At 63.4% G+C, this 56,670-nt stretch carries 51 protein-coding genes, 1 tRNA gene and 1 pseudogene (1 of these 53 running past the window's edge); 23 read left to right on the top strand and 30 right to left on the bottom strand.

Annotation, left to right across the window (positions count from 1 at the left end; translation table 11 throughout):
• Positions 1-169: 169 nt before the first annotated feature.
• The 4 genes from R8871_RS12785 to R8871_RS12770 all read right to left on the bottom strand — a co-directional run bounded on the left by R8871_RS12785 (position 170) and on the right by R8871_RS12770 (position 4,598).
• The gene (locus tag R8871_RS12785) at positions 170-664 is read right to left on the bottom strand and encodes a carboxypeptidase regulatory-like domain-containing protein (protein ID WP_175050815.1); all 495 of its coding nucleotides are present in this window, start codon (positions 662-664) and stop codon (positions 170-172) included.
• 259 nt (positions 665-923) lie between these two features.
• Positions 924-2,450, bottom strand: a complete 1,527-nt coding sequence (locus R8871_RS12780) for a DegQ family serine endoprotease (protein WP_175050814.1) — start codon at positions 2,448-2,450, stop codon at positions 924-926.
• Positions 2,451-2,629: 179 nt separating this feature from the next.
• Positions 2,630-3,931 carry an ATP-binding protein gene (locus R8871_RS12775; protein WP_175050813.1) on the bottom strand — a complete coding sequence of 434 codons (1,302 nt, stop codon included), beginning with the start codon at positions 3,929-3,931 and terminating at the stop codon, positions 2,630-2,632.
• Between the two features lie 4 nt (positions 3,932-3,935).
• Positions 3,936-4,598 (bottom strand): response regulator, encoded by a 663-nt coding sequence (locus tag R8871_RS12770; protein WP_054034404.1) that lies wholly within the window; start codon positions 4,596-4,598, stop codon positions 3,936-3,938.
• Between the two features lie 216 nt (positions 4,599-4,814).
• On the opposite strand from R8871_RS12770, the gene dacB reads away from it, so the two are divergent.
• From dacB to R8871_RS12755, 3 genes are all read left to right on the top strand, one after another.
• On the top strand, positions 4,815-6,479 hold the full coding sequence (gene dacB / locus R8871_RS12765; RefSeq protein ID WP_175050812.1) for a D-alanyl-D-alanine carboxypeptidase/D-alanyl-D-alanine endopeptidase: 1,665 nt from the start codon (positions 4,815-4,817) through the stop codon (positions 6,477-6,479).
• Positions 6,480-6,674: 195 nt separating this feature from the next.
• Positions 6,675-7,631 (top strand): sterol desaturase family protein, encoded by a 957-nt coding sequence (locus tag R8871_RS12760; RefSeq protein WP_175050811.1) that lies wholly within the window; start codon positions 6,675-6,677, stop codon positions 7,629-7,631.
• A 94-nt stretch (positions 7,632-7,725) separates the two neighbouring features.
• Positions 7,726-8,979, top strand: coding sequence for an SGNH/GDSL hydrolase family protein (locus R8871_RS12755; protein ID WP_175050810.1), 1,254 nt, complete (start codon positions 7,726-7,728; stop codon positions 8,977-8,979).
• Positions 8,980-9,175: 196 nt separating this feature from the next.
• Here R8871_RS12755 and R8871_RS12750 read toward each other — a convergent pair whose 3' ends face one another.
• The 9 genes from R8871_RS12750 to R8871_RS12710 all read right to left on the bottom strand — a co-directional run bounded on the left by R8871_RS12750 (position 9,176) and on the right by R8871_RS12710 (position 18,940).
• Positions 9,176-10,228 carry an L-threonylcarbamoyladenylate synthase gene (locus R8871_RS12750; protein ID WP_175050809.1) on the bottom strand — a complete coding sequence of 351 codons (1,053 nt, stop codon included), beginning with the start codon at positions 10,226-10,228 and terminating at the stop codon, positions 9,176-9,178.
• A gap of 10 nt (positions 10,229-10,238) precedes the next feature.
• Positions 10,239-11,435, bottom strand: coding sequence for a 5-(carboxyamino)imidazole ribonucleotide synthase (locus R8871_RS12745; RefSeq protein ID WP_175050808.1), 1,197 nt, complete (start codon positions 11,433-11,435; stop codon positions 10,239-10,241).
• Positions 11,436-11,530: 95 nt separating this feature from the next.
• Entirely contained in the window at positions 11,531-12,049 is a 519-nt protein-coding gene (gene purE, locus R8871_RS12740; protein WP_120289708.1) for a 5-(carboxyamino)imidazole ribonucleotide mutase, read from the bottom strand.
• Between the two features lie 128 nt (positions 12,050-12,177).
• The gene (locus tag R8871_RS12735) at positions 12,178-13,068 is read right to left on the bottom strand and encodes a phosphoribosylaminoimidazolesuccinocarboxamide synthase (RefSeq protein WP_028196245.1); all 891 of its coding nucleotides are present in this window, start codon (positions 13,066-13,068) and stop codon (positions 12,178-12,180) included.
• A 132-nt stretch (positions 13,069-13,200) separates the two neighbouring features.
• Positions 13,201-14,265, bottom strand: a complete 1,065-nt coding sequence (gene fba, locus R8871_RS12730) for a class II fructose-bisphosphate aldolase (protein ID WP_175050807.1) — start codon at positions 14,263-14,265, stop codon at positions 13,201-13,203.
• 276 nt (positions 14,266-14,541) lie between these two features.
• Entirely contained in the window at positions 14,542-15,978 is a 1,437-nt protein-coding gene (pyk, locus tag R8871_RS12725) for a pyruvate kinase (RefSeq protein WP_175050806.1), read from the bottom strand.
• 427 nt (positions 15,979-16,405) lie between these two features.
• Positions 16,406-17,599, bottom strand: a complete 1,194-nt coding sequence (locus tag R8871_RS12720) for a phosphoglycerate kinase (RefSeq protein ID WP_175050805.1) — start codon at positions 17,597-17,599, stop codon at positions 16,406-16,408.
• 274 nt (positions 17,600-17,873) lie between these two features.
• Positions 17,874-18,197, bottom strand: a complete 324-nt coding sequence (locus R8871_RS12715; RefSeq protein WP_175050804.1) for an AzlD domain-containing protein — start codon at positions 18,195-18,197, stop codon at positions 17,874-17,876.
• Complete coding sequence (locus tag R8871_RS12710; RefSeq protein ID WP_175050803.1) at positions 18,194-18,940, bottom strand: AzlC family ABC transporter permease; 747 nt, start codon at positions 18,938-18,940, stop codon at positions 18,194-18,196. Before R8871_RS12710 ends, R8871_RS12715 begins: the two co-directional genes overlap by 4 nt.
• Before the next feature lie 190 nt (positions 18,941-19,130).
• On the opposite strand from R8871_RS12710, the gene R8871_RS12705 reads away from it, so the two are divergent.
• The 6 genes from R8871_RS12705 to R8871_RS12680 all read left to right on the top strand — a co-directional run bounded on the left by R8871_RS12705 (position 19,131) and on the right by R8871_RS12680 (position 24,023).
• Positions 19,131-20,054, top strand: coding sequence for a branched-chain amino acid transaminase (locus R8871_RS12705; RefSeq protein ID WP_175050802.1), 924 nt, complete (start codon positions 19,131-19,133; stop codon positions 20,052-20,054).
• A 78-nt stretch (positions 20,055-20,132) separates the two neighbouring features.
• Complete coding sequence (locus R8871_RS12700; protein ID WP_054034422.1) at positions 20,133-20,327, top strand: zinc-finger domain-containing protein; 195 nt, start codon at positions 20,133-20,135, stop codon at positions 20,325-20,327.
• A 269-nt stretch (positions 20,328-20,596) separates the two neighbouring features.
• On the top strand, positions 20,597-21,622 hold the full coding sequence (gene waaF, locus R8871_RS12695) for a lipopolysaccharide heptosyltransferase II (protein WP_097390332.1): 1,026 nt from the start codon (positions 20,597-20,599) through the stop codon (positions 21,620-21,622).
• Between the two features lie 177 nt (positions 21,623-21,799).
• Positions 21,800-22,246 carry a nuclear transport factor 2 family protein gene (locus R8871_RS12690; protein ID WP_097390333.1) on the top strand — a complete coding sequence of 149 codons (447 nt, stop codon included), beginning with the start codon at positions 21,800-21,802 and terminating at the stop codon, positions 22,244-22,246.
• Between the two features lie 114 nt (positions 22,247-22,360).
• Entirely contained in the window at positions 22,361-23,458 is a 1,098-nt protein-coding gene (locus R8871_RS12685; RefSeq protein WP_246287556.1) for a YheT family hydrolase, read from the top strand.
• Positions 23,451-24,023, top strand: coding sequence for a DUF2946 family protein (locus R8871_RS12680; RefSeq protein ID WP_175050800.1), 573 nt, complete (start codon positions 23,451-23,453; stop codon positions 24,021-24,023). Before R8871_RS12685 ends, R8871_RS12680 begins: the two co-directional genes overlap by 8 nt.
• Before the next feature lie 76 nt (positions 24,024-24,099).
• On the opposite strand, the gene R8871_RS12675 is transcribed toward R8871_RS12680, so the two are convergent.
• Positions 24,100-25,833, bottom strand: coding sequence for a M48 family metalloprotease (locus R8871_RS12675; RefSeq protein ID WP_175050799.1), 1,734 nt, complete (start codon positions 25,831-25,833; stop codon positions 24,100-24,102).
• 134 nt (positions 25,834-25,967) lie between these two features.
• Here R8871_RS12675 and moaC point away from each other — a divergent pair, with 134 nt between their 5' ends.
• Entirely contained in the window at positions 25,968-26,444 is a 477-nt protein-coding gene (gene moaC / locus R8871_RS12670) for a cyclic pyranopterin monophosphate synthase MoaC (RefSeq protein ID WP_175050798.1), read from the top strand.
• A gap of 60 nt (positions 26,445-26,504) precedes the next feature.
• Here the strand turns inward: moaC and R8871_RS12665 are convergent, their stop codons facing one another.
• The 8 genes from R8871_RS12665 to recA form a co-directional block, all read right to left on the bottom strand.
• On the bottom strand, positions 26,505-28,289 hold the full coding sequence (locus tag R8871_RS12665) for a PglL family O-oligosaccharyltransferase (protein WP_175050797.1): 1,785 nt from the start codon (positions 28,287-28,289) through the stop codon (positions 26,505-26,507).
• A 137-nt stretch (positions 28,290-28,426) separates the two neighbouring features.
• Positions 28,427-29,056 carry a pilin gene (locus R8871_RS12660; RefSeq protein WP_175050796.1) on the bottom strand — a complete coding sequence of 210 codons (630 nt, stop codon included), beginning with the start codon at positions 29,054-29,056 and terminating at the stop codon, positions 28,427-28,429.
• Positions 29,057-29,203: 147 nt separating this feature from the next.
• Positions 29,204-29,908: a TerC family protein gene (locus R8871_RS12655; RefSeq protein ID WP_175050795.1), complete on the bottom strand. Its 705-nt coding sequence runs from the start codon at positions 29,906-29,908 to the stop codon at positions 29,204-29,206.
• Between the two features lie 144 nt (positions 29,909-30,052).
• Complete coding sequence (gene sucD, locus R8871_RS12650) at positions 30,053-30,934, bottom strand: succinate--CoA ligase subunit alpha (RefSeq protein ID WP_030101039.1); 882 nt, start codon at positions 30,932-30,934, stop codon at positions 30,053-30,055.
• A gap of 126 nt (positions 30,935-31,060) precedes the next feature.
• The gene (sucC, locus tag R8871_RS12645) at positions 31,061-32,230 is read right to left on the bottom strand and encodes an ADP-forming succinate--CoA ligase subunit beta (RefSeq protein ID WP_120303042.1); all 1,170 of its coding nucleotides are present in this window, start codon (positions 32,228-32,230) and stop codon (positions 31,061-31,063) included.
• Positions 32,227-32,976, bottom strand: a complete 750-nt coding sequence (locus R8871_RS12640; RefSeq protein ID WP_175050794.1) for a DUF2889 domain-containing protein — start codon at positions 32,974-32,976, stop codon at positions 32,227-32,229. Before R8871_RS12640 ends, sucC begins: the two co-directional genes overlap by 4 nt.
• A 185-nt stretch (positions 32,977-33,161) precedes the next feature.
• Positions 33,162-34,124: a recombination regulator RecX gene (gene recX, locus R8871_RS12635; protein WP_246287587.1), complete on the bottom strand. Its 963-nt coding sequence runs from the start codon at positions 34,122-34,124 to the stop codon at positions 33,162-33,164.
• A 7-nt stretch (positions 34,125-34,131) separates the two neighbouring features.
• Positions 34,132-35,208: a recombinase RecA gene (gene recA, locus R8871_RS12630; protein WP_175050793.1), complete on the bottom strand. Its 1,077-nt coding sequence runs from the start codon at positions 35,206-35,208 to the stop codon at positions 34,132-34,134.
• A 246-nt stretch (positions 35,209-35,454) separates the two neighbouring features.
• Between recA and R8871_RS12625 the strand changes: the two genes are divergently transcribed.
• The 5 genes from R8871_RS12625 to R8871_RS12605 all read left to right on the top strand — a co-directional run bounded on the left by R8871_RS12625 (position 35,455) and on the right by R8871_RS12605 (position 40,251).
• Positions 35,455-36,231 carry a response regulator transcription factor gene (locus R8871_RS12625; RefSeq protein WP_175050792.1) on the top strand — a complete coding sequence of 259 codons (777 nt, stop codon included), beginning with the start codon at positions 35,455-35,457 and terminating at the stop codon, positions 36,229-36,231.
• A 9-nt stretch (positions 36,232-36,240) separates the two neighbouring features.
• Positions 36,241-37,779, top strand: a complete 1,539-nt coding sequence (locus R8871_RS12620) for a sensor histidine kinase (protein WP_175050791.1) — start codon at positions 36,241-36,243, stop codon at positions 37,777-37,779.
• Between the two features lie 230 nt (positions 37,780-38,009).
• The gene (locus R8871_RS12615; protein WP_175050790.1) at positions 38,010-39,668 is read left to right on the top strand and encodes an MFS transporter; all 1,659 of its coding nucleotides are present in this window, start codon (positions 38,010-38,012) and stop codon (positions 39,666-39,668) included.
• 85 nt (positions 39,669-39,753) lie between these two features.
• Positions 39,754-39,830: transfer RNA gene (locus tag R8871_RS12610), tRNA-Met, on the top strand.
• Between the two features lie 85 nt (positions 39,831-39,915).
• On the top strand, positions 39,916-40,251 hold the full coding sequence (locus R8871_RS12605; RefSeq protein ID WP_175050789.1) for a hypothetical protein: 336 nt from the start codon (positions 39,916-39,918) through the stop codon (positions 40,249-40,251).
• A 173-nt stretch (positions 40,252-40,424) separates the two neighbouring features.
• Here R8871_RS12605 and R8871_RS12600 read toward each other — a convergent pair whose 3' ends face one another.
• The 5 genes and pseudogenes from R8871_RS12600 to R8871_RS12580 all read right to left on the bottom strand — a co-directional run bounded on the left by R8871_RS12600 (position 40,425) and on the right by R8871_RS12580 (position 46,723).
• Positions 40,425-42,563: a phosphocholine-specific phospholipase C gene (locus R8871_RS12600; protein WP_175050788.1), complete on the bottom strand. Its 2,139-nt coding sequence runs from the start codon at positions 42,561-42,563 to the stop codon at positions 40,425-40,427.
• 99 nt (positions 42,564-42,662) lie between these two features.
• Complete coding sequence (locus tag R8871_RS12595; RefSeq protein ID WP_175050787.1) at positions 42,663-43,028, bottom strand: hypothetical protein; 366 nt, start codon at positions 43,026-43,028, stop codon at positions 42,663-42,665.
• A gap of 13 nt (positions 43,029-43,041) precedes the next feature.
• A complete protein-coding gene (locus R8871_RS12590) occupies positions 43,042-45,141 on the bottom strand; it encodes a LamG-like jellyroll fold domain-containing protein (RefSeq protein ID WP_175050786.1) in 2,100 nt (699 codons plus the stop codon).
• Positions 45,142-45,277: 136 nt separating this feature from the next.
• Positions 45,278-46,138: pseudogene (locus R8871_RS12585) on the bottom strand (LysR substrate-binding domain-containing protein); the annotation flags it as partial.
• Positions 46,139-46,279: 141 nt separating this feature from the next.
• Positions 46,280-46,723, bottom strand: a complete 444-nt coding sequence (locus R8871_RS12580) for a MarR family winged helix-turn-helix transcriptional regulator (RefSeq protein ID WP_175050784.1) — start codon at positions 46,721-46,723, stop codon at positions 46,280-46,282.
• 157 nt (positions 46,724-46,880) lie between these two features.
• Here R8871_RS12580 and R8871_RS12575 point away from each other — a divergent pair, with 157 nt between their 5' ends.
• Positions 46,881-48,416, top strand: coding sequence for a DHA2 family efflux MFS transporter permease subunit (locus R8871_RS12575; RefSeq protein WP_175050783.1), 1,536 nt, complete (start codon positions 46,881-46,883; stop codon positions 48,414-48,416).
• Between the two features lie 47 nt (positions 48,417-48,463).
• Here R8871_RS12575 and R8871_RS12570 read toward each other — a convergent pair whose 3' ends face one another.
• The gene (locus R8871_RS12570; protein ID WP_407673148.1) at positions 48,464-49,288 is read right to left on the bottom strand and encodes a FadR/GntR family transcriptional regulator; all 825 of its coding nucleotides are present in this window, start codon (positions 49,286-49,288) and stop codon (positions 48,464-48,466) included.
• Positions 49,289-49,413: 125 nt separating this feature from the next.
• On the opposite strand from R8871_RS12570, the gene dgoD reads away from it, so the two are divergent.
• The 3 genes from dgoD (at position 49,414) to R8871_RS12555 (ending at position 51,490) form a co-directional block, all read left to right on the top strand.
• Positions 49,414-50,562 (top strand): galactonate dehydratase, encoded by a 1,149-nt coding sequence (gene dgoD / locus R8871_RS12565; RefSeq protein WP_012434262.1) that lies wholly within the window; start codon positions 49,414-49,416, stop codon positions 50,560-50,562.
• A gap of 368 nt (positions 50,563-50,930) precedes the next feature.
• Entirely contained in the window at positions 50,931-51,233 is a 303-nt protein-coding gene (locus R8871_RS12560) for a hypothetical protein (protein WP_175050782.1), read from the top strand.
• Positions 51,234-51,259: 26 nt separating this feature from the next.
• A complete protein-coding gene (locus R8871_RS12555) occupies positions 51,260-51,490 on the top strand; it encodes a YodC family protein (RefSeq protein ID WP_175050781.1) in 231 nt (76 codons plus the stop codon).
• A gap of 85 nt (positions 51,491-51,575) precedes the next feature.
• Here R8871_RS12555 and R8871_RS12550 read toward each other — a convergent pair whose 3' ends face one another.
• Entirely contained in the window at positions 51,576-52,508 is a 933-nt protein-coding gene (locus R8871_RS12550; protein WP_175050780.1) for a CopD family protein, read from the bottom strand.
• Complete coding sequence (gene copC, locus R8871_RS12545; protein ID WP_175050779.1) at positions 52,505-52,882, bottom strand: copper homeostasis periplasmic binding protein CopC; 378 nt, start codon at positions 52,880-52,882, stop codon at positions 52,505-52,507. The genes R8871_RS12550 and copC overlap by 4 nt, the downstream gene beginning before the upstream one ends.
• 370 nt (positions 52,883-53,252) lie before the next feature.
• Between copC and R8871_RS12540 the strand changes: the two genes are divergently transcribed.
• From R8871_RS12540 to R8871_RS12525, 4 genes are all read left to right on the top strand, one after another.
• Positions 53,253-53,984, top strand: coding sequence for a c-type cytochrome (locus tag R8871_RS12540; RefSeq protein ID WP_175050778.1), 732 nt, complete (start codon positions 53,253-53,255; stop codon positions 53,982-53,984).
• A gap of 21 nt (positions 53,985-54,005) precedes the next feature.
• Positions 54,006-55,304, top strand: a complete 1,299-nt coding sequence (locus R8871_RS12535; protein ID WP_093635541.1) for a c-type cytochrome — start codon at positions 54,006-54,008, stop codon at positions 55,302-55,304.
• A gap of 121 nt (positions 55,305-55,425) precedes the next feature.
• On the top strand, positions 55,426-56,046 hold the full coding sequence (trhA, locus tag R8871_RS12530) for a PAQR family membrane homeostasis protein TrhA (RefSeq protein WP_093635539.1): 621 nt from the start codon (positions 55,426-55,428) through the stop codon (positions 56,044-56,046).
• 233 nt (positions 56,047-56,279) lie between these two features.
• A protein-coding gene (locus tag R8871_RS12525) for a DEAD/DEAH box helicase (RefSeq protein WP_175050777.1) crosses the window boundary here: on the top strand, positions 56,280-56,670 show its 5' end (the start). The gene runs 1,190 nt beyond the window's last position; only the first 391 of its 1,581 coding nucleotides appear in the window; the start codon lies at positions 56,280-56,282; its stop codon lies off the right edge, out of view.

Here is a 56,670-nt window from a genome sequence, read left to right as displayed (position 1 = left end):
CTCCGTGCTGGTGTACAACTCGGGGTGCAGCTCGATATGCGGTCGTGCAACAAAAAAGCCACGGGGTGCGCCCGTGGCTTCATTATCGGCCAAAGTTCAGCCGATTGCGCGGCCTTCCTGAATGCCGCCGGGGCGTGTTGTCCGGCGCCGCTCGGAAGAGGCGAGCCGCTTATTGCATATTCCAGTAGAACGCGGCCTTGGCGGTGCCCTTGGCCGGAATCGTCACCGCCTTGGTCTGGTCGCTATCCTTGTACTGCGCGTGCACGGTGTAGCGGCCCGGGCGCAGCCTGACCAGCATATACGGCCCACGCGAGGTGGCGGTCAGCACATTGCCGTTGTGCGCGTCGACGATCCGCACGTGGATGTCGGCGAGAAAATCGGAGCCGGGCCCGGTGAAGCGCATCGACAGCGGCCACTGGCTTTGCGCCTGCTGCAGTGCTTTCGATTCGTCGAGGCCGACGCCGCCCGACACGAACGAGACGTCGCCCTGGTGCTGGATTTGCGGCAGGCCGCCACCGTTTGCGTTGCCCGCGCTGCTTTCGTCGGCGGTCGAGCCGCCCGTTACGTCACTCGCCTGTGCATAAGCGCCGCCCGCCAGACCGAGCGTGAGCGCTGCGCAGACCGCGGCGGCTACGATCCTTCGCTGATTGCGTTGGGTTTTCATCGGTTCGCTCCTTCTTAAGGTCCTTGTCATCCGGAATCCCTCGGAGGGTCCAGATCAAGGCAGACGCAAGCTGCGTGCCCGCCATCAGTTCGCTTCGTATGGAAACCGCTGCTGCGCCACGCCATGCGGCGCAGAGCGCCCTGCTTTACAGCCTTGATACAGCTTTAAACCGCAGCTTTGAAGCAGGTGAAAAAATGCCGGTCCGTACATAGTAAGTGCAAGGACCGGCAAGCATGACTTCAATGCGATCAATGTCCGTTTAGCCGAGATCGACCGGCACGAAGATCTGCGCGTTATCGCGCTGGATCAGCAACGCGATGCTGTTGCCCGCGCCGGCGATCATCTGCTTCAACTGATCGACGCTCGTAACCGGCCGGCCATTGACGGCCAGAATCACGTCGCCCGGCTGGATGCCGGCGCTTTCAGCCGCGCCACCCGATTGCTGCACCAGCAAACCGTGCGACACCGATGCGCCGCTCTTCTCTTCCGGCGTCAACGGCCGCACCGCCACGCCGAGACGGCCTTGCAGCTGGGTCGGCTGATCGGCTTTATCCGACGCTACCTTGGCATCCGACAACGAACCGATCGTCACCTTCAGGTCTTTGGTGGCCTTGTCGCGCCACACCTGCACGGTGGCCGAACTGCCCGGCGCCAGACCCGCGACCTGTGACGGCAGATCCGACGAGTCGCTAACCGGCTCGCCATTCACCGACAGAATCACGTCACCCGGTTGCAGACCGCCCTTGGCGGCCGGGCCGTCCGGATCGACCGAGCTGACAAGCGCGCCTTGCGGCTTCTGCATGCCGAACGAATCGGCCAGCGTCTGGTTCATGCCCTGCACCGCGACGCCGAGACGTCCGCGGCTCACATGGCCGGTCTTGACGATGTCGTCCTTGACCTTGATCGCCTCATTGATCGGGATCGCGAACGAAAGGCCCTGGAAGCCGCCCGTCTGCGAATAGATCATCGAGTTGATGCCGATCACTTCGCCTTGCAGATTGAACAGCGGGCCGCCCGAATTACCCGGGTTCACCGGCACGTCGGTCTGGATAAACGGCGTGTAGTTTTCGTTCGGCAGCGAGCGAGACTTCGCGCTGATGATGCCCGAGGTCACCGTGTTGTCGAAACCGTAAGGCGAGCCGATCGCGACTACCCACTGGCCGACCTTGCTCTGACGCGGATCGCCGATCTTCACGGTCGGCAGACTGCTCGCGTCGATCTTCAGCACGGCGACGTCGGACTGCTTGTCGGCGCCGACCACTTTCGCCTTGAATTCACGCTTATCGGTGAGCTTCACGGTGACGACGTTCGCGCCGTCCACCACGTGAGCGTTGGTCAGGATGTAGCCGTCGCTGCTGACGATGAATCCCGAGCCAAGGCTCGCGCTCGGCTGATCGGGTGCATCGCCGCCGTCGCCGCCTTGCATGCCCGGCATGCCGCCGAAGAAGTGCTTGTAGAACTGATAGAAGGGATCGCTCGGATCGATCGGCAACTGGTTGCCACCGTTGGCGCCGTTACCGCCATTACCACCGTTACCGCGCAATGCCGCCTGCTTGACCACGTGCTTCGCGCTGATGTTGACCACGGCCGGACCGTACGTTTCGACCAGACCCGAGAAATCGGGAATGCCGGTTTTCGCCGCGGCTTCGGCAGGCATCATCGCGGCCTGCGCCGGCGTGATCACCTGCGGCGCGGGCACGTCGCGATGCCCCGCCACATAGCCGGCGGAAAGCGCCACGGCGACAGCCACTGCAACAGCGCTGCGGGACAAGGTTTTCGCGTTCATCGTGTACTCCTGACTGGGAGAAAGAGGCTTTGGAATGAGATGAAGCGTACGTGGCATCGCTTAAAAGAGTCTTAAGCAGCGCCAGATCGCTTCAGGCCCATTTTTGAGGCTTGTTTAAGCCTCGCTTAAGCCACGTTCAAACCACGTTCGAGTCACTTTACGAACAGAAAGCCTCACCCTCAGAAGCGCACATCGACCTGCAAACCACCCGCCGCCGATTCGTCGAGCGTCACCGCCGCATGGTGTTGCGTGGCGATGCGGCGCACGATCGCAAGGCCGAGGCCGGTGCCCGCCACATCGGTGCGCACGCGGTTCGCGCCGGCGCCTGCCCGGTAGAAGCGATCGAACACGCGCTCGCGTTCGGCCGGCTCGATGCCCGGCCCGCTATCGGCAATCCGCACCACCGGATGCCCTTCTTCCACATGCAGACTGACGTCGACACGGCCGCCTCGCGGCGTGTATTTGGTTGCGTTATCAACGAGGTTGTTGAACATGACCCGCAGCGCGTCGGCGTCGCCCGTCACCGTGGCGGCATCGCTCGCCTCGATGCCGAGATCGACGCCGCGATTCTGCGCAAGCGGCGCGTACGCCACCACACAGTCCTGCAGCAGCGCGCGCAAATCGATCGCGTTCGTCGCGGCGACGCCGTCCGGCTCCGAACGCGCGAGCGCCAGCAATTGTTCGGCAAGACGGGTGGCGCGCGTGACACCTGCCTGCAGATCGGCCAGCGCTTCGCTGCGCGTGGTGTCGTCTTTCGCGCGGGCCACCAGTTGCGACTGGATCTGCACAGCGGCAAGCGGCGTGCGCAATTCGTGCGCGGCATCGGCGACAAATGCTTTCTGAATATCGAGCGCAGTGGCGAGCCGTTCAAGCAGGCCGTTCAACGCCCGCACGAGCGGCTGCACCTCGAGCGGCAGACGCTGATCGGGCAAGGGATCGAGCGCCTCGGGGTGACGCGCGTCCAGCGCGCTGGTCACGCGCCGCAACGGCCGCAGCCCGCGCCCGACGACGACCCACACCGCCACGCCCAATAGCGGCAGCAGGACAATCAATGGCCACAAAGTCCGCAACGCCACATTCGCCGCCAGCCGGTTGCGCACCGAAACCGGCTGCGCCAGCTGCACGACGTTATCGCCGACGATCGCGCCGTACACACGCCAGTCGCCGCGTTCCGTGTGTTCGGTCGAAAAGCCGAGTTCGGCGCGCGGCGCGAGCGGCGCACGCGGGCGCGAGTAGTACATCAGCACGCCGTTGCGATTCCAGATTTGCAGCACGATGCCTTCGTCGCCGGTGTCGCGCGAACCGAGCACCTGGGAGAACGGTTCGGATGGCAGCGCCGCAGCGATCTGCTCCAACTGGTAATCGAACAGTTCGTTGGCTTCGGCAAGCGCTTGCCGGTAAATCAGCCAACCCGCAATGCCGACGCCGAGCAACACCAGCGCCAGCAGCCAGAACAACAATTGACGGCGAATCGAACGCATCGGCTCAGGCGTCCTTCGCGATCATGTAACCCAGGCCGCGCACGTTGCGGATCAGGTCCGCGCCGAGCTTCTTGCGCAGGGCATGGATGTAAACCTCGACCGTATTGCTGCCGATTTCCTCGCCCCATCCGTACATTTTTTCTTCGAGCTGGCTCTTTGAAAGCACGGCGCCGGGTCGCGCGATCAACGCTTCGAGCAGAGCGAATTCACGCGCCGACAACGCGACCGGCGCGCCGTCGAGCGTGACCTGATGCGAGGCCGGATCGAGCGTCAGATTGCCGTGGCGAATCGTCGAATCGCTGCGGCCCGATTGGCGGCGGATCAACGCGCGCATGCGGGCGCCGAGTTCGTCGAGATCGAAAGGTTTGACGAGGTAGTCGTCCGCGCCGGCGTCGAGGCCTTTGACGCGATCGGCTACCGCGTCGCGCGCGGTGACGATCAGCACCGGAATGGCCTGGCCTTTGGCGCGCAGTGTGCGCAGCACATCGAGCCCGTCGCGTTTGGGCAGGCCGAGATCGAGCAGCACCAGATCGTAAGGTTGGCTGGCCGCAGCGCTGAGCGCCGCTTCGCCGTCTTCCACCCAGTCGACCGCGAAGCCTTCACCGCGTAGCGCCTTGCGTACGCCTTCGGCGATCATCCGGTCGTCTTCGACAAGCAATATGCGCATGGTTGGTACGGTCCCGAAACATTTGATGATGCCGCATTCTAGCGCCCGGCTCCGACGTGCGCGCCGCGCGACGCTTTTTCACCGCAGCGTGGCGGCATGTCTCTACAATGGGCGCTTTGCGTCGCGCTGCGGTTTTTCGCGCGCCACGCGCCGCTTCGACACACTCTGGATTGCCGCGCGCCGCCGCGCCCCGAAATCTTGCTTCCTCGCCTGTCCATGACGCACGCTTTTTTGCCCGCTTTCTTGCACTCTCTCGCACGCCGTGTAGCGCTGCGTTCGCCTTCTTCTCCTGTTGCTGACTCTCTGCCTCGCCGGTTTGCTGCGCGCTCGGCGGCGTTGCTGCTTACCTGCGCCGCGCTCGGCAGCGGTGGCGCGGCGTTGCCGCTCACCGCACAGGCGCGCATCAAGACCACGCATCCGAGCGTCAACGTTACGACGGTGTTGCCGCAGCCGGTAATGCTCGGCTTGCAGCGCGCGCACGTGCCGTTGTCGTCGATCAGCGTGGTGGTCGAGAAAGTGGGCGACCGCACGCCGATCCTCGCGCTGAACGCCGGCAAGCCGATGATGCCCGCCTCGACGATGAAACTCGTCACCACCTACTCCGGCCTGTCGATCCTCGGCCCGGAGTATCGCTGGCGCACGAGCGCCTACGCTGACGGCACGCTCGACGCCAACGGCGTGCTGCACGGCAATCTGTACATTCAGGGCACGGGCGATCCGAAACTCGTGCCCGAAGAACTGATCGACCTCGTGCAGAAGATCCACAAGGCGGGGATCAACGGCATCGACGGCGCGCTGGTGCTCGACAAGCGCTATTTCGACGCCTCCACGCGCGATCTGCCGCCGTTCGACGACGACGCCACCGCGCCGTACAACGTCGGCCCCGATCCGCTGCTGTACGCCTTCAAATCGCTGTCGTTCACGCTGACACCTTCGCCGGACGGCAGCGTCGCCATCGACGTGCTGCCCGCGCTCTCGCAGTTGCAGATCGACAATCAGATGCACGCCGTCAACGGTCCGTGCCGCGGCGACGCCGCCGCCGTCTCGCCCACTGTCACGCCACAGCCGAACGGCACCGTGGTGGCGTCGTTCGACGGCGACTACTCGGTGCGCTGCGGCCCGCGCACGATCAACGTCGCGGTGCTCGATCACTCCGCGTTCTTCGCAGGCGGTTTCCTCGCCCTGTGGCAGCAAACCGGCGGCACGTTCAGCGGCGCGACCCGCGAAGGCCCGGTGCCGGTCGGCGCGCGCCTCGTCGCCACGCACCAGGGGCCGATGCTGTCCGACATCGTGCGCGACATCAACAAGTTCAGTAACAACACGATGGCGCGCAACCTGTTCCTGACCATCGGCGCCACGGAAGAAAAAGCGCCCGCCACGCCCGCGAAATCGGCGCGCGCCATCGAGGACTTTCTGCGCCGCGACAGCGTCGATATGCAATACCTGACGCTCGACAACGGCTCGGGCTTGTCGCGCGACGAGCACGTCACCGCGCTCTCGCTCGCCGATCTGCTGCAGCGGGCCAATGCGAGCCCGGTCGCCCAGGTGTTCGTGGAGTCGCTGCCGATTGCGGGTGTCGACGGCACCATGCGCAACCGCTTGACCAACCAGGGCGCAGGCGGCAACGCGCACATCAAGACCGGCACCCTGCGCGACGTGCGGGCGATCGCCGGTTATGTAGCCTCGGCGGATGGCAACAGCTACGTGGTGGTGAGCCTGATCAACGACCCGCATTCGGAGGCCGCGCGCGCCGCGCACGACGCCTTGCTCGAATGGGTCTATCAGGGACCGTCCCAGGGATTCACGAAGGTCTCCGACCCCATCGCCGAACCGCGCGGCAGCAAGCCCAGGAAAAACCCGCACAAGCGCGGTACCCATTGAGGATTCCTTCTATAGAACCCACGCGCCGCAATGCGCCCAAGCGTGTACGCTGTCGGGCAGTGTTTGAGGCGCGCGTAAAACGTTATGCGTAGCGCACGAGCCACGCAGCCGTTACGAAAGCGTGGCCCAATCAAACGATAACGACAACGTCCGCTGCGGCAAGCGCAGCGGCAAGGGACCACGGAGGAAGACACGATGCAATTCGATGCCGAATTGCTGCTGCTCGCCATGGCGCCAGTCTTTCTCGCATGCATTGGCTGGGAGGCGTGGCACCTGCGGCGTACGCGCCCCGGCGCGCAGCTCTATAGCTGGCGCGACACGTTCTGCAACGCCGCGCTCGCGCTGATGCAGCAAGCCGCCGACAAGCTCGCGTGGCTCGTGATCATCCCCGTCTATGCATTTTTCTACGATCACTATCGCGTCTATATGTGGCAGGCGAGCTGGGTGTCGTTCGTCGTGCTGTTCGTTGCCCAGGACCTGCTCTATTACTGGTTTCACCGGTGCAGCCACCGCGTGCGCTGGCTGTGGGCCGCGCATGTCGTGCATCACTCGTCGGAGCGGATGAATTTTTCGACCGCCTTCCGCCAGAGCCTGATGTATCCGATTGCCGGCATGTGGCTGTTCTGGATTCCGCTCGCCGTGTTCGGCTTTCCGCCGAAGCAGATCGTTGCGATCGTGCTGATCAATCTCGGCTTCCAGTTTTTCGTGCACACGCAGGCAATCGGCAAACTCGGCTGGCTTGAATACGTATTCAACACGCCGTCGATTCACCGCGTGCATCACGCGCGCAACGACCGCTATATCGACCGCAACTACGCCGGCGTGCTGGTGATCTGGGATCGCCTGTTCGGCAGCTATGTCGAGGAAGATCCGCACGAAGCGCCGATGTACGGCATCGTCGAACCGCTGCACACCTATAACCCGTTGAAGGCGACGTTTCATGAATGGGCGTCGATGGCCGCCGATTTCGTGAGCGTGCGAGGCTGGCGCAACAAGTTGCGCGCGCTGTTTGCACCGCCCGCATGGGCCGCGGCTTATCACGCGGGCCGTGCCGCTGGTGCGAATGTAGGCGCCGCTGCCGCGGCTTCCAGCGGCGCTACGAGCATTGAAGATAACCATACGGCCGCGTTTCAGACAACGCGCAGGCCGTAGAAGATTCTGTAAGCTGTCGTCATGCCGCCGACGCGGTGGGCGCTGCCTGCAACACATGGCATAAGGGCCACACATACGAGGAGATGTAGTCAACATGAAACAAATAGCATCGAGGAAACGCAATTTCGTCCGCGTCACGCAAATCGCCATCGCCAGTTCGGCGCTTGCACTGCTCGCGGCTTGTGGCGGCGGCAGCGATAACAACAACAGCTCGAGCGGCAGCACGCCGGCGGGCGGCGTGAAGTTGCAGGTCGTTTCGTTTGGCGACAGCTTGTCGGATGTCGGCACGTACGCGCCGGTGATTCAGTCGAGCTTCGGCGGCGGCCGCTTCACGACCAACCCGGGCGAAGTGTGGACCCAGAAGGTCGCGGAGTACTACGGCGGCACGTTGACTGCCGCGTATGTGGGCGGCTTCGGTCAACCGCTGGTCGCAACGGGCGGGTTTGGCTACGCGCAAGGCGGCTCTGACGTCGTGAACGCCCAGGGCGAAGGTTGGGCACCGAACAACGCGGCGGCAACGACTGTGCCGGTGGTGACCCAGGTGGCAAACTACCTGGGCGCGCATACGAGCTTCAACGCGAACCAGCTCGTGCTGGTGAACGGCGGCGCGAACGACATCTTCCAGTTCGCGGGCACCACCGCCAATCTGACGGCGCTCGCCACCGCGCTGCAGACGCAATACCCGCTGCTCGTACAGGCCGGCAAACTGCCGAACACGCAGGCAGGCCAGGTACAGTTCATCGCCGGCTACCTGCAGCAGTTGGCCAACCCACAGATCGCGACGGCCGCCACGCAACTCGCCGCGCAAATCCAGACCATCGTCAACTCGGGTGCGACCCACGTGGTGGTGTCGACGGTGCCGGACATCGGCAATACGCCGCAAGGCGTTCAGGCCAACGCAGCCTCGCCGGGCGCGGCTGCACTCCTGTCGGGGATTACCGCGGCGTATAACGGCATCCTGGTCCAGAGCCTGACGGCCCTCGGCCTGCTGGGCACGGGCAAGGTCATCGTGGCCGATGCGTTCACGTGGATCGATCAGCAGTTGCCGAACTACCAGGCGCTGGGCTTCACGGTGTCCAACACCGGTACGGCGTGTAACCTGACGTCGATGGTGACCAACGCAACCGCGTACGCCACCGCCAATCCGAGCGCAACGAACGGACTGACCCCGGCCCAGTACGGCGCCCAGTTCGGCTCGTCGCTCTTCTGCTCACCGCAGACCTACACGGTGGCTGGCGCTGACCAGACCTACATGTTCGCTGACCTGGTCCATCCGAGCACGCACTTGCACGCCTTGTTCGCGCAGTACGTTCAGCAGCAGATCGCGGCCACGGGCCTGGGGAAATAAAATAAGTTGAGAGGGTTGCCGCATAGCGGCTGCAGGACTCGAGTTCTGCGAACGCCCGGCTTGCTGGTCAAGCCGGGCGTTTTTTTATCTTTGTCGCGCGCGGCACAGCGGTTGAGACGGCAGGTTGAAACGACACGTTGCTACAACGGATTGCGGCGGCGTCATTGAGCAGACCACGCAAACCAGGCCGCCCCCTCTACCCCTGCGCTTCGAATGCGGCCGCAGCCCGGCCCAGCCGATCGTTCACGGCGATCCACTCGATCGTGTCCGGCAACTTCTCGATGAGAATCCGGCTCACATCCGCGCGATCGAGCGCCCTTAGCAGCCCGTACAACTCGCGCGCATAAACGTGCGGATCTTCAGGCGCCGCAATGAAATGCACGCCCTCGGCATGAGCCCACTCCCCTGCGCGGGAAGCACGCGCCACCAAGGCCACGCGTTCGTCGCTCTGACGCGCCCCGAGCAAAATCTGCAACGCATCAAAAGGCAGCAAGGCCAACGGCGTGCGCGGCGCGTAGTGCGCCTTCAACGTCCCCGAAGCGCGCGGTGCCGTTGCATCCGATCCGTCGGGCAGGCGTGGCGCCTCGCCGAGTACGTCGGCAATATCCTGCGGTGTTACGCGACCAGGCCTCAACAGCGCCGGAAATCCGCGCGACAGATCCAGAATCGTCGATTCGATTCCGACGTCAGAAGCGCCACCGTCCAGCACGTGAATCGCGCTGCCGAATTCATCGCGCACATGCTGCGCGGTAGTTGGGCTCACATGGCCAAAACGATTCGCAGACGGCGCGGCCACGCCGCCATGTCCGCCACGCAACGCACTGAACGCCTCGAGCAGAGCCTGGGCAACGGGATGTGACGGACAGCGCAAACCCACTGAATCCTGTCCACCGCTCACGGCCGCATTGATCCGCTCAGCACGCTTCAGAATCAACGTGAGCGGCCCCGGCCAGAACGCATCGATCAAACGCTGCGCCTCCGCGGGCAAATGCTCGACCCAGTAGTTCGGATCGCCCTGCGGCGCCAGATGCACGATCACCGGATGATTCGCCGGCCTGCCCTTCGCCGCGTAAATGCGCGCAACCGCGTCCGGACTTTCGGCGTCGCCGCCGAGTCCGTAGACCGTCTCCGTGGGAAATGCGACGAGGCCGCCCGCGTCGAGCAGCGCGGCAGCGTGTTCGATCTGCTCCGCGCTCACAGGCAAGGCGCTTGCGGCGCCTCCATCGGCAGGTTTGCTTTGATCCGGCATGGTGCTCGCGTCAGCCCGTGATGATATGCAGGAGCCGCGCGCAATCGCGCGCCGACGTGCGGGCTTCTTCGAGTGTCGCAGCCGTGAAGTTCACGTGGCCCATCTTGCGGCCGCAACGTGCTTCTTCTTTACCGTACAGATGCAAACGCGCCGCCGGCATCGCGGCGACTTCGTGCCACGGCGGCGTAACCGCTGCGCCCTTCGGGCCGGCTGGGAACCAGACGTCGCCGAGGATGTTCAGCATCACCGCCGGTGAGTGCTGACGCGTGTCGCCGAGCGGCATGCCGGTCATGGCGCGGACCTGCTGTTCGAACTGGCTGGTCGCGCAGGCGTCGACCGTGTAATGGCCGGAGTTATGCGGACGCGGCGCCATTTCGTTGGCGACCAGCGACCCGTCTTCGAGAATGAAGAACTCGACGCACAACACGCCGACATAGCCGAGCTTGTCCGCAATTTGCAGCGCGGCCTGCTGTGCTTGCTGGACCAGCGTCGGGCTTGCATCCGGCGCGGGCACGATGGTGTGCGACAGCACGCCGTCGCGATGGGTATTCTGCGCCAGCGGATACACCACCGACGCGCCGCTCGCCGCGCGCGCGATCAGCGCGGACACTTCGAACTTCAGCGGCAAACGTTTTTCCAGCACGCAGGGAACACCCGCGAGCGACGCATGCGCCTCGCGTACTTCCTCGGCGTTACGCACGCGGATTTGACCTTTGCCGTCGTAACCCATGCGTGCAGTCTTCAGAATGCCGGGCAGCACGGCTTCGAGCTTCGCATCGTCGAGCGCGGCCAGCGCATCTGACGATTCGATCACCACGTGCGGCGCCACCGTCACGCCTGACGACGCGATAAAACGCTTCTCGGCGATCCGGTCTTGCGCCACGGCGACGCAACGCCCGGCCGGGCTCACGAAGGTGGTTTTCGCCATGAAATCGAGGCTCGCCGCCGGCACGTTCTCGAATTCAGTCGACACCGCCGCGCACAGCCGCGCGAGTTCGGTGAGCGACGCTTCGTCGTCGTAAGCCGCACGGATATGGCGGTCGGCAACCGCGCCCGCGGGACTGGTTTCGTCCGGGTCGAGCACGGCAACGCGATAGCCCATGGCCTGAGCGGCAAAACAGAACATGCGGCCGAGCTGGCCGCCACCGACCATGCCAAGCCATGCGCCGGGCAGAATCGGTGAAACCGGTGTGTTGTCTGGGTTCATCTTAGTGGTCGGTCGCGGCCGGGTGCTGAATTCATACAGCAGCATCCGGCCGGGGGTCAGACAGGGGGACGTCTAAAAGCAATCGGCCTTGGCGCTTACAGCGCCGGCAGCACCATTGCGTGGGCCGCTTCGTTCTGGCGCACGCGGAATGCAGCCAGCTTTTCCGCATATTCAGCGCTCGTGCCGCTCAGAATCGATACCGCGAACAGCGCCGCATTCGCCGCGCCCGCTTCGCCGATTGCAAACGTGGCGACCGGCACGCCTTTGGGCATCTGCACGATCGAATGCAACGAATCAACGCCCTTCAGATACTTGCTCGCCACCGGCACGCCGAGCACCGGCACCGTGGTCTTGGCAGCCAGCATGCCCGGCAGATGCGCCGCGCCGCCCGCACCCGCGATGATCGCGCGAATACCGCGCTCGCGCGCGCTCTCGGCATACGCAAACATCTCGTCCGGCATCCGGTGCGCGGACACGACTTTGGCTTCATACGGCACGCCGAATTCCTGCAGAATCGCAACGGCGTTCTTCATCACTTCCCAGTCGGAACTGGAACCCATCAGCACGCCGACAACGGGCGCGCCATGCGTATGGGCAGTCTGGACTTCACTCATCTTACGGCTTCCTTGTTTCTTGAGAGCGCCCCCAAACCTGCCGCTTCGCGCCGACCCCGGGGGGGCGGGCAAACTTGGGGGCGGCCCAGCGCTTTCTCACGCGGGGCGGACCTGACAGGCGCGCGTCGTTAAGCGAGCTTGTGTCCGGTCAGGCGTTCGAGCGCTTCCTGGTACTTCTCGCCCGTTTTCGTGACCACGTCGTCCGGCAGCTTCGGTGCGGGCGGCTCTTTCTTCCACGGCTGGGTTTCGAGCCAGTCGCGCACGAACTGCTTGTCGAACGACGGCGGGTTGGTGCCGACCTGATACTGGTCAGCCGGCCAGAAGCGCGACGAGTCGGCAGTCAGCGCCTCGTCCATCAGATACAGCTGGCCGTGGTTGTCCAGACCGAATTCGAACTTCGTATCCGCGATGATGATGCCGCGCGTTGCAGCATAGTCAGCGGCTTCCTTGTACAGCTTGATCGAGATGTCGCGGATCGTGGCCGACAGTTCGGTGCCGATGCGGCGTTCCATCTCGTTGTAGGTGATGTTTTCGTCGTGATGGCCCATTTCGGCCTTGGCTGCCGGCGTGAAAATCGGCTCAGGCAGCTTTTGTGCGTTTTGCAGCCCCGGCGGCAGTTCGACGCCGCAGACCGAACCGGTTGCCTGGTAGTCTTTCCAGCCGCTGCCGGCCAGATAGCCGCGCACCACGGCTTCAACGAGAATCGGCTCGAGGCGCTTCACCACCACCGCGCGGCCCTTGACCTGCTCGACTTCGTCAGCCGCCACCACGGATTCGGGCGCCACGCCCGTGAGGTGATTCGGCACCACGTGCTTCAGCTTTTCGAACCAGAAGTTCGCCATTTCGTTGAGCACACGGCCCTTATTCGGAATCGGCTCGCCCATGATGACGTCGAACGCCGACAGACGGTCGGTCGTGACGATCAGCAACTGGTCGTTGCCCACCGCATAGTTGTCGCGGACTTTACCGCGGCCGAGTAGCGGCAGCGAGTGGAGCGTGGATTCGTAAAGGGTAGACATCGTCGTGGTTCGCTAAAAGTGGGGCAAAAAGTGTGACCGGAACAAAAGGGAAACGCCGTTCCCCGGATGATGCGGGAACGGCGATCGAACGACAACCTGGCCAATCAGCCAGGTGTAGAGCCTGGTTATAGCTTAGCGGACGACTTGCGCGAGGTCGCCCGATTTGTACTTCTCCGCGATTTTATCAAGCGAAACCGGCTTGATCTTGCCGGCCTGGCCTTCGCAGCCGAATTGCGTGAAGCGCTCGAGACAGATCTTCATCGCGGCTTCGCGCGCCGGCTTCAGGTAGTCACGCGGATCGAACTTGCCCGGATTGGTCGCCATGTAGCGGCGGATCGCACCGGTGATCGCCAGACGCAGGTCGGTGTCGATATTGACCTTGCGCACGCCGTTCTTGATGCCTTCCTGAATTTCCTCGACCGGCACGCCGTAGGTTTCCTTCATGTCGCCGCCGAATTCGCGGATTTCCGCGAGCAGTTCCTGCGGCACCGAGGAAGAACCGTGCATCACCAGGTGCGTATTCGGAATGCGCTGGTGAATTTCCTTGATGCGCTGGATCGACAGGATGTCGCCCGTGGGCTTCTTGCTGAACTTGTAGGCGCCGTGCGACGTGCCGATCGCAATCGCGAGCGCATCGCATTGCGTCTGCTTGACGAAGTCGGCAGCCTGCTCCGGATCGGTCAACAGTTGCTCGCGGGTCATCGTGCCTTCCGCGCCGTGGCCGTCTTCCTTGTCGCCCTTCATGGTTTCCAGCGAACCGAGCACGCCCAGTTCCGCTTCCACCGTGATGCCGATCGAATGCGCCGCTTCAACCACCTTACGCGAGACTTCGACATTGTATTCGTACGATGCGACCGTCTTGCCGTCTGCTTCGAGCGAACCGTCCATCATCACGCTGGTGAAACCGCTGCGGATCGCCGCCATACAAACCGCCGGCGACTGGCCGTGGTCCTGGTGCATCACGACCGGAATATGCGGGTACGACTCGACCGCGGCTTCGATCAGGTGACGCAGGAACGGCTCGCCCGCGTACTTACGCGCGCCGGCCGACGCCTGCATGATGACCGGGGCGTTGACCTTGTCCGCTGCGAACATGATCGCCTGCACCTGCTCCAGGTTGTTCACGTTGAATGCCGGAATGCCATAACCGTTTTCGGCAGCATGGTCCAGCAGTTGACGCATTGATACGAGAGGCATGCTTAACTCCTTAGATTGAAACGAATTCTGTGCCGTCGGCATCTTTTTGGGCGATTTTATCGCGAAGCAAGCTGCATACCCGTTCACACATTCCCTAAAGCGCGTCACTTGCGGACCTTTACCGCACGCGCGATTGGAGTCTGTGCGCCGCCTCTCGCGGGGCATGACAGCCTGCTTTCGCTCAATCAAGCCTGTGTCGGCCAGAGTTGGCGCTTTAGCGCCTACTCTGGTCCCACGCAGAGCGTGCCGATCGAGCAGTCTTCGGTCTACACCGAATCAATACGGCTCGCCGACGCGCACGATCTTCAGCGTATTCGTGCCGCCTGCCTGGCCCATCGGCTCGCCGACGGTCAGCACCACCATGTCGCCGCGCGATGCATAGCCCTTGCCGACCACGGTTTCCAGCGCCTGCTGCAACGCCGTGTCACGGTCGGTGCTGGTGTCCAGATGCAGCGACGTGACGTTGCGGTAAATCGCCATCGCCCGCTCGCTGCCGACGCGCGGCGTGAGCGCGAAAATCGGCACGTGCGTCCAGTGACGCGACATCCACAGCGCGGTCGAACCCGATTCGGTCAACGCGACGATCGCCTTCGCGCCCAGGTGGAACGCCGTGAACAGCGCGCCCATGGCGATGGACTGGTCGATTCGCGTGAACGTGCGGTCGAGGAAATCCTTGTCCAGCTCGGATTGCTCCGACTTCTCGGCTTCCACGCAGATCGCCGCCATCGTTTCGATGGTTTGGACCGGGTACTTGCCCGCCGCGGATTCGGCCGACAGCATCACTGCGTCCGTGCCGTCGAGCACCGCGTTGGCGACGTCCGACACTTCGGCGCGGGTCGGCACCGGTGCGTAGATCATCGATTCCATCATCTGGGTCGCGGTGATCACGAACTTGTTCGATTCGCGCGCCATACGAATCATGCGCTTTTGCAGCGCAGGCACTGCGGCATTGCCCACTTCCACGGCCAGATCGCCACGCGCGACCATGATGCCGTCCGATGCGTCGAGGATGCCTTGCAGCGCCGGAATCGCTTCCGCGCGCTCGATCTTCGCGATCATCTTCGGCTTGATGCCGTACGGCGCGCCCGCGATGTTCGCGAGCTGACGGGCCATTTCCATGTCGGTAGCGTTCTTGGGGAACGATACCGCGACATAATCCACGCCGAGCGACATCGCCGTGCGGATGTCTTCCATGTCTTTGGCCGTCAGCGCCGGCGCCGTCAGGCCGCCGCCCTGGCGGTTGATGCCCTTGTTGTTCGACAGATCGCCACCGACCTTCACGGTGGTGTGGATCTCGCTGCCGAGCACGCGCACGACGTCGAGCACAATCAGGCCGTCGTTGAGCAACAGCACGTCGCCTGGTTTCAGGTCGCGCGGCAGATCCTTGTAGTCGAGACCGACGCGGTCGTCGTTGCCGAGTTCGCACTCGGAGTCGAGGACGAACGGGTTGCCGGGAACGAGCGTGGTCTTGCCGTTCTCGAATTTGCCGACCCGAATCTTCGGGCCTTGCAGGTCAGCCATGATGGCAACTTCACGGCCGGCCTGGCGGGCCGCTTCGCGCACGAATTCGGCGCGCTGGCGGTGGTCGTCGGCGGTGCCGTGCGAGAAATTGAGCCGCACCACGTCGGCTCCTGCCTGAATCATTTGCAGCAGGATTTCCGGCGTGCTGGAAGCCGGTCCGATGGTAGCGACAATCTTGGTGGCGCGATGCATGAGTCTCCTCGTCTGGGTGAGATCGCTGGAATGAGCGCTGCGAGTCGGATGCGGAGGCTGCGCACCGAAGGGTGCTGCTGGGGGCTGCGCGCCGGTTGAAACCAGCGTCGCTTTATGGGGTGAAGCGGTGTTCGACACCGGCGCGGGGGGCGCTGGTGGGGGTGCGGGCGCAACCTCGTCGTCCGGGAGTTCTGCGTGCGAGTGGGCGGCTTGTCCGGTGGACAATTCCGCTGCCTCGCTGGCAGTGGTCAACTCCGCGAGCGCGAGGGACGACTCGGATTCTAGCTGCGGGGCCGCGGCTTCAGCCACGGCCGTTGTGGCGGCGGAGCGCGCTTCGCGCTCCCCTGCCGTTGCTGCTGCGGTGTTGCGCGGCAACTTGCTGCCGCGCGCTTTTGCAGATTTCGCTGAGGGGGAGCGCGTCACCACGTTAAGCCCGCGATTCCAGAACTGCGACAGCGGGTAGTGTCTTGCCCTCAAGGAACTCGAGGAAGGCACCGCCGCCCGTCGAGATGTAGCTGACCTTGTCGTGGATGCCGTACTTGGCAATCGCGGCCAGCGTGTCGCCGCCGCCTGCAATCGAGAACGCCGACGATTTGGCGATCGCGTCAGCCAGCGTCTTCGTACCGTTGCCGAACTGATCGAATTCGAACACGCCAACCGGGCCGTTCCACACGATCGTGCCGGCTTTTTCCAGTTGCGCGGCAAGCACCTTGGCGGTTTCCGGTCCGATGTCCAGGATCATGTCGTCGTCTTCAACATCGGCGACGGCCTTGACTTCGGCCTTGGCAGTGGGCGAAAACTCTTTCGCCGTGACCACGTCGGTCGGGATCGGCACCGAGGCGCCGCGTGCTTTCGCTGCGTCGATGATGGTTTTGGCTTCGGCGACCAGGTCGGCTTCAGCAAGCGACTTACCGATCTTCAGTCCGGCAGCCAGCATGAACGTATTGGCGATGCCACCGCCCACAATCAGCTGATCGACCTTGTCGGCCAGCGACTTCAGGATGGTCAGCTTGGTGGACACCTTCGAGCCGGCGACGATCGCCACCAGCGGACGTTTCGGCGCGCCCAGCGCCTTACCGAGCGCTTCGAGCTCAGCCGCTAGCAGCGGGCCGGCGCACGCGACCGGCGCGTATTTGGCGATGCCGTGCGTGGTGGCTTCGGCGCGGTGCGCGGTGCCGAATGCGTCATTCACGTAGATGTCGCAGAGCTTCGCCATTTTCTGCGCGAGCTCGTCGGAATCCTTCTTTTCGCCCTTGTTGACGCGGCAGTTTTCCAGCAGCACGAGCTGACCCGGCGCGACATTCACGCCGTTTTCGACCCAGTTGGCGACCAGCGGCACGTCACGGCCAAGCAGCTCGGCCAGACGCTTCGCGACCGGCGCGAGCGAGTCTGCCGGCTTGAATTCGCCTTCGGTCGGGCGACCCAGGTGCGACGTGACCATCACGGCGGCGCCTGCGTCCAACGCGGCCTTGATCGCCGGCACGGAGGCGCGGATACGGGTGTCTTCGGTGATGTTGCCTTGATCGTCCTGCGGCACGTTCAGATCGGCGCGGATGAACACGCGCTTGCCGGACAGCTTGCCTTCGGCGATCAGATCGGAGAGACGCAATACCTTGTTCATGGGCGTTTGTGCATGCGAGTTGATGGGAAGGCGGTGGCGGACGACGCGCTGGGCCTTAAGCGCGGCGAACTCCAGCGCTTCGGCACGGCAGCGGCTCCACTGAGTCGGGCGCCGGCGGCAAAGCCGCGGCTGTCGCGCCATGCAGCGGCGCGCTTGTCCCGGAAACAGCCATTTTAACTTATCCACACGGCCTTCTGACCCGCAACCAGGCGAATGTCCCGTATTTGAAGAATGCGCCGAGCATGTCGCGGCGCAGCATTTTCGATTCAATCAATTACATGAAGAGCCGCAAGAGCGTGAACACGGCCATTCCCACCACAATCGTGCCGAGCATGGTGCGCCGCCACATAAACCACGCGAGACCGGCCAGCGTCGCGTAAAACTCGTGGTTCGACGGCGCGAACGAGAGCCCCTCCGGCGTCGCCAGCACATCGGGCAGCACGACGGCGGCAAGCGCCGCGGCCGGCGCATAGCGCAGCATGCGCTGGACGCGCGCCGGCAAAACCGTGCGCTCGCCGCCGATTAGAAACATCGCGCGTGTCACCGCGGTGACGAAGGTCATGCCGATAATGGACAGCCAGATCTGTGTGGATGTCATTGGGAATCTCCGGCGCTGTTGCGGATGCGGCGCAAGTCGGCGCGCTCGACCATCAGATCGGCCGCGCTGCCCGCGACAATCGCCGCAATCACCGCAAGCGGCAGTGCAAGCCGGTACGGCAGGTCGAAAGCGAGCAGCGACACCACGCCAGCGACGCCGACCGCGACCAGCGTGGAGCGCGTGGCGATCGCCGACACCATGATGGGCAGCAGCGCCAGCGTGCCTGCCAGCGCGAGGCCCCAGTTGTCCGGAATCAGGCTCGCCAGCAGAATCCCGACGATCGACGACACCTGCCACGACAGCCAGCTGCACACCGCCATGCCCCAGAAGTACGCCTCTTTGCCTGGCACATAACCGGTCTGGAAGCTCTTCTTCTGGAACAGCAGATAGATCACGTCGCCGTTGAAGTAGCCGAGCACGATGCGGCGCCACATTGGCAGATAGGAAAAATGCGGCGCGAGACCGGCGCTGAAGATCACGAAACGCGTATTGACCATCGCGGCGGTGAGCAGCACGGTCCAGATCGGCAGCTTGGCGGCCAGCAACGGCAGCACGGCCAGTTGCGACGAACCGGCGTAGCAGAGCAGCGACATAGTGAGCGCCTGCGGCAGCGTGAGCACGGACTTGCTCATTGCAATGCCGGTGACGAGGCCCCAGGAAAAGATCGCCATCAGCGTGGGCGAATAGTCGCGCGCGCCCTCACGAAAGGCGCGACGATCGGTATCTGAGAAGCGAGCGAGCATGAGGCGAAACGCGGGCGCCAAGCGACGGCGCAACGAAGGGAGGTCGGCGCCAGGTCGTCAAGCACCCGCTGGCGCATCCGGATGAATTATGCGTGCGCCGAATTATAGCGCCCGGTGTGCGGCCAAATGCCCGTTTCGTGTGCAAAAGACGCTAAAATGACGCTCTTTCACCGCACCGCTGGAGAATCGTATGTCAATGGCCGACCGCGACGGCAAGATCTGGATGGATGGCAAGCTCATCGACTGGCGCGACGCCAAGATCCACGTGCTTACCCACACGCTGCATTACGGCATGGGCGTTTTCGAAGGCGTACGCGCCTACAAGACGGCGGACGGCGGCACGGCGATTTTCCGCCTCCAGGAACACACCAAGCGGCTGCTGAATTCGGCCAAGATCTTCCAGATGGACGTGCCGTTCGACCATGAAACGCTAGCCGCCGCGCAGTGCGAAGTGGTCCGCGAAAACAAGCTGGAATCCTGCTACCTGCGCCCGATCATCTGGGTCGGCTCGGAAAAGCTCGGCGTGTCGGCCAAAGGCAACACGATCCACGTGGCGATCGCCGCCTGGCCGTGGGGCGCTTACCTCGGTGAGGACGGTATTGCCAAGGGCATCCGCGTGAAGACCTCGTCGTTCACGCGCCATCACGTGAACGTGTCGATGGTCCGCGCCAAGGCGTCGGGCTGGTACGTGAACTCGATCCTCGCCAACCAGGAAGCGATTGCCGACGGTTACGACGAAGCGCTGCTGCTCGACGTAGACGGCTACGTGTCGGAAGGCTCCGGCGAAAACTTCTTCCTCGTGAACAACGGCAAGCTGTACACGCCGGACCTGTCGTCGTGCCTCGACGGCATCACGCGCGACACCGTCATCACGCTGGCGCGCGACGCGGGCATCCAGGTGATCGAAAAACGCATCACGCGCGACGAGGTCTACACCTGCGACGAAGCGTTCTTCACCGGCACCGCCGCTGAAGTCACGCCGATCCGCGAACTCGACAACCGCACGATCGGCTCCGGCGCACGCGGCCCGATCACGGAGAAGCTGCAATCCGGCTTCTTCGATATCGTGAACGGCAAGAGCGACAAGTACGCGCACTGGCTCACCAAGATCTAACGCGCGCTGCGCCGGCCCAAGGCCCTCGGCCTTTTGCCGGTGCAACGCACGCACCCTGCATACAACGAGAAAGTCCCCATGAGCGAAATCAAGGAAATGCCGCTGGTCGAATTGACGGCAAAGGATCTGCCGGCGTACTGCCCGAATCCGGCCATGCCGCGCTGGAGCGCGCATCCGCGCGTCTTTATCGACGTCACGCACGGCGAAGCGAAATGCCCGTACTGCAGCACGCGTTACAAGCTGCGCGACGGCGAAGTGGTCAAGGGTCACTGATCTTGAGCACTGGGCGCTGATCGTTTGCGGCGGTGTTTGCGGTCGTCTTTGCTGACGCGCCCGTTGCCCGGTTCGTCACGTGACGGGCCGGCTGTGCTTTTGCAGCAGGCAGCGGCAACGCAAGCGCTTCGCAGCAACGCCGCAGCCGCGGCGGGACCGGTCATGCCGGATCCGCGCCGCAAAGCTCGCGGCTTTTCCCCTTTTACCCAATCGAACGCCACGCGCATGGTTCGCGCGGCGCTTCGTTTCGACACCGGACACCCACTCTGATGCGTCGCGCGTTGGTTATCGCACCGAACTGGATCGGTGACGCATTGATGGCGCAGCCGCTGTTTGCGCGCCTCGTGAAATTGCATCCGCGCATCGTGATCGACGCGGTCGCGCCCTCGTGGGTCGCGCCCGTGCTCGAACGCATGCCCGAGATCCGCGACGTCTACGCCACGGACCTCGCGCACGGCAAGCTGCAAATGCTGCGCCGCTGGCAACTCGCGAGCGATTTGCGCGATGTCGGCTACGACGCGGCCTATGTCCTGCCGAATTCGCTCAAGTCGGCGCTGATTCCGTGGATGGCGGGCATTCCGCTGCGCATCGGCTACACCGGTGAAAGCCGCTACGGCCTGCTGAACGTCCGTCATGCGAATCCGCGCAAGGACGAGCGCCCGCCGATGGTCGGTCATTACGCCGCCCTCGCCTACGCACAAGGCGCCAAGGTCCCCGACGACCTGCCGATGCCGCGGCTCGACGCGGATCTGAACGAAGCGTCGCGGGTCTCGGCGCGCTTCAATCTGGATACGCGCGTGCCGCTGCTGGTGTTCTGCCCGGGTGCCGAGTACGGCCCGGCCAAGCGCTGGCCGCCCGAGCACTTCGCTGCGCTCGCGCAGATCGTCGGCCAGTCGTTCCCCTACACGCAGATCGTCGCGCTCGGCTCCCCGAAAGACGCGCCGCTTGCTCAAGCCATCGCCGAGAAGGCGCCGAACGTGCGTAACCTGTGCGGCCAGACAGCGCTGAGCGAGGCTTGCGCGCTGATCTCACGGGCCAACGCGGTCGTCACCAACGATTCCGGCCTGATGCACGTGGCCGCCGCGCTGCGCCGGCCGCTGGTGGCCGTGTACGGTTCGACCGATCCGCGCCACACGCCGCCCTTGTCAGAGCTCGCGAAGGTACAATGGCTCCATCTCGAATGCAGCCCCTGTTTTCAGCGCGAGTGTCCGCTCGGGCATCTGAACTGCCTGAAGCAGTTGAGTGCCGAGCAGGTGTTCGGCGATTTGCGCGGCATGTTGCTTGCGCAACGTTGAACCAGACTGATTCGGCTGATACTTGCACGCAACACCGCACGCTCTGAGCGCGTCGCGTCATGTTCGCGCCTTGCGGCGCGGGCATCCTCGCGCTTAGATGCGATTGTCCGGTGCTCCGGACTGTCCCGCTGACCGCTGCCCCGCAACCGCGCGCCGCGCACAAGAGACCGACGAGCCATGCCACGTTTTGCCCATATCTTCGAAGCCGCCGCCGATACGCTGAACGCCTATTACCAGGCCATCGCCGAGGTGAATATCGACAGCTTGATGGGCCTGTGGATCGATGAGGAATTCGTCAGTTGCATCTGCGCCGACGGCTCCCACCTGCACGGCCTCGACAGCATTCGCGCCGGCTTGCAAATCCAGCTGGAAACCGCGCCCGTTTCGATTGAACCGCTCGATATTCGCGTCTACGACAGCCTCGGCACCGTCGTCTACGCCATCGCCGAAGCGCACCGCCCGGCCGATCCGAAGGCGGCGCCCGCGATGGTGTTCACCACTTACGTGATGGTCCACGAACGCGGCGAATGGCGAATTGCGCATATTCACGCGAGCCCGATGCCGAACGAGGCCGCCAGTCAGTTCGCGACCAAGATGCGGCATGGCCAGGGGTCGTTGCACTGACGCCTCGCGAACGCATTTCGCCTGTTCGGCCTGTTTCACCGGTTCTATCTTTTTTGCTTTGACGCTGGCATGAGCACGCCCCGCAGGAAGTCACCCGTCCCGAACGAATCCCCCATGGGGGATTGGGAGACGACGCACGATCAATCCGCCTCCACCGGCGCAGCACGCGCCGCGGCGGCGGCTGTCGAGGCCACCGTCGAGCTGCTCTACCGCGCGCCGCTCTGGCTGCCGAACCGGCATGTGCAGACCATCGTCCCGGCGCTGTTTGCGCGCCGCCCGGCGATCGCGTTCCGGCGCGAACGCTGGGATACGCCGGATGGCGACTTCATCGATCTCGATTGGGTGGTGCATGACGGCAAACCTGCCTCAGCGCTCACCCCTGCCACGCCCGCCAGGATTCCCGCAGACGACGCGCCGCTGTTCGTGCTGTTTCACGGCCTCGAAGGCAGTTCTACATCGCACTACGCCGCCACCTTGATGGCGGCCGCACGCGAGTACGGCTGGCACGGCGTGGTGCCGCACTTTCGCAGTTGCAGCGGGCCACTGAACCGGTTGCCGCGCTTCTACCATCTCGCCGACAGCAACGAAGTCGACTGGATCCTGCGGCGCTTGCGCGCCACGCATCGCGGGCGGATCGTGGCGGCGGGCGTATCGCTCGGCGGCAATGTGCTGTTGCGCTGGCTCGGCGAGCGGCGCGAAGATGCATCGCCGGTGCTCTCGGCCGCCGCCGCGATTTCAACGCCGATCGACGTGCACGCCGGCGGCCGCGCGTTGTCCCAGGGTTTCGGCATGATCTACACGCGCAGTTTCCTGAAGACGCTGAAGCAGAAGGCCGAGCAGAAGCTGACGCAGTTTCCGGGGCTATTCGACCGCGACGCGATGCTGGCGAGCCGCACGATGTACGACTTCGACAACGTGGTGACAGCGCCGCTGCACGGCTTTCGCGATACCAACGACTACTGGAGCCGCGCGACCACGCGACCGCTGCTGTCTGGGATCACCGTGCCGACATTGGTGCTGAATGCGCGCAATGACCCGTTCCTGCCGGCCGAAGCGTTACCGGCAAGGCACGAGGTGTCGGCGTCGGTGGAACTCGATCAACCCGAACACGGCGGCCACGCGGGCTTTATGACTGGGCCGTTCCCGGGCCGCATCGACTGGTTGTCGCGGCGCGTGCTCGGCTATCTGGAGCAGCACGTCGATCATGGATGACATCGTCAAGCAGGCCTTGGCCAAATGGCCAAACGTGCCGAGTTGCACGGGATGGTTGATGTTGGACCGGCGCGGCAACTGGCGCATGCGGGATGAAGCCGCTCAGGCCAGCGGTACGCCAGGCACGCCGATCCGGCATGAGGCCTTGCTCGGGTTTATCAACAGGAATTACGACGCCGACGAACGCGGGCAGTGGTTTTTCCAGAACGGCCCGCAGCGGGTGTATATCGAGTTGGGCTATACGCCGTGGGTGGTGAGGTTGTCAGCCGATGCCGCCGGCGTGCTTTCCTTGACGGACCAGGCTGGCGGGGCTTTCGAGCCAACGGCCGTGTTTGTCGACGATGAAGGTGGAATTCTGTTCGTCGACGGCTCGACGCCGCCGAGAGTCGCGGTTCTGCACGATCATGATCTCGAGGTTTTTTCCGACCACGCAGCGTTGGGCGATGACTCGATGAGCGGCGCGTTTCGCTGGAACAATGAGGTTGTGTTGCCCTTGCAGGGCGTGCAGCGAAATGAGGTTGCCGCGCGGTTTGGGTTTGTCGATAGTCCGGCGGCGCACGTCTAGGTCGTTTGCCCGACTATTTATCCTCTGGTTCTTTTGCAGCCTCGCATTCCAGTCCGATAGCGCAGGACCGCAACCCCTAACTCTTCTCATCAAGCCGCTCCTCTTTATAGCGGTTCTCCATTTCATGTAAGCGGGCGTCGACGGTCGCGAGATCGTAGTAACCGATCGCCTTCAGATCCCGCGCTTCCTTCAGCTGCCGGATGGCCGATGGCCACGCCCCCTCGAGCGCGAATTTTTCGGCGAGCGCCCGATGCTGCGTCAACTGATCGCCACTGCCGGCGCTCGCCTGCGCGAGATACATCCACCAGGCGGGTTGATCAGGCTGTGCACGCGTTTCCTTCAGGGCCAAAGCCTGCGCGTCGGCGAACCGCTTCAAGGTCAGCAAAGTCTGGATATGCATGTCGATCGCGGCGTTCGACTGCGGCCAGCGCTTCTGCGCAAACTCGGCGAGACGTGCCGCCTCGTCGTTACGCCCAGCGCGGCGCGCAATATCGGCCGCCAGCACGTCGAGACTCGGCGAACTGCGCATCGGCTCGCCTTCGCCACGTTCGCCCGCGGCAAAAGCCGCACGCGCCGAAGCCAGCGACGCCACCGCATCGTCGTAACGCTCGAGCAGCGTCTGCCCATACGCAATCCCGTACCAGTTCGCTGCGACGTTCACCGCGGTACGGTCCTCGATTTCAGAGCGCAGACGCGAAATCTCATCCGCGTATTCACTGCGCGAGCGGTCCTGCAGCAAGCGCGCCCGCGCCCGCACGAAGCCGTATTCGGCGGTCTGATGCGGTTGCCGGTATGGCGCACGGCGCGCACGGTCTTCCATGTCGGCGATCCGCTCGCCAGTCAGCGGGTGGGTGCGCGCGTACGCCGGTATGCCGGTGTCGCTCATCGCCGCGCGATCGAGGCGGCCGAAAAACGTCGTCATCGCGTAGGGGTCGTAGCCGGCGCCGGCCAGCAGCAGAAAGCCGACGCGGTCCGCTTCATGCTCGGCGGAGCGCGAAAAACGCAACTGGTTGTCGACCGCATAGGCCTGTCCACCGATGGCGATCGCGCTGCCGAGATCGCCGCTGTGCGCGAGCACGCCCGCCAGAATGCCGAACAACAGGCCGGCGAGCGCGGCATAGCCGCTGCGCTCGCCGGTGGTGATCATCCGCGAAATGTGCCGCTGCAAGACGTGCCCCATCTCGTGGCCGAGCACAGAGGCGAGTTCGGACTCGGTTTGCGTCGTCACGATCAAACCGGTGTTCACGCCGATAAAACCGCCGGGCAGCGAAAAGGCGTTGATTTGCGTGTCGCGGACCGCGAACAGCTCGAAGTCCGGACGATAGCCACCAATGTAGAGCGCGCTCGCCGCGGCGGAGAGTTTCGCCGCGACCGAGTTCAGATAGTCGCGCACGAGCCAGTCGTCGAGATAGTCGGGGTCGCGGCGCAACTCGCGCATCACGCGTTCGCCGAGCTTGCGCTCGGCTTGTGGCGTCAGCGAGCCGGAGCCGCCGTTGCCGAGGTCGGGCAGTTGCTGCGTGACGATCGGGGTGCGCCAGCTGGTGGTCGCGCCTGCGTTGCCGGAGAAGCGGCTCTGCGCGCCGCCATAGACGCCGAATACGCCCTGAGCGATGTCGGGTGGCACGATCGGGGCGGCAAAGGTTTCGACCGGGCCGCTTTCCAACGGCGGTTCCGCGGACTGCATGTTGAGCGCGAGGGTCGTGCCCGTCTGGGTGTTCGCGTTCGGTGCGCCGCGCGATTGCGCGTACGCGCCCGGCGGCGCCGCGAGCGCGACAGACAACAACGCAGCAAGAAACCGTTTCGAGCGCATCGCGAGGTCGATATGACGAAGTCGAAAAGCGGCGCCCGCCGCTCGGACTAAGATAGCGGGCATAGGGTGATTGTAATCATCTCGACCCGCCCAATCACGCTGCTATGATAGGCGCCCTCTGAAGGAGCCCAACCATGCCTGAACTCACTCATTTCGACGCGGCCGGCCAGGCGCATATGGTGGACGTCGGCAGCAAGCAGGAGACCAGGCGCATCGCGATCGCGCGCGGCTCGATTCGCATGCTGCCGGAGACGTTCGCGCTGATCCGCGACGGCAACGCCAAGAAAGGCGACGTGATCGGAATCGCGCGCATCGCCGCGATTCAAGGCTCGAAGCGCACCGCCGATCTGATCCCGCTATGTCACCCGCTCGCGCTGACCCGCGTGAAGGTGGACTTCGAGCTCGATGAAACGTTGCCTGGCGTGCATTGCACGGTGCAAGTGGAAACGCTGGGACGCACGGGCGTGGAGATGGAAGCGCTAACCGCTGTGCAGGTCGGACTGCTGACGGTGTACGACATGTGCAAGGCGGTGGATCGCGGCATGACGATCACCGATGTGAAGGTGCTGGAGAAGCACGGCGGAAAATCGGGGGATTGGGTAGCGGGTTGATGACGGCCAACGTCATCGCCCCGCTCTACTGCTACTCAGGCGACGGAATGACAGCGCGGTTCAATCGTCCTCGCTGTCGTCGTCCTGATTGACATCGCCCGGTGGCATGCCATAGCGCTTGACCAGTTCGGCCTTGAAGCCGGTCAGCGTTTTCTGCTCGTCGCACAGCTCATACACGTAGGCCAACTGCGACGGCCAGTCCTTCAATTCCTGAGCAAAGATCTTCAGACGCTCGACGGTATCGAACGCCCCCGCCGTATCGCCGCTCAGCGCCTGCAGCACCGCATACCGGCGCAGCACGGTTTCGCCCGGCAGCAGCGCGATCGCCTGCTTGTGCATGGCGAGCTTGTGTTGCAGGTTCATCGAATTCATCGGCTCCAACGTCGCAAGGCCGTACTCGCCCCACGCCTGGAACAGGAACGACGGATCCGCACGATACTGCTCGGCAGGCCGCGAGCCGTAATACAGCACCTCGGCGCGCGCATAGTCGCGATACACCGGATACAGCGCGGCGATCCCGCCGAACACGACCACAGCAAACGCACCGAACGACAGGCGGCCAGGCACGAGCCGCAGCGAACGCGTTTCAAGCAAGCCGAACACGAACATCGCCGGTAGCAGGAAGAACATGTACTGCTGCGGATATTCGACGAGCGCATGCATGACCAGCACGCCGATCAACGCGACGCCGAATACGCGCGCGGCGCTCTGCGGTGCGTGAACCACACGCACCAGCCACGTAATCAGGCCGAACAGCACGATCGCAAGGCCGATCAAACCCGTCTTCGCCAGCAGGTCGATGAAAATGTCGTGCGAATTATTGGCGATCTCGACGCCGCCCAGCGACTTCACATACTCGAACTGGTAACTCGGAAACTCGCCCCAGCCGACACCCAGCAACGGATGCGCCTTGAACATCGTCCAGCCGTACTTCCATAGTGCAAGCCGCGGCGCGATCTGGCCGGCGTCCTTGAAGCGCTCGGCTGCCGACTGCCCAAGCTCCAGGTGATAGTGCACATTGGCCCAACGGATCAATGCATTGATGACGAAGAACAGCACGGCCAACCCGATCGGGATCAGCCATTCGCGATTGCTGCGGCGGAACTGCGGCTGGTTACGCGTCTGCGCGAAGGCCATCCAGAAACCCGCCACCACGATCACACCCATCTGCAGCCAGGGGCCGCGCGACACGGTCAGCGCGAGTCCAATGGCAAAAATCGTCGACACGAGCAGCCAGATGCTGACGGCAATCCGGCGTGTCTGGACGAGGAACAGCGCACCTGCCATCGCGAATGCGATATAGGTGGCCAGGTGGTTCGCCTGCGCCATATTGCCGAACGGCCGGCGCTCGACGGTCACGTTGTACGCGACGACCAGCGGCGATACGCGCACTTCGAGGTGAAACAGCTGGATCACCTGGCAAAACACCGCAAACAGGCCGCCGACAATCAACGCCCCCGCTGCCCAGCGCAGTGCTGTTTCATTCAGCTTGACGCGTGTGAAGCCGTAGCCCGCGTGAGTCGCCATGAATGCGGCGAGCAGGTAACCGCCGCCGAGCCAGTTCATCGACGGCTGCGAGACCGGCAACAGCACCGACTGCGCCACCAGCACCAATCCGAACAGCAACGGCACCAGCGCGACCACGGGCGAAGCAAACGTCACGCGCGGCCTCGCCGTCCACACCAGCAACGCGACGCCGGCGCCCGTCAGCAGGTACAGCGCGAGCGCCGTGAATTCAGCGTAGAAGGTCGGAATCGGATACGTGTGGTTGGCGACTGCATAAGGCAGCACCAACGCGAGAGCCAACAGAATGAGAGACAGGTAGCGCGCAAATGGGGTGGGCATCGAGTAACCGGGAGGGCGTCAGCAACCGGCGCACTATACAAAAAAATTCTCCTGCTGTGCGCCGGCTGGGCTGAAATATCCCGAAAATCAGCGTTTTACGTTCGGATAACAACTCACCCGATCTTTCTCCCCATTGCTTACGCGCGGCACTCCGGCGGTGCAAGATTCGACGGTAAGGACGGCGTATCGGCCGGCGCTGGTCCGCCACCTGGCGCAGGCAACGAAGAGGCCGTTTTGCCGCCGACGAAACATTCCCAGGTGACCGCCCCCGACTGCACTGCGCCCTTGCTCAAGGCGATTCGCGCGGTGGGTGCGTCGGCATTGTCCGGCACCGAGGGCACGAGAGTCAGCGTGTTCGACCCGGCAGGCGCGACGCGCGTCGTGAAGGCGACAGTGATCTGCCCAGTATCGTCATCGACGTGAACGGATTCGACGTTGCGGGTGGCAGGCGGCGACGCATAACCGCCGCCGAACGCATTGCCGCTGGCAGCGTTTTCGGACACCGCGAGCCGCGCGGATGCAGCCAGCGAGAGGCCCTCACCGACGCGGCTGCGGGCCAGATAGTCCTGATACGCCGGAATCGCATAGGCCGCGATCACGCCGACAATTGCCAGCACGATCATCAGCTCGATCAGCGTAAAGCCGAAACCGGAACCGAAGCGGCGACAGGCACGTGCGAGCGGCACGGCCCAGCGCGCTCGTTCGAACGCGTTCCGGGACGAAGGCGTGGACTGTGAAAGAGGGGAATACGGCAAGGTTATGGTCATCGGCAGGCTCCTGAAACGAAAAACGCCTGCCCCTCGAATCGGGGACAGGCGTTTCAATCGTAGCCAGCGGCGCGCGTTCGACACAGTCAGCCGAATGGCTAACGCCGCACTAAAGCGGCGATGTTCAGCTCAGCCAGTCAATCAGCGTCACGCCGCAGCGCGATGCGCGTTGCGGCGCTTGAGCAGATACCCGAGGATCACGACAAACAGCGCACCGGCGACGCTCATACCGTACTCGGCCAGCGGCGTATCGAGAATCGGCCAACGGTCGCCTGCGGGATCATTGACGATCAGGCCGCCCGCAATCCAGCCGAGAAGCGCGGCGCCGAGCGTGATGACGATCGGAAAACGGTCGAGCAACTTCAGCACCAGCTGGCTGCCCCACACGATCAGCGGAATGCTCACCACCAGCCCGAAAATCACCAACGCAAGGCGATGCTCGGGGTCGGCCGCCTCGGCCGCGCCGGCAATCGCGATCACATTGTCGAGACTCATCACGGCATCCGCGATGATGATGGTCTTGATCGCCGATATCAGCTTGTCGGCCGGCTTGATGTTCTCGTGAACATCATGCGCGGGCGCCATCAAACGTACGCCGATCCACAGCAGCAACAGGCCGCCGGCGAATTTCAGCAACGGCACGTCGAGTAGCGCCACGGCGAATGCAATCAGCGCGACGCGCAGCACGATGGCGCCGGCCGTGCCCCACAGCACGCCTTTCGTACGCTGCGCGGGCGGCAGGTTGCGACAGGCAAGCGCGATCACGACAGCATTGTCACCACCCAGCAGGATGTCGATGACGATGATCTGAATGACTGCGCCCCAGTGGAGCGTGGCAAAGAACTCGAGCATGAGCGAAAGAATAAGAAGGAATCGGACGCGCAGGCAATAAAAAAGCGGAGGAGTCTAGACTCCCCCGCTTTTTAGAACTGCACGCTTACGAAAGGATCTCGTAAGCGTATCAAAAAATGCGCTGTACGAGCCGCAAATTTCGAATTACAGCATCGCCTTCAGAAGACGCGCCATTTCCGACGGGTTCTTCGTGACCTTGATACCGCATGCGTCCATGATTTCCAGCTTGGCTTCAGCCGTGTCCGCACCGCCCGAGATCAGCGCGCCGGCGTGGCCCATGCGCTTGCCCGGAGGCGCCGTAACACCAGCGATAAAGCCAACCACCGGCTTCTTCATGTTGTCCTTGATCCACTCAGCAGCATTCGCTTCGTCCGGACCACCGATTTCGCCGATCATGATGACGGCGTCCGTTTCCGGATCGTCGTTGAACATCTTCATCACGTCGATGTGCTTCAGACCGTTGATCGGGTCGCCGCCGATACCGACTGCCGACGATTGGCCGAGACCGATCGCCGTCAATTGGCCGACTGCTTCATACGTCAGCGTGCCCGAACGCGACACGACGCCGATGCGGCCCTTGCGGTGGATGTGACCCGGCATGATGCCGATCTTCAGTTCGTCCGGCGTGATCGTGCCCGGGCAGTTCGGTCCGAGCAGCAGCGTCTTGCTGTTCTTCGCGCGCATGCGTGCCTTGAGCTCGATCATGTCACGGACAGGAATGCCTTCCGTGATACAGATGGCGAGGTCCAGGTCAGCTTCAACCGCTTCCCAGATTGCCGCAGCAGCGCCTGCCGGCGGAACGTAAATCACCGACACGGTCGCGCCCGTTTCAGCCTTGGCTTCAGCAACGCTAGCGTAGATAGGAATGCCTTCGAAATCTTCGCCGGCCTTCTTCGGGTTCACGCCTGCAACGTACGCTTCGCGGCCGTTTGCATATTCACGGCAAGCACGCGTATGGAACTGACCGGTCTTGCCGGTAATGCCCTGCGTGATGACCTTGGTGTCTTTGTTAATCAGAATCGACATGTATAAACCTCTGTTCGTTTGGCGTCATGCGGTGGCGCCGCGAAGCGGAATGTTCTCGCCCGCGTCGCTGTTGCGCCACTCACGCGCCGCCATTCGTAATCCTGGTAAACGCGCTTGGGGTTTGGCTTACGCCTTGCCCGCAGCGGCCGCGACGACCTTCTGAGCCGCTTCTTCCATGCTGTCTGCCGCGATGATCGGCAGACCGGATTCAGCGAGCATCTTCTTGCCGAGGTCTTCGTTCGTGCCCTTCATGCGGACGACGAGCGGCACCTTCAGCGACACGGCCTTCGACGCCGCGATCACGCCTTCCGCGATCACGTCGCAGCGCATGATGCCGCCGAAAATGTTGACCAGAATCGCGGTCAGGTTCGGGTTCTTCAGCATGATCTTGAACGCTTCCGTGACCTTCTCGGTCGTGGCGCCACCGCCCACGTCCAGGAAGTTCGCCGGTTCGCCGCCGAACAGCTTGATGGTGTCCATCGTTGCCATTGCGAGGCCAGCGCCGTTCACGAGGCAGCCGATGTTGCCGTCGAGCGAGATGTAGGCGAGGTCGAACTTCGACGCTTCGACTTCAGCCGGATCTTCTTCGTCCAGATCGCGATACGCGACGATTTCCGGGTGACGGAACAGTGCGTTCGAATCGAAGTTGAACTTCGCGTCCAACGCGATGACCTTGCCGTCGCCGGTCAGGATCAGCGGGTTGATTTCGGCCAGCGATGCGTCGGTTTCCCAGAATGCCTTGTACAGGCCTTGCAGGATCGCGCGTGCTTGCGGCAGCGAAGCGGCGGGCACGCCGATCTTCGTTGCGAGCTCGTCGGCTTCAGCGTCTTTCAGACCGGTCGACGGGTCGACGGCGATCTTGTGGATCAGCTCAGGCGTCTTTTCCGCGACTTCTTCGACGTCCATGCCGCCTTCGCTCGATGCCATCACGACGATCTTCTGCGAAACGCGATCGATCACCAGGCCGACATACAGTTCCTTCTTGATGTCAGCGCCTTCTTCGATCAGCAGACGATTCACCTTCTGGCCTTCCGGACCGGTCTGGTGCGTGACGAGTTGCATGCCGAGGATCTGGTTCGAGAATTCACGAACCTGTTCCAGCGACTTGGCGACCTTCACGCCGCCGCCCTTGCCACGGCCACCCGCGTGGATCTGAGCCTTCACGACCCATACCGGGCCGCCGAGCTCTTCCGCGGCCTTGACCGCATCATCCACCGAGAAGACCGGCTTGCCGCGCGGTACCGCGACGCCGAATTTCCGCAGGATTTCCTTACCCTGGTACTCGTGAATCTTCATGCGTGATTCCCTTCAGTCTGAGAGTTGGATTGAACTTCGTTTCCGCTGCCGTCGTTCATGCCGGACGCGTTGCCGCCCTCACCTGTCTGGCGGGCTGCCCCGTCGCCTGACGATGCCGCGCGATCCGCTGTATACGGAGCGCGGCCATACCAGCGCGGATAAAACTGTTGCACCGCCTCGCCGTCGAAACGCAGCGCGTGGCAGCGTCCCAGCTGGAATGGCGGTTTGTTTTTGGAATGCTCGTCTGTGCTGTCTTTGCTTCTGGACTGCTCGGTCCCGGAACTCGCCGCGTCGCCCGGCGTGTCGTCATTGGTGTTCCACACGTCGCCGGCGAACGCCTGGATTGCGGCGGTCGGCAAAAGCGCGCACAACTCGGTGAGATGCGTGCAGCCAGCCGTGCCGGCCAGCAAACGGGCAGCATCGCGACGGAAGTTGTGGAACAGATTGAGCCCGATGAGGGCACGGTAGGCGGGATTGCTGGCCTGGCACAACCCTGGATAGGGCACCCAGTCGGACGACGCTTCGGCGTCGACGACGTTGAGCTTGCGATCGATGGTGATGCGAAGCCAGAGTTCATGGATCGGCTGACCATTGGGCCGGACGCCCGACGCAAGCACCACATCGCGCGGTTTTTCGTCGGTCAAGCACGCTTCCACATCCCACAGGCCATCGGCTCGCTCATAGGCTTCCGCTCTGATTGCGCGACGGTGGCGCAACTGACGGGATACTGGCGGGGAGAGCGGCATGCGGGAAGGAAAGGCCGGATTGGAAAACCCACGAATTTTAGCATACTGGGTATTTGAGACAGGCCGGAATGCGCAGGGCCGCCCAGCAGGCCGGAGAGCGCGGCAGACGCTATCTCAAAGTAGGAAGCGCGCGGGTATCCGGCAAGCGCTGTGCGCCAAACGGGATAGCGCAGCAAGTCGCCGCATCACTCCTCGTCGAACCCCTTGAGAATTTTGCCGATCGTCGCGCCCGAGAAACCGCGCGATGCCAGAAAGCGCGCCTGCTTGGCGCGCTCGGCAGCGGTTTCGGGAAGCCGGTCGAATTTCTTCCGCCAAACGGCTTGGGCGCGCGCCAGTTCGGTTTCGCGCAGTTGCGCACTGGCTTCTTCGACCAGCGTCTGGTCGACCGCATGCTGCTTCAATTCGCCGACGATCCGGCTCGCGCCCAAGCGCGACGAGCGCCGATGGATCAGGCTTTCGGCAAACCGCGAGTCCGACAGCCAGTTTTCGGCTTCCAGCGAATCGAGCAAGGTATCGAGCGAATCGGTTTCCTCGACGAACGGCTTCAGCTTTCGCGCCAGTTCGGAGCGGCTGTATTCACGCCGGGACAAATAGCCGAGCGCACGTCCTTTTAGCGAACGGGCCGGGCGTTGGGATTTTTTTGCCTCGTCCTGTTCCGGCTTCGCCTCACCAGGCGCGCGGCGCGAGCGGCTATAGGTAGTTTCGGACGGATCCGCGTCAGCCTGCGCGGAGGGATCAGACTGCGGCTGGCGACCTGCGGCGCGATCGTGCGCGTCGAACGATTCGAAGGGATCGGCTTCGCCGGCTGCGGCAAAGGGATCGGAATCTGATGCGTATGAGCGTCTGGGGGCAGCATTGCCGGCAAAATCGCGCGGTGAACGTGAAGTGGAACGCCCGAAAGAGCTTCCAGAAGACTTGCCGAACGATGAACCGGATGAGCGACTGAACGAATTACCGGATGAACTACCGGCCGAACTGCTGGACGACTTTCCCGACGACCGCCCAAACGACCGGGTGGACCGGGAAGTGGATGAGGAAGTCGACGAAGAGGAAGAGGATGACGACGACTCGAACGAATCGTCGCCTCCGTCACGCGGGCCGTCCGCGTTGTGTCCAGCGTTGGACGACGGCCGGCCCTTGCGTATCACGTGCTGGTTACTCTTCTTCGCCCGCGACTTCGGCGGCTGCACCGGTCACCGCTTCCGCCATGGCATTCACGCCCAGCGATTCGCGGATACGGTTTTCGATCTCACGAGCGATGTCCGGATTTTCGCGCAGGAATTCACGCGCGTTGTCCTTGCCCTGACCAATACGTTCGCCGTTGTAGCTGTACCAGGCGCCGGCCTTGTCGACAATCTTGGCTTGCACACCGAGGTCGATGACTTCGCCCTGACGGGAGATGCCCTCGCCATACAGAATGTCGAAAATCGCTTCGCGGAACGGCGGCGCAACCTTGTTCTTCACCACCTTCACGCGCGTTTCGTTACCGATCACTTCGTCGTTCTTCTTGATCGAACCGATCCGGCGAATGTCCAGACGCACCGACGCGTAGAACTTCAGCGCGTTACCACCCGTGGTGGTTTCCGGGTTGCCGAACATCACACCGATCTTCATACGGATCTGGTTGATGAAGATCACGAGGCAGTTGGTGCGCTTGATCGTGCCGGTAAGCTTGCGCAGCGCTTGCGACATCAGACGCGCTTGCAGACCCGGCAGCGAGTCGCCCATTTCGCCTTCGATTTCAGCCTTCGGCACGAGTGCCGCGACCGAGTCGATCACGATCATGTCGATCGAGCCCGAGCGCACGAGTGCGTCGGCGATTTCGAGCGCCTGCTCGCCGGTGTCCGGCTGCGAAACCAGCAGTTCGTTGACGTTCACGCCGAGCTTGCCCGCGTACTGGATATCCAGCGCGTGTTCCGCGTCGATAAACGCTGCCGTGCCGCCGAGCTTCTGCATTTCGGCGACGACTTGCAGCGTCAGCGTGGTTTTACCGGATGACTCCGGACCGTAGATTTCGACCACCCGGCCACGCGGCAAACCGCCGACGCCCAGCGCGATATCGAGGCCGAGTGATCCCGTTGAGACCACCTGAATATCTTCGACCGCCTCACCTGCGCCGAGCCGCATGACCGACCCTTTGCCGAACTGCTTTTCGATCTGCGCAAGCGCGGCAGCGAGTGCCTTGCTCTTTTCAGCAGTCAGTCCAGCCGAGCCTTTCTTGCTTTCTTCCATGAATCGTCCTTTGCTATGATGAACGGCGTCTGAGGCAGATGTGCAGCCCCGAGTTTTAACCTACTCGTGACGGACAGCACACGAAACTCAGACACTGTATAAAAAAACAGTAGTTTTGGCAAGCGCGATTCTCATGCGAACGCGCATTTTTACCGTCGCACTGCCCAACTACCCACAATAATTTTCGGAGACCGCTGTGCGCCGGGGGGACACCCCGCGGTGCCGGCAAGGCCAGGCTTGCGCACCATGCGAATTCTGATTGCCGAAGACGACAGCATACTCGCGGACGGTCTGGTTCGATCACTCCGCCAATCGGCCTATGCCGTCGATCATGTGAAGAACGGCGTCGAGGCCGACACCGCCCTGTCGATGCAAACTTTCGACCTGCTGATCCTCGATCTGGGCCTGCCGCGCATGTCCGGGCTCGAGGTGCTGCGCCGCCTGCGCGCGCGCAACTCGAACGTGCCAGTGCTCATCCTCACGGCGGCGGACAGTGTCGACGAACGCGTCAAAGGCCTCGATCTCGGCGCCGACGACTACATGGCCAAACCCTTCGCGCTGAACGAACTCGAGGCGCGCGTACGCGCCCTGACCCGGCGCGGCGCCGGCGGCGGCCCGACCGTGGTGCGGCACGGCTCGCTGTCGTTCGACCAGGTCGGCCGGATCGCCTATGTCAACGAGCAGGTGATCGACCTGTCGGCGCGCGAACTCGGTTTGCTCGAAGTGCTGCTGCAGCGGATCGGCCGGCTGGTGTCGAAGGAACAGCTCGTCGATCATCTGTGCGAATGGGGCGAAGAAGTCAGCAATAACGCGATCGAAGTCTACGTGCACCGGCTGCGCAAGAAGATCGAGCCGAGCGGCGTACGCATCATTACTGTGCGGGGCCTCGGGTACTGCCTCGAGAAAGCTGCCCTGCCGTCAAACGTGAACCAGAGCGCCAACCCACCCGCCGAATCCGAGCCGCCCTCCTCGCCTTCTTCGCCCCCCTCGGCCGCGATGCCCGCGAGCCATCACTTCAAATAGAGGGCCCCCATGTCCGCACGCGCAGATCGCGCCACGGCGCACGCGGCGGACCTCGACGAGGTGCGCGACGAGCGCTACGCCAATCCGTTCGCCCCGCCCGACGAGACCGAAGCCGCCGCCGAAGCACGCCCGCGCTCGCTGTTCGGCGAGATTCTGGACTGGATGCTGGCGCCGCTCCTGCTGCTTTGGCCGATGAGCCTCGCGGTCACCTATCTGGTCGCCAAGTCGATCGCCAACGGTCCGTTCGACCGCGCGCTCGAAACCGACGCCTACGTGCTCGCCCGCCAGATCCATCCGATCAACGGCGTGGCTGAGCTCTCGCTGCCCGACTCCACCCGCGACTTTCTGCGCGCCGACAACGTCGACAGCGTGTTCTATCAGGTGCTCGGCACGCGCGGCGAACTGGTGGGCGGCGAGCGCGACATGCCGCTGCCGCACGAGGAAGACCGGCCGCCACCGGGCCTCGTCGAATTCCGCGACGACGTGCTGCGCGGCAACGATATCCGTGTCGCCTATACGACCGTCGAGTTTCCGCAAACGCCCGGCGCTCAGCCGGTGCTGGTGCAGGTCGGCGAAACGCTCGACAAACGCAGCCAGCTTGCCAACGACATCATCAAAGGCGTGATCCTGCCGCAGTTCGTGATCCTGCCGCTGGCGATCCTGCTGGTGTGGTTCGGCCTGTCGCGCGGACTCGCGCCGCTGCATGCCCTGCAGGCGCATATCCGCGCGCGCCGCCCGGACGATCTGTCGCCGCTCGAAGCCCGCCGCGCGCCGCCGGAAATTGAGCCGCTGGTGACGTCGTTCAACGATCTGCTGACGCGCCTCGAACAGAATATGGAGTTGCAAAAGCGCTTTATCGCCGATGCCGCGCATCAGATGAAAACGCCGCTTGCCGGTCTGCGCACCCAGGCTGAGCTCGCGCTGCGCCAGGACGCCTCCGCGGAAGTCCACCGCTCGCTCGAACAGATCGCCACCAGCTCGGAGCACGCGGCGCGCCTCGTCACTCAGTTGCTGGCGCTGGCGCGCGCAGAAAACCGCATGTCCGGCCAGATTTTCACGCCGGTCGAGGTGACCGAGGTGGCGCGCAGCGCGGTGCGTGACTGGGTGCAGGCCGCGCTCGCCAAGCAGATGGACCTCGGCTACGAAGCCCCCGAAGAGCCGGTCGAAGTCGACGGCAATCCGGTCATGTTGCGGGAAATGCTGTCGAATCTGATCGACAACGCGATCCGCTACACGCCGGCCAGCGGGCGGATCACCGTACGGGTGCGGCACGACGTGACCGCGCGACTCGTGCATCTGGAAGTAGAAGACACCGGGCTCGGCATTCCCGTGGCCGAACGCTCGCGGGTGGTCGAGCGTTTTTACCGGATTCTCGGCCGCGAAGGCGACGGCAGCGGCCTTGGGCTTGCGATCGTCCGCGAGATCACGATGATGCACGGCGGAGAGATGACGATCGACGATAACGTCTATCAAAACTCTCCACGGCTTGCAGGAACGCTCGTGCGTGTCAGCTTGCACGTGCTCGAACGGGCACGGGACTTACCCTAGGAGTGCAAAAATCCACGCCTGATCCGTCGCCATATTGAGATGCATTTGTCGAAAATTATAAGAACTTAGGCGACATTTAGCGAATTTTGATGGAACTTTCCTGCGCATGGCGGAAACTGCCATTTCACCCCTCCACGTCAGTACGCCGTAAGTTTCCACTCCAATAATCGGTTTCACGGGAACGCCTTTGCCGGCGGACCGCGTGCACATATCAATATTGGAGACGACATATGGCTACCGTTGGCGGGCAAATCTCGCACGTGCCGATGACGCACGATGAGAAGCGGGTGATCTTCGCATCGTCGCTAGGTACGGTTTTCGAGTGGTACGACTTCTATCTGGCCGGCTCACTTGCAATCTTCATCAGCAAGAGCTTCTTCTCCGGCGTCAATCCGACTGCCGCTTTCATCTTTACGCTCCTGAGTTTCGCCGCGGGCTTCGCGGTACGGCCGTTCGGCGCGATCGTATTCGGGCGCCTCGGCGACATGGTCGGGCGCAAGTACACGTTCCTCGTCACGATCGTGATCATGGGTCTGTCGACCTTCCTGGTCGGCTTCCTGCCCGGTTATGCATCGCTCGGCATTGCATCGCCGGTGATCTTCATCGCGATGCGCATGCTGCAGGGTCTGGCACTCGGCGGCGAATACGGCGGTGCGGCCACCTACGTTGCAGAACATGCGCCGCCGGGACGCCGCGGTTTCTACACCGCGTGGATCCAGACCACCGCCACGCTTGGCCTGTTCCTGTCGCTGCTGGTGATTCTCGGCGTGCGCACGGCGATGGGCGAAGACGCGTTCGGCGCATGGGGCTGGCGCATTCCGTTCATCGCGTCGATCATCCTGCTCGGCGTGTCGGTGTGGATTCGCCTGCAACTGCATGAATCGCCGGTGTTCGAGCGCATCAAGGCCGAAGGCAAGACCTCGAAGGCGCCGCTGACCGAAGCATTCGGTCAATGGAAGAACCTGAAGATCGTGATCCTCGCGCTGATCGGCCTGACCGCCGGCCAGGCTGTGGTCTGGTACACGGGTCAGTTCTACACGCTGTTCTTCCTGACGCAGACGCTGAAGGTCGATGGCGCAACGGCCAACATCCTGATCGCGATCGCGCTCCTGATCGGCACGCCGTTCTTCCTGTTCTTCGGCTCGCTGTCGGACCGCATCGGCCGCAAGCCGATCATCATGGCCGGCCTGCTGATTGCTGCCTGCACGTACTTCCCGCTGTTCAAGGCGCTCACTCACTACACGAACCCGGCGCTGGAAGCGGCCACGGCAAAGGCGCCGATCGTGGTGATCGCAAATCCGGACGAGTGCTCGTTCCAGTTCAATCCGGTCGGCACGGCGAAGTTCACGAGCTCCTGCGATATCGCCAAGAGCGCGCTCTCGAAAGCCGGTTTGAACTATGAGAACGTCGCGGCGCCCGCTGGTTCGCTGGCGGAGATCAAGGTCGGCGATACCGTGATCAACACGTATGACGGCAAAGCCGCCGACGCCAAGGACCAGGGCAAGGCGTTCGACAAGACTCTGGCTACGACGCTGAAGACCGCCGGTTATCCGCCCAAGGCCGATCCGTCGCAGATCAACTGGCCGATGAGCGTGGTGATCCTGACGATCATGATGATCTACGTGACGATGGTCTACGGGCCGATTGCGGCGATGCTGGTGGAGATGTTCCCGACGCGCATCCGCTACACCTCGATGTCGCTGCCGTATCACATCGGCAATGGCTGGTTCGGCGGCTTCCTGCCCGCGACCGCCTTCGCAATTGTCGCGGCCAAGGGCAACATCTATTCGGGGCTGTGGTATCCGATTGTGGTCGCGCTCATCACGCTCGTGATCGGCCTGCTGTTCGTCAGGGAAACCAAGGACTCGGACATCTACGCACAGGACTGAACACCTGACAGCCCGGGCAATTTAAAAAAGTTGCGCGCCGGGGGTTGACAGCCTCCGGCCCTATCCTCATAATCTCGCTTCTTTCGGCGAATTAGCTCAGTTGGTTAGAGCGACGGAATCATAATCCGCAGGTCCGGGGTTCGAGTCCCTGATTCGCCACCAGTTGCAAGAAGAAGCCGCTGATCCACAAGGTCAGCGGCTTTTTTGTTTTGGCTTTCCCAAACAGCAACTTCAAGGAGGTTTCTTGATGACGTTCCGCACCGCCGCGCTTGCCGTGGCCACCGCATCCAGCACGCTTCTCGCCGCCGCATCGCCGCTCACCGCCCTTGCCCAAACGCCGCCCGACAGTCAGTGGCGCGCCAGTTCGCTCACGCTCTCGACGTTGCTGCAGGACGGCTACAAGATCGTCGCCGTCGTGAACGGCGCGCGCGGCAATGCCGGCCCAACCGATACGATCTTCGTTCAGCGCGATCAGAGCGCGTTCAAATGCGTCGACCCGTCGTCGCCCGATGCGAAATCGAAGGCAGCGTGCTTCGAACTGGTCCAACCGTCCGGCGCGGCAGCGGCCTCCGAGGCCAAGTAGTCGATCACTGGCAGGAACCGGCTGCACTCACACGCGGGCGCAGCCGGCTTCATGCATGGCAGCCGCCAATCGGCAGCGCGATCGTCGCAACAGACAGCAAAAAAAAGGAGTCAGCAGAAGCTGACTCCATCAAGCGCCACTCCTCGCGCATACAACGCGATACTGCTGCTTCCCTAACTCGCCGCGCCCATCGCCGGATCGCTGACGCTGTCCTTGCCGGTTTCGACACGGCCTGCAAAGCGCCGCGTCAACCCACCCGGTGCAGCCAGCGTGAAGTCGTACCAGCCACCCACGGCGCTCACCGACCAGTACGGCTCGACCTGCATCCCTGCCGGAACCGCGTAGGTCCACGGACCGTCGCTGCGATACGCGTTCGAGGTGACCGTGACATTAGCCGTCGCGTTACCCGTGTTCATGATCGTCAGATAGACGGCATTGTTGACGACGTCGTAGCACACGCGCACTTCCGGATTCGGCCCGGTCGCGACTGACGTCACGCTGCCCTGGAACGAGCGATGAAAACCGTTCGGCCCGAGAACCCAGAGGCTGTAGTTGCCGTGATCGTCGGCAAGCGCGGCCCACGAATCCGATAGCTCCTTGCCTGCTTCAACGGTATAGCGGCGCGGCGCCCGGTCGAGATGCAACTGGTCGTACACGTGGAACACGGCGCCGGCTGTGCCTGTGTTGCTGAAAATCAGCCAGATCAAACCGTCCTGCACGTCGGCATTGGCACTCACGTGCAACAGGTACGGCAAGGCACGCGAAGGCCGCGACATCAGCGCCTGTTGCGGCATCTGCTGACTCGCCGCCGGCGGTACCGGCACCGCGCCCAAGGCGCTTTGCTGCGTGTGCTGCGCATCGGCCTGGGCTTTGGTCGGTGCGGGCAGCGACGCCACCGGCGCATCGTTCGGATTGCGAAAGTTGAATGCGGATGTCAGATCGCCGCACACCGCACGCCGCCACGGACTGATGTTGGTTTCGGTCACGCCGAAACGCTGCTCCAGAAAACGCAGCACGGACGTATGGTCGAACACTTGCGAATTCACCCAGCCGCCAGTGCTCCACGGCGACACGACGAACATTGGCACACGCGGGCCCGGTCCGAAGCAATTTCCGTCCGGCACGGTCGGCGACGAATCGCCCGGCGGGTTGGCCTTGGTGAAGTATTCGTACTGCGTGTTGACGGTCGATTTGCCCGCGAACGTGCCGTCGGCATTTTTGCTCGGTGCATCGGGCGGCGGCATGTGATCGAAGAAGCAATCGTTCTCGTCGTAGTTGACGAACAGCACGGTCTTGCTCCACACGTCGGGATTGGCCGTCAGCGTATCGAGCAGCAGTTGCAGGTAGTAGCCGCCCTGTCCCGGCGTCGACGCACCCGGATGCTCGCAGTAGGCCTGCGGCGACACGATCCAGCTCACTTGCGGCATCTGCCCGGCCGCGATGTCGTCTTTCAACGCTTGCAGAAAGCCGCCATCCGGCATCGTATTGCCGATGCCCTTATACAAAGGCGACACCGCTTCCAGCGACTGCGTGTACGGCAACAACGGCGACCCCGGCAGCGTCTCGTTGACCTTGCGGTAAGTCGCAAAGCCGGCGAGCGAGTTGTCCGTGTAGTTGTCCGGCATGTTCTGGTAGACCTTCCAGCTCACGCCGGCCGCCTGCAGGCGCTCCGGATAAGTCGTCCACGTGAGGCCGGTGGCCGACGCGCCGAGGCCGTCCCAGCCGTCGTTGTTGACGACCGGATTGGCGCCGGCGCTCGCGCCATTGGTGCCGGTCCAAAGGAAGATCCGGTTCGAGTTGGTGCCGCCATGCAGCGAGCAGTGGTAGGCGTCGCAGATCGTGAAGGCATTCGCCAGCGCGACATGGAACGGCAGGTCAGCCTGCTTCAGGTAACCCATCGAGACATCGCCCTTGGCTTTCGGCCACTGCGTCATGCGGCCGTTATCCCATGCCTGATGCGCGTCGCTCCACGAATGCGGGCCGCCGGCCAGCAGCGCATTGCCCTGGGTACTGTCGAGGTAGAACGGCAGCACGGTGCGCGTGCCGTCGTTCTGCTGGAAGACGGTCGTGCCACCCGGTTGCGGAATCGTGAAGCGGTCGCTAAAGCCGCGCACGCCCGGCAGCGTGCCGAAGTAATGATCGAACGAGCGGTTCTCCTGCATGAAGATGACGACGTGCTGAACGTCGTTGATGGTGCCGGTCGTGTTGTTCGCAGGAATCGCAAGCGCGCGGCGGATCGCGGGCGGAAACAGGCTGAGCGCGGCGGCGCCTGCGGCGCTGCGCAGGAAGGTACGGCGGTCCAGTGAGGTCATGTTTGGCGTGTTGGGGTCGTCAGAATCTGTGCACTTGCCGGGTCGCCGCAGCCAATGGCTCGGCAGACCGGCGGCAAAGCGCACCCGGCAAACAGCGCATCAGGGCGCGCAGACGAGTTGCGTGTTCTGCAACGGCTGCGTGGCGCTCGCACCCAGTGCGGCACACGCACCGGAAGCAGGCGCCGCGACGATCGGCACCGGCGCGCTTGCGCCGCCCGCGCCGGCCGCCGCGTTGTTCGCGGCGGTGGCGGAACCGCTTGCGCCATTGCTGGCGCTGCTGCTCGAACCGTCGCCGCAACCGGCCATCGATACGCACAGCGCACACAAGGCCGCGGCTGTCAGCAGGCCTCGCATACGCCGCGGCCCGCGCTGCGTCGATGTGGACGTGGAGGTCGTGGGCTTGCAACGCGCCTCGCCCGCCTCATTCGTCTCAGGCGCTTTCAAAAAAGAAGTCGTCGGGTTCATCGCGGGACTCCGGTCAGTGAGTGAGGGTGGACAGCGGCTGGCCCGACCCGAAGATCGACTGCAGCTCGGTTTCGGTGACGACACGGGTCCACAGCGCGAGGTCGCTGAACGCCTGCACGTCCGGCGGGGTCGCCGCGCACTTGCCGACGGTGTACGGCGGCGTGTCGTTACAGGCGTTCATGTAGTACTTGCCCGTACCGTCTTCGTTCAGGCCGAACACGCCGAGGCCCGGCAGCTTGGCGATGTTGATGCTCAGCGCCTGGCCCAGCACCTTCTGCTCGCCGAGCACCGGATCGAAGACGTACGCGTTGATCTTCTTCGCGGCCGTGTCGATGGTCAGCGCGAGATAGGTCCACTTGTTGGCGCTGACGTTCAGGCTGTTGATGTCGTTGCGCGTGCTGCCGTCGCCGAGATTGAAGCGGATGTTGCAGCTCGCGCTCGAACCCGGGAACAGGCCGATTGCGATGCCGGCATTGCCGCCCGAGTAGTAGTTCTTGTTCGAGACTACCGGCGTGCCGTTGCCCGTGAGATTCGCGCACGAGGTGTAGAACCAGAAGCCGATCGTGAATTGCGCGTGGGTCGTGACGTCGTTGGTCTGCGTGAGCTTGTAGCCATCGAAGCCATTGCTGTCGACCGTATGCGTGTCGATCTGCAAGCCCTTGCCACCGAACGGGTCGGCGACCAGCGAGCCGCCGTCGGCGTCCACAGCCCACGGGCCCATCGTGCTGGCGTTCAGACGGTCGACCGGCGGCAGCGCGCCGAACGGGTAGTAGCTCGAGAGGCCGGTGGTCAACGTGGTCGCGAGCGGCGGTGGCGGAGGAGGAGGCGGCGGCGGTTGCACGTACACGACTTGCGTGATCGTCGCGAGCGGCGCGGTACCGGCCACCACCGTGTAGTTGAACGGGTAGACGCCGGTGGCCGTCAGGCCGAGCTGGCTGTCGGTATAGGTCGCGGTGCCGGCAGGCAGGCTCGCGATCAAGGTGCCGTTGCGCAGCACGCTGATCGCGCCGGTGGCAGGCGCCGTCCACGTGAGGACGAGGCTGGCGTTATCGCTACCGGTGGCGCCGAGCAGTTGCGACACAGGCGTGGCGCCGATGAACTGGCCGCCGTCGAGCGCATAGGCGCTGGGATCCGGCAGCACGCCCTTATAGGCGAGCAGGGTCGGCGTGACGTCGGCGATGCTGGCGCGCGTGTAGAGCGCGGCCATCGTGGCCGGTGCGGTGGTGTTGCCGAGGCGCGCATTCGGCGCCTGATTCAGCGCGATGAAGCTGGTCGATTCAGCGGGCAGCGGCAAGCCGTCAGTGCCGCCGGCCGCGTTCAGACCGTGACTGCTGGTCACCACGACCAGCCAGTTTTCGTTGCTGCGTTTGGCCGTTTCGGCGACGAGCGTGCCGAGCGCAATATCCAGTTGCGCCAACGTGCTCGCATAGTTCGCCGACGACAAGCCGTCGTTCAGCGCGGCGTCCTGCGCCGAATGATATTGCGCGACCACCAGCGAGTAGCCGTTGTCGATCAGGCTCACGCTGTTCTGCGTGACGCAGGCGTCGACCGACGCGCAGTTCACCAGCGTGTCGAGATTGCCGGCATTCTGATCCGGTGTCAGCAAGGCCGCGAGACCGCTCGAATCGACGGCCGCACCCACCGTGCCGGCCCCCGCGCTCTTGAGCATCTGAAACACGGTGCTGCTGTGCGAGGCCTGATTGGGAGCGTCGGAGTTGATCTGATGACGATCGGCCCACGTGCCGGTCAGGACAGTCGCCCAACCCGGAGTGTCGAGGTTCGGTTGCTGCGAGAGCGTGCCATTGACACCGCCGCTGTACGCAGGCGCCACGGTCAGCTTCGCAAGATTGGGCAGCTTGCCGCTGGCGATACCCGCGCTCAGCGCGCTATACGTCACGCCGTCGAGTTCGACGAGCAGCATCTTTTTGGTGGCCAGTGTGCCGGATGCACCCGGCGTGCTGGCCGGTGTTCCGGCGCTGGCTTGCGTGTTACCCGTGCCAGTGCTGCCGCTGGATTGCGATGCGCCGCCGCAACCACTCAACGCGGCCGTGACGCCCAGTGCGCCGAGCAGCGCCAGGCCGCATGCGAATTGCACGACGGTGTGCCGTCTCATGTTTGTCCCCTCTCGATGCCGATATGCGCCGGACCATCCGGCGAGTCGTTGCAACGATAGGGAACGCGGGCGACGCGGCTATGTCGTTCTGCGCAAGCTGACCGATACCGGCATCAGCATTTTTTAGGGGCCACTAGGCGGGAGCATCGATGTTCGCCATGAACGCGGTGATGAGGCGTGAACCGGCGCGCGCCTCGAGGTGATACAGATACTCCTGGAGGATCGGCGCGTCGGCATCCAAAGGAAGTTGCCGCAGATCGGGATGCGCCGGCGCTTCGCCAACCGGCATCAGCGTGCAGCCCATGTTGTGGCGAATCGCTTCGTAGATCGCCTCACGGCTGCCGATTTCGATCAGCATGGCCGGCGTCACGCCAATGCGTTTGAGTGCGGTTTCGGTGGCCTCGCGGGTACGCGAGCCGGGCTCGCGCAGCAGCAAGGTATGCGCGGCGAGGTCCGCGAGTCTGACCACTTTCCGCGCGGCCAGCGGATGCCGGCAATGCGCGACAACGACAAGCGGATCGGCAGCAATTGTTCGGCGTGCGAAGCGTGGATCGTCGACACGTTGCGACGACACTGCAAGGTCGACGCGGAAGTCGAGCAGCGCATCAAGAATCTGCTGCGAATTGCCGATCTCGACGCAGACCTTGACCGCCGGATACTGCCGATGAAACGCCGCGATGGCCGGCAGAATGTAATAAGGCCCGGTCGCGCCGACGCGCAGATTGCCGGCCGCCAACTCGCGTTCGTTGCGCAGCGTGAAATCGATATCGCTTTCGGTTTGCTGCATGCGGTCGATTAGCGGCATCAGCGCAGCGCCCGCGTCAGTCAGGTCGAAACGGCTGCCACGCCGGTGGAACAGTTCGACGCCGTACTGCTTTTCCAGTTGCTGGATGCGCGCGGTGATGGTCGGCTGACTGACTTCAAGACGCTTCGCCGCAGCGGTGACACTGCCCTGTCGGACAGTTTCATAAAAGGCGACCAGCAGCGGTGCGAGCATGGAAGGCCAAGGGCAAAACTTCCAATTTATTACCGCAATAAGGCAATTTCGTTACGAAACGCTTTTGATTTTGTAAGCGGATCCGTGAGGCTGCTGCGATGCATGCGGCGCAATGGGCCGCAATAGGCGCGGCTTCAGCGATCAGCGATCAACCAGCCGGCTGAGATTGCCGCGCACCCGTTGCAACAGCGCGATGAGCTGCTTCGCTTCTTCGTCGGTAAAACCGTTCAGCGCTTCTAGCGCAACTTCGTCGCCCACTTTGCGGGCCTTGCCGAGCGTGCGCTCGGCCTTCGGCGTCATCCGCACCTGGCGTTCGCGGCGATCTTCCGGATTGGCCGTGCGCTCGATCCACCCGCCCTCTTCCATCCGGTCCAGCAAACGCCCCGCCGAAATCGGCGCGACTTCGAGCAGGTCCGCGAGCCGCGCCTGATTGATGTCGCCGTAATGGGCGAGGTAGGCCAGTGCGCGACACTGCGCGCGCGTCAGATCGACCGATGACTTCGCGAGATCGTCGTAACGCTTGCCCGTCAGGCGGCCGACGTCGGAAATCAGAAAGCCGAAGCGCTCTTCGAGTTGGGTAGTCATGCGCGGATTATACGAAAGGGTTTCGTTTGTCATCGTCGGAATGGGTGCAAAACCGGCGCAGCGGGCGCAATTCAGGCTCCGCATAAATCCTGGTGGGCGGATGCGCCTGCAGTCAATATACTAAGCATGCTTACTATATTGAAGGTCCTGCCCTCCCATGTCCACCGACTCCGCGTCGACGAGCGCCGCCCCGCTCAATCGGCCGATGATCACCGTCTCGATCATGCTCGCGACGCTGATCCAGACGCTCGACAGCACGATCGCCAACGTCGCGCTGCCGCATATGCAGGGCACGCTGTCGGCGTCGCAGGATGAGATCACGTGGGTGCTGACTTCGTATATCGTCGCGGCCGCGATCGCGACGCCGCTGACCGGCTGGCTATCCGACCGGCTGAGCGTCAAGCGGCTGCTGATCTTTTCGATCGGCGGCTTCACCGTGGCCTCGGCGCTATGCGGCTTGTCGGAAACGCTGACGCAGATCGTCGCATCGCGTTTGTTGCAGGGGATTTTCGGTGCCTCGCTGGTGCCGCTGTCGCAGTCGATCCTGCTCGACATCAATCCGCGCGAAAAGCAGGGCCAGGCGATGGCGGTGTGGGGCATGGGCGTGATGGTCGGGCCGATTCTCGGGCCGACGCTCGGCGGCTGGCTCACCGATAGCTACAACTGGCGCTGGGTGTTTTTCATCAACGTGCCGATCGGCGCGTTCGCGCTGTTCGGCGTGGCGACCTTCCTGCCTGCACGTGAACCGAAGCACGACGCGAAGTTCGACGCGTTCGGCTTTGCCACCCTGGGTCTCGCGATCGGCGCGCTGCAGGCGATGCTCGACCGCGGCGAACAACTCGACTGGTTCGGTTCGAATGAGATTGTCATCGAGGCACTGGTCGCGGCGATCAGCTTCGCGTTTTTCCTCGTGCATACGGCCACGGTCGGCAAGAAATCGTTCTTCAAATATGAGCTGTTGAAAGACCCGAACTTCGCCACCGGCACGTTCTTCATCTTCGTGATCGGCGCGGTGATGTACGCGACGCGCGCATTGCTGCCGCCGATGCTGCAAAACCTGATGAACTATCCCGTCGCGACCACGGGTCTCGTCACGGCGCCGAGCGGCGCGGGAACCATGGTGGCAATGCTGTTCGCCGGGCGGCTATTGAAGCGGGTCGACGCGCGGCTGCTTCTGCTCGCGGGCTTCCTGATCTCCGCGTTTGCACTATGGCAGATGATGCACTACACGATCGTGCTGTCGGAGTCGGACATTGTCTGGCCTGGCGTGGTTCAGGGCTTTGGTCTCGGCCTCGTGTTCGTGCCGTTGAGCGCGCTGACCTTCTCCACGCTCACGCCCGAACTGCGCGCCGACGGCACCGCAACGTACAGCCTGATGCGCAATATCGGCAGCAGTATCGGCATTTCGATCGTGCAGACGCTAATGACGCGCAATACGCAGGTCTCACATGCTGACCTCGCGGCGAACGTCACGCCGTTCAATCCGGCGATCCAGCCGATGCTCAATAGCGGTTCGAATTACGACCTGGCGGCGCTCAATGCGTCGATTACGCAGCAGGCGTCGATGATCGCCTATCTGAACGACTTCAAACTGATGTTCGTGGCGACGTTACTGGTCATCCCGCTACTGCTGTTGATTCGCCCAGCGCGCCAGGCGCCGGATGCCTCGGTGGCGCACGCGGCGATGGATTGAGCACCCCGATAGCGTCAAGCGGGAGCGGTAGAGCTTTCGCGTCACGCTCACGCTTCGATTCTTCCGCGCGTCACGCCCAGCAATCCCGCCATTGCGTCTCGCGCCGCTGTTGCGTCACGGTCGCGGATCGCTTCGAAGACCGCCGTGTGTTCGGCCAGCGATGCATTGAACACGTCCGCACGTTTCGCGTTCAGACGTAGCTGTGCCTCCAATGTTCGCTCGATCAGCGTGCCGAGCGGAATCAGTAATTCGTTGCTGCAGGCCGTCAGCACGCTCAGATGAAATTGCAGATCGGCGCGCACCCATTCATCGACGTTACGCGCCCCGACCATCGACGCATGCGCTGCCGCGAGCGCATTGAACGTGTCGTCCGTATGCGAGGCCGCCGCGAGACCCGCCGCGTACGGTTCGATCATCTCGCGCATTTCCTGCAGCTTGAGCGCGAAGGCCATCGGCTCGGCGACGCGCGAATACCAGTCGAGTACGTCGACATCCAGCAGATTCCACGCGTGTTTCGGCCGCACCCGCGTGCCCACCCGTGGCCGCGATTCGATCAGCCCTTTCGACGTCAGCGTACGCAGCGCCTCGCGCAACACCGTCCGGCTCACACCGAAGGTGTCCATCAACTCCGCCTCGCGCGGCAGGATCGAATCGGGCGCGTAGTCGCCTCGCAGAATCGCGGTCGCCAGCAGATGGGCGACGCGCCCATGCAGATCGTGCTGAATAGCTTTCTCCCAGCGGCCTCTCGGCGCTATTGATATCGGACCTGAGCCCGGAACGACCGCGATTATCCGGTATCTCCACTTGCCGACTTCCGGATTCAGTGCCGTTGCGGGTTGGCATGCTCGGCTGGCGTTCAGCTGCGACCTCATCGTCGTCCGGCCACTATTTGGCCAATAGTACTATTAATAGTACTTAATCGCACTTTTGTTGTAGCATGTGAATCCTCGAAATTGCCCGCACACGCAGGCACCCAGGCCGCAAGGAGACGCACATCATGAAAATCACCAAGCTCGAAACCTTTATCGTCCCGCCGCGTTGGTGCTTCCTGAAGATCGAAACGGACGAAGGCATCGTCGGCTGGGGCGAGCCGGTGGTCGAAGGCCGCGCGCATACGGTGGCGGCCGCCGTCGAGGAACTGTCCGACTATCTGATCGGCAAAGATCCGCTGCTGATCGAAGATCACTGGCAGGTCATGTATCGCTCGGGCTTCTACCGCGGCGGCCCGATCACGATGAGTGCGATTGCCGGCGTCGACCAGGCGCTGTGGGACATCAAGGGCAAGCATCATGGCGTGCCGATTCATGCGCTGCTGGGCGGCCAGGTGCGCGACAAGATCAAGGTGTATTCGTGGATCGGCGGCGACCGTCCGAGCGATGTTGCGAACAACGCGCGCGCCGTGGTCGAACGCGGCTTCAAGGCCGTGAAGATGAACGGCTCGGAAGAGCTGCAGATCATCGACACCTTCGACAAGGTGCAAGGTGTCATCAACAATGTCGCCGCCGTGCGTGAAGCGGTCGGACCGAACATCGGCATCGGCGTGGACTTCCACGGCCGCGTGCATAAGCCGATGGCGAAGGTGCTGGCCAAAGAACTCGACCCGTACAAGCTGCTCTTCATCGAAGAGCCGGTGCTGTCGGAAAACGCGGAAGCCTTGCGCGACATCGTCAACCAGACCAACACGCCGATCGCTTTGGGCGAACGCCTGTATTCACGCTGGGACTTCAAACACATCCTGTCGGGCGGCTACGTCGACATCATCCAGCCGGACGCGTCGCACGCGGGCGGGATCACCGAGTGCCGCAAGATCGCCTCGATGGCCGAGGCGTACGACGTCGCGCTCGCGCTGCACTGCCCGCTCGGTCCGATCGCTTTGGCCACCTGCCTGCAGATCGACGCAGTGAGCTATAACGCGTTCATCCAGGAACAAAGCCTGGGCATTCACTACAACCAGGGCAACGACCTGCTCGACTACATCAAGAATCCGGAAGTTTTCAAATACGAAGACGGCTTCGTGTCGATTCCGCAAGGCCCGGGCCTCGGTATCGAAGTGAACGAAGAGAAGGTGCGCGAGATGGCGAAGGTCGGCCACCGCTGGCGCAATCCGGTGTGGCGCCACGAGGATGGCAGTGTCGCCGAATGGTAAGCACGTGACTGCTTGGTAGAGCGCCGCCCACGGGCGGCGTTTTGTTTCAAACGGCCCGCGGCCACCGTCAACAAAACTCATCGGAAGGCCGACATCCTGGGTGTAGGCGCCTTCGGTGATGAAGAAGCTGTAGCTCCGGTTCACCGGCGTGCACGTTACGGCAGACGTAGCGTGCGCCGTCTCAGTTACGTAACACCACGGACCGAAGCCGCTGGAACACGCCCTTCGCGGCACCTTACCGGCGCAGCCACACTACCCGCAAAGCCTTATCCACAAAGGCTTTCAAGCCGTTTGTTCGGCATCAGACATACGCATGGCCCGCTCCTTGCTCAAATGCATTCAAAACGACAAATGCATCGGGGAACATCATGGGCGAATTCCTTCCAGACTATCTGATCCGCGAACAGGCCGCCGTCGGCGCGCTGGTGGTGTTCGGCGTGCTTCGCATCATTGGCGCGATGCTCGCGTATGAACGCGGGTGGCGCATCTCGGTAGTCGAAAAGTGCTTTATCGCGGCCGCGGTGATCTACTGCCTGCCGCAACTCTTCGACCTGCTGACGCACATGTACGGCTCACGCGCCGCCGGCGCGGAACTGGAAGGCAAAGCCGCGGGCTGCGCGATCGCGCTCTTCTGTGCGCCGATTCTCGGACATCGGCTCGGCCTCGAATGATCGGTTTTATCGGACGGACGCTCACCATGCGACTGCGAAAGAGACCTGCGAGCCTCGCGAAACCTGCCTACCGGGCCGGCGACGTCCTGACGCTCAAATCCGGTGGACGTCCGATGACCGCCACCTGGAGCGGGCCGGTACTGTTCGCTCCGGGCAACTGGCTGATCTGCCAGTGGTTCGGCAACGACGGCGAACTGCAGCAGGAAATGTTTCCGGAAGAGACGCTGGAACGGGCGCACAACGCGCTCGCCGCCTAAAGGGCAGTAACGGATCAGCCGGCCACCGCCGGGCGACCGTGTGTATTGCGCCGCACGCCTTTGCTGTGCGGCGCTTTTTTTAGCCTTAACTGCCCAACGCGGCGAATGCCGGCACGCTGTGCGACAAAACGGCCGCAGCGACAAACACGCCGATCATCGCCAGCGCTTCGAGATACAGCACGTTGACGAAGGTATGCGCGTCCATCGTCGAGGCCGTGCGGCGCAGACGCGGCAGCGCCGAGAAGCGATTGAGGCCGCCGAGCACCAGGGCGAGCGCAACCAGCGCAAGCTTCAGTGTCAGCACATGGCCCCACGTGCTCATCTGGATGGCTTCGAACGAGCCGCCCGAGCCACGCACGGCGTTGAAGATCCCGGTGAGCAGCACCAGCCCGACCGCCACAACGGATACGTGCGACACCTGCGTCGCCGTGCGGATCAGCATCCCGCGTGCGGTCGATGTGCCGAGCGCGGGCAATACCGCGAGCCCCGCCGCCATCGCCAGCCCGCCCCAGACGCTCGTCACCAGCACATGCAGCGTCTGCATGCCGATCGCCGCCGAGGCCGGGCCGGCATCGGCCGCATGTCCGAGCGACGCCTTGCCCGCCGCAATCGCGATCACCGCTAGCCACAGCAGCGCATTGCGCAGCATGCCCGTATGACTGGCCATGGCCGTGCCCAGCAACACCAGCGCGCCGGCGAACGCCACGCTCCAGCCGTAACCGACATGGGTTTGCGTCAGAACAGTCGGCACCACGCCGATCGCCGCCGGCAACGCGACGCCGCTCATCGAGGCCGCCTGATATAGCAGCCAGCCCAGATCCGCGAGCACCAGCACAACGGTTGCCGTCAGCATCGACCGTTGCGCGCGCAACCAGGCGGGCCGTGCGGGGTTGATCTTGCTCTGCGCGTCCTTGGCGAGCCAGGCGCTAAGCAGCGCCGAACCGACGGCAAACGCAAACGCGACATTCATGAGCGCGGCCATTGCGACCTGCCCGATCCACAGTCCGTCCATGCTCATTTGACGATGAACGCGAAGTTGCCTTGCGTACGGTGGCCGTCCGTGGCTACCGCGATCCAATGCACCGCGTAGCGGCCGGCCGTCAGTTGCGGCAGCGCGAGGTGCATCACCTTTGCGTCACTTTGGTCGACTTGCGACGCTGCCGGCGCGGCGGGCTTGCCGCTCGCGTCGCTCAGTTCGATCCGGCTGAAAGCCGGTTCGAGCGGCTCGGTGAAATGGATCGTCACTTCAGTGGCGGCGGCCACTTCGGCGTTTGCCGCGGGCTCGCTTGACACCAGATGCGCGTGCGCGAAAGCCGTGGACGTCATGACCAGCGCCGCGGCGCCGAACGTCAACGCATGGAGCGCCGGACGGGAGAAATTGAATAGCTTCATGTAAGGCAGATAGCTCGTGGAAAGTAAAACGGTAGACGGTGAGCCGAAAGTCGTCCGCGTCGGACGGACGCCGGCGCGCCCGGAAGTGTACGCTTCGATGGCCGGCGCGCGCGTCGGTTCAACCTGCTTTGATTATGCAAGCTGGCATGAACGCAACATGGGCCCGCGATACCAGGGATAGAATCGGGACGACCGCTCCGCTTGCCAGCTAACGACGCGCGTCAAACTGTCGCATCGCCGTGACACCCGGAACCTTCTCTAATGTGGCAAATAGTCACCATCACCCTTCGATGATAGAATGCTGCGTCGCCGCAGCGCCGGCTGCCCTTCACACCGAGCCGCTCGAAGTTCGGTCAGGTCCCCGATTTTGATGGAGTTACGCGTGTCTTCAAGACGCATTTTCCGCCCGTTGCTTGCCCTTCTGCTGATCGGCTCCGCGGGTGTCTATAGCGCTGCGAAAGCGCAGACTCAACCGAAGGCCCCCGATACGATGGAAGCGCGCGTGCAAGGCTGCACGGCATGCCACGGTTCGCACGGCCAAGGTACCGACAACGACTACTTCCCGCGTCTGGCGGGCAAGCCGGCCGACTATCTGTACAACCAGTTGCAGAACTTCCGCGAAGGGCGCCGCAAGTACCCGCCCATGAATTACCTCGTCACGTATCTTTCTGACGACTACCTTCATCAGATCGCCACGTACTTCTCGCAGCAACGCCCGCCCTACCCCACGCCGGCCAAGCCGACCGTGTCGGCGAGCATCGTTGCGCGCGGCCAGCAGATCGTCCTGAACGGCGACGCATCCAGGCAGATTCCGGCGTGCGCGGCTTGCCACGGCAAGGCGCTGACCGGCATGGAACCCGCTATCCCGGGTCTGGTCGGCCTGCATGCTGACTACATCAGCGCGCAGTTGGGCGCATGGCGTTCGGGCTCGCGCCATGCCATCGCACCGGATTGCATGCACACCATCGCCACCCGCCTGACTGACGAAGACGTGAACGCCGTTGCTGCCTGGCTTTCCACGCAAAAGGCTCCACAAAACCCCGTGCCGGCTCCGGCCCGCTCGTTGAAGACTCCGCTTGCCTGCGGCAGCGAACCGCAATAAGGCACCGGGAGAGACACTCAAATGAAACGCAAGTCTTTGTTCGCCCTCTCGGCAGTCGTCGTCGTTGCGGCTGCCGCACTCGTTCCCGTCCTGTGGTCGGGCGGCGACAACCTGCATAACGGCACGGCCATGGCGGCAACGCCCGCCGACCAGGCCGCGCTAATCAAGAAGGGCGAGTACCTCGCCCGCGCCGGCGACTGTATCGCCTGCCACACGGTGCGCGGCGGCAAGCAGTTCGCCGGCGGCCTGCCCATGCTGACGCCGTTCGGCACGATGTTCACGCCGAACATCACGCCTGACGACCAGTACGGTATCGGCAAGTGGACGCAGGACGACTTCTACCGCGCTATGCACACGGGCCGTTCGAAAGACGGCAGCCTGCTGTATCCGGGCTTCCCGTTCACGAGCTACACGAAGGTCACGCGCGCCGATTCTGACGCGATCTACGCGTATCTGCGCTCGGTCACGCCGGTCAATGTGCCGAGCCGTCCGCACGAACTGAAATTCCCCTTCAACCAGCGCAACATGCTGATCGGCTGGCGCACGCTGTTCTTCCGCGAAGGCGAGTACAAGGCTGATCCGACCAAGTCGGTCGAATGGAACCGCGGCGCGTACCTGATCGAAGGCCTCGGCCACTGCGGCATGTGCCACACGTCGATCAACGCCATGGGCGGCCCGGTCAGCTCGGCTGCGTTTGCCGGCGGCCTGATCCCGCTGCAGAACTGGTATGCACCGTCGTTGACGTCGAACAAGGAAGCCGGCCTCGGCGACTGGGAAACCAAAGACATCGCCGATCTGCTGAAGACCGGTGTGTCGAACCGCGGCGCGGTGTTCGGTCCGATGGCTGAAGTGGTTCACAACAGCCTGCAGTACATGTCGGACGAAGACATCAACGCAATGGCCACGTACCTGAAGACGATTCCGCAGAAGAGCGAAGCACCGGAACCGCTGCAGCTCGAGACCTCGGAAAAGTTCGGTGGCGAACTGTTGAAGCAAGGTCAGAAGATCTACGCTGACAACTGCGCGAAGTGCCACGCGGAAAACGGTCTTGGTATGCCGCCGTCCTTCCCGCCGCTGGCGAACAACCAGTCGATCCAGATGCCGTCGGCGGTCAACCCGATCCGTATGGTGCTGAACGGCGGTTATCCGCCGAGCACGGACGCCAACCCGCATCCGTACGGCATGCCGCCGTTCGCTCAGGCACTGTCGAACACGGAAGTGGCAGCCGTCGTGACGTACATTCGTATGTCCTGGGGCAACCACGGTACGGCTGTGTCGCCGCAGCAAGTGTCCGATCTGCGCTCGGCGCCGCTCGACTAAGCAGCGTTTGATGCACCCGGGGCGCGGCCTGCGAATAACGCGGCCGCGCCCTTCGTTTTTGCAGGACCGGTATCATGTGGGTGGTACAAACCCTAATGAAACCGCGCAGGAGGAAAGAGCCGTGCATGTCGGTGAGCGTTTCAACAGCATTACCCATCTCGTCGGCGCCGTGCTGTCGGTGGCGGGGCTGGCTACGCTCGTGACAATGGGCGCACTCGACGGCGACGCGTACAAGGTGGTGAGTTTCAGCGTCTACGGTGCGATGCTGTTCGTGCTGTATGCTATCTCCACGCTCTACCACAGCGTGCGCAACCCGCGTGTCAAAGCGGTTCTGCAAAAATGCGACCATTCGGCGATCTATCTGTTGATCGCCGGCAGCTACACCCCGTTCACGCTGGTTACGTTGCGTGGACCGTGGGGCTGGTCGCTATTCGGCGTAAGCTGGGGGCTTGCCGCTCTCGGCATCGTGCAGGAACTGACGCTCGGGCGACGCACCCGCAGCGTTTCGATGGTGCTGTATGTCTTGATGGGATGGCTCGCGCTCGTTGCCGTCCGCCCGCTGGTTCAAGCTTTACCGGCAGCGGGTACCGCCTGGCTCGTGGCCGGCGGGGTCATCTACAGCGCCGGCATCTACTTCTTCATTAACGACGAGCGCATCCGGCACGGACATGGTATCTGGCACCTGTTCGTACTGGCGGGCAGTCTGTGTCAATTCGTCAGTGTTGCGCGCTACGTCGCGTGACATCCCACGGCGGCGAAATGCAACTTAAGGCCAGTCAACGTGTCTGCATAGCGCGTTGAAGCATTCGGCACGCATTTGAGCGTGCCGCCGATTTCTCTGCGACCGGAACTGGGCTTTGGCCTCGAACGCGCCATAGAGGCGTGTTCATGCCGTGCCTGTACTCGCTGGTACCCAACAGGGTCCATTGGGTGCCGTCTGGTGCCGTTCGCGAAACTGCATTGCAAAGAGCATTTATGTCTTTTGATTCCCTCGGCTTGTCCGAACCGCTGGTCCGCGCTGTACACGAACTCGGCTACACCACCCCGACTCCGATCCAGACACAAGCAATCCCCGCCGTGCTCAACGGCGGCGACCTGCTGGCCGGCGCGCAGACCGGTACCGGCAAGACCGCCGGCTTCACGCTGCCGATCCTGCAGCGTCTGAACACCATGCCTGCTGTCACCACGGCATCGGGCAAGCGCGCGGTGCGCGCGCTGATCCTCACGCCGACGCGTGAGCTGGCCGCACAGGTCGAAGAAAGCGTGCGTGCCTACGGCAAGTACCTGAAGCTGAAGTCGACCGTGATGTTCGGCGGCGTCGGCATCAATCCGCAAATCGGCGCGCTGCGCAGCGGCGTGGACATCG

The organism is Paraburkholderia sediminicola, from assembly GCF_902859805.1.
GTDB classification, from domain to species: domain Bacteria; phylum Pseudomonadota; class Gammaproteobacteria; order Burkholderiales; family Burkholderiaceae; genus Paraburkholderia; species Paraburkholderia sediminicola.
This window is presented reverse-complemented; position numbering and strand designations above follow the sequence as displayed.

Bases quoted from the DNA above. Each gene is read 5' to 3' on its own strand.
- R8871_RS12690 (WP_097390333.1), top strand. From the start codon at position 21,800: ATGCCACGTTTTGCCCATATCTTCGAAGCCGCCGCCGATACGCTGAAC.
- moaC (WP_175050798.1), top strand. From the start codon at position 25,968: ATGCCTGAACTCACTCATTTCGACGCGGCCGGCCAGGCGCATATGGTG.
- R8871_RS12660 (WP_175050796.1), bottom strand. From the start codon at position 29,056: ATGACCATAACCTTGCCGTATTCCCCTCTTTCACAGTCCACGCCTTCG.
- fba (WP_175050807.1), bottom strand. From the start codon at position 14,265: ATGCCTCTCGTATCAATGCGTCAACTGCTGGACCATGCTGCCGAAAAC.
- R8871_RS12655 (WP_175050795.1), bottom strand. From the start codon at position 29,908: ATGCTCGAGTTCTTTGCCACGCTCCACTGGGGCGCAGTCATTCAGATC.
- R8871_RS12620 (WP_175050791.1), top strand. From the start codon at position 36,241: ATGTCCGCACGCGCAGATCGCGCCACGGCGCACGCGGCGGACCTCGAC.
- R8871_RS12625 (WP_175050792.1), top strand. From the start codon at position 35,455: ATGCGAATTCTGATTGCCGAAGACGACAGCATACTCGCGGACGGTCTG.
- R8871_RS12710 (WP_175050803.1), bottom strand. From the start codon at position 18,940: ATGCTCGCTCGCTTCTCAGATACCGATCGTCGCGCCTTTCGTGAGGGC.
- R8871_RS12745 (WP_175050808.1), bottom strand. From the start codon at position 11,435: ATGAACCCAGACAACACACCGGTTTCACCGATTCTGCCCGGCGCATGG.
- R8871_RS12770 (WP_054034404.1), bottom strand. From the start codon at position 4,598: ATGCGCATATTGCTTGTCGAAGACGACCGGATGATCGCCGAAGGCGTA.
- sucC (WP_120303042.1), bottom strand. From the start codon at position 32,230: ATGAAGATTCACGAGTACCAGGGTAAGGAAATCCTGCGGAAATTCGGC.
- R8871_RS12615 (WP_175050790.1), top strand. From the start codon at position 38,010: ATGGCTACCGTTGGCGGGCAAATCTCGCACGTGCCGATGACGCACGAT.
- R8871_RS12760 (WP_175050811.1), top strand. From the start codon at position 6,675: ATGCAATTCGATGCCGAATTGCTGCTGCTCGCCATGGCGCCAGTCTTT.
- R8871_RS12570 (WP_407673148.1), bottom strand. From the start codon at position 49,288: ATGAGGTCGCAGCTGAACGCCAGCCGAGCATGCCAACCCGCAACGGCA.
- dgoD (WP_012434262.1), top strand. From the start codon at position 49,414: ATGAAAATCACCAAGCTCGAAACCTTTATCGTCCCGCCGCGTTGGTGC.
- sucD (WP_030101039.1), bottom strand. From the start codon at position 30,934: ATGTCGATTCTGATTAACAAAGACACCAAGGTCATCACGCAGGGCATT.
- R8871_RS12775 (WP_175050813.1), bottom strand. From the start codon at position 3,931: ATGCGTTCGATTCGCCGTCAATTGTTGTTCTGGCTGCTGGCGCTGGTG.
- waaF (WP_097390332.1), top strand. From the start codon at position 20,597: ATGCGTCGCGCGTTGGTTATCGCACCGAACTGGATCGGTGACGCATTG.
- R8871_RS12550 (WP_175050780.1), bottom strand. From the start codon at position 52,508: ATGAGCATGGACGGACTGTGGATCGGGCAGGTCGCAATGGCCGCGCTC.
- R8871_RS12555 (WP_175050781.1), top strand. From the start codon at position 51,260: ATGCGACTGCGAAAGAGACCTGCGAGCCTCGCGAAACCTGCCTACCGG.
- R8871_RS12600 (WP_175050788.1), bottom strand. From the start codon at position 42,563: ATGACCTCACTGGACCGCCGTACCTTCCTGCGCAGCGCCGCAGGCGCC.
- R8871_RS12715 (WP_175050804.1), bottom strand. From the start codon at position 18,197: ATGACATCCACACAGATCTGGCTGTCCATTATCGGCATGACCTTCGTC.
- dacB (WP_175050812.1), top strand. From the start codon at position 4,815: ATGACGCACGCTTTTTTGCCCGCTTTCTTGCACTCTCTCGCACGCCGT.
- R8871_RS12675 (WP_175050799.1), bottom strand. From the start codon at position 25,833: ATGCGCTCGAAACGGTTTCTTGCTGCGTTGTTGTCTGTCGCGCTCGCG.
- R8871_RS12700 (WP_054034422.1), top strand. From the start codon at position 20,133: ATGAGCGAAATCAAGGAAATGCCGCTGGTCGAATTGACGGCAAAGGAT.
- R8871_RS12705 (WP_175050802.1), top strand. From the start codon at position 19,131: ATGTCAATGGCCGACCGCGACGGCAAGATCTGGATGGATGGCAAGCTC.
- R8871_RS12735 (WP_028196245.1), bottom strand. From the start codon at position 13,068: ATGTCTACCCTTTACGAATCCACGCTCCACTCGCTGCCGCTACTCGGC.
- R8871_RS12640 (WP_175050794.1), bottom strand. From the start codon at position 32,976: ATGCCGCTCTCCCCGCCAGTATCCCGTCAGTTGCGCCACCGTCGCGCA.
- R8871_RS12685 (WP_246287556.1), top strand. From the start codon at position 22,361: ATGGGGGATTGGGAGACGACGCACGATCAATCCGCCTCCACCGGCGCA.
- R8871_RS12665 (WP_175050797.1), bottom strand. From the start codon at position 28,289: ATGCCCACCCCATTTGCGCGCTACCTGTCTCTCATTCTGTTGGCTCTC.
- R8871_RS12720 (WP_175050805.1), bottom strand. From the start codon at position 17,599: ATGAACAAGGTATTGCGTCTCTCCGATCTGATCGCCGAAGGCAAGCTG.
- recA (WP_175050793.1), bottom strand. From the start codon at position 35,208: ATGGAAGAAAGCAAGAAAGGCTCGGCTGGACTGACTGCTGAAAAGAGC.
- pyk (WP_175050806.1), bottom strand. From the start codon at position 15,978: ATGCATCGCGCCACCAAGATTGTCGCTACCATCGGACCGGCTTCCAGC.
- R8871_RS12755 (WP_175050810.1), top strand. From the start codon at position 7,726: ATGAAACAAATAGCATCGAGGAAACGCAATTTCGTCCGCGTCACGCAA.
- R8871_RS12595 (WP_175050787.1), bottom strand. From the start codon at position 43,028: ATGAACCCGACGACTTCTTTTTTGAAAGCGCCTGAGACGAATGAGGCG.
- R8871_RS12575 (WP_175050783.1), top strand. From the start codon at position 46,881: ATGTCCACCGACTCCGCGTCGACGAGCGCCGCCCCGCTCAATCGGCCG.
- R8871_RS12535 (WP_093635541.1), top strand. From the start codon at position 54,006: ATGAAACGCAAGTCTTTGTTCGCCCTCTCGGCAGTCGTCGTCGTTGCG.
- R8871_RS12560 (WP_175050782.1), top strand. From the start codon at position 50,931: ATGGGCGAATTCCTTCCAGACTATCTGATCCGCGAACAGGCCGCCGTC.
- R8871_RS12540 (WP_175050778.1), top strand. From the start codon at position 53,253: ATGGAGTTACGCGTGTCTTCAAGACGCATTTTCCGCCCGTTGCTTGCC.
- R8871_RS12590 (WP_175050786.1), bottom strand. From the start codon at position 45,141: ATGAGACGGCACACCGTCGTGCAATTCGCATGCGGCCTGGCGCTGCTC.
- R8871_RS12780 (WP_175050814.1), bottom strand. From the start codon at position 2,450: ATGAACGCGAAAACCTTGTCCCGCAGCGCTGTTGCAGTGGCTGTCGCC.
- copC (WP_175050779.1), bottom strand. From the start codon at position 52,882: ATGAAGCTATTCAATTTCTCCCGTCCGGCGCTCCATGCGTTGACGTTC.
- R8871_RS12605 (WP_175050789.1), top strand. From the start codon at position 39,916: ATGACGTTCCGCACCGCCGCGCTTGCCGTGGCCACCGCATCCAGCACG.
- R8871_RS12580 (WP_175050784.1), bottom strand. From the start codon at position 46,723: ATGACTACCCAACTCGAAGAGCGCTTCGGCTTTCTGATTTCCGACGTC.
- R8871_RS12750 (WP_175050809.1), bottom strand. From the start codon at position 10,228: ATGCCGGATCAAAGCAAACCTGCCGATGGAGGCGCCGCAAGCGCCTTG.
- purE (WP_120289708.1), bottom strand. From the start codon at position 12,049: ATGAGTGAAGTCCAGACTGCCCATACGCATGGCGCGCCCGTTGTCGGC.
- R8871_RS12680 (WP_175050800.1), top strand. From the start codon at position 23,451: ATGGATGACATCGTCAAGCAGGCCTTGGCCAAATGGCCAAACGTGCCG.
- R8871_RS12785 (WP_175050815.1), bottom strand. From the start codon at position 664: ATGAAAACCCAACGCAATCAGCGAAGGATCGTAGCCGCCGCGGTCTGC.